Here is a 57,177-nt window from a genome sequence, read left to right on the forward strand (position 1 = left end):
CCCTTGTAGCGGAGCTACTTGGGCGTTTCGGCCGTGCGGCGAGCGTGCGTGCCGGGCGGGCCGGACCCGACGGGAATGGTCAGACACGCCCTAGGACCGGTCTCCCCCCTCGGTCCCCGGCGGCGGGCCGTAACCGCCGCCGCCGGGGGTGCGCAGGACGAGCACGTCGCCGGGGGCGACATCGGTGGTCGCGGCGCCGCCGAGGGTCTCCACGGTGCCGTCGGCGCGCTCGACGAGGTTCTCGCCGAGCGCGCCCGGGGCGCCGCCCGCCATCCCGTACGGGGGGACCCTGCGGTGCCCGGTGAGGAGGGTGACCGTCATCGGCTCCAGGAACCTCAGCCGCCGCTCCACGCCGTCGCCGCCGTGCCAGCGGCCCCGGCCGCCGCTGCCCGCGCGGACGGCGAAGGCGTCGACGCGGACGGGGTGGCGCCACTCCAGGATCTCGGGGTCGGTGAGGCGGGAGTTGGTCATGTGGGTCTGGACGGCGTCGGCGCCGTCGAAGCCGTCGCCCGCGCCGGATCCGCTGGCGACCGTCTCGTAGTACTGGACGCGGTCGTCGCCGAAGGTGAGGTTGTTCATGGTGCCGGACCCCTCGGCCTGGACGCCGAGGGCCGCGTAGAGGGCTCCGGTGACGGCCTGGGAGGTCTCGACGTTCCCGGCGACGGTGGCGGCCGGCGGGGCGGGGGCGAGCATGGAGCCGGGCGGGACGCGGATCTCCAGGGGTGCCAGGCAGCCGCTGTTGAGCGGGATGTCCTCGTCGACGAGGGTGCGGAAGACGTACAGGACGGCCGCCATGACGACCGCGGTGGGCGCGTTCGCGTTGCCGGGGAGCTGGGGCGAGGTGCCGGTGAAGTCGAGGACGGCGGAGCGCCGTTCGCGGTCGACGCGGACGGCGACCTGGATGACGGCGCCGGAGTCCGTCTCGTAGCGGTGGGCGCCGTCGTGGAGGCGGGCGACGATCCGGCGGACGGACTCCTCTGCGTTGGCCCGCACATGGCCCATGTACGCCTGGACGGCGTCCAGGCCGAACTCGGCCACCGCCTTGCGGAGTTCCTCGATGCCCTTCTCGTTGGCGGCGATCTGGGCCCGCAGGTCGGCGAGGTTGGTGCCGGGGTCGCGGGAGGGGTGGGGGGCGCCGGTGAGGAGGGCGCGGGTCTCGGTCTCGCGGAGCCGGCCGTCACGGACGAGGAGCCAGTTGTCGAAGCGGACGCCCTCCTCGTCGATGGTGCGGCTGAACGCGGGCATGGAGCCGGGGGTGATGCCGCCGATCTCGGCGTGGTGGCCGCGGGAGGCGACGAGGAAACGGAGCGCGGTCCCGGTGTCGTCGAAGACGGGGGTGACGACGGTGACGTCGGGGAGGTGGGTGCCACCGTGGTAGGGATCGTTGACGGCGTAGACGTCGCCGGGGCGGAGGTCGCCGGCGCGGCGGCGCAGGACCTCCTTGATGGATTCGCCCATGGAGCCGAGGTGGACGGGGATGTGGGGGGCGTTGGCGACGAGGTTGCCCTCGGCGTCGAAGAGCGCGCAGGAGAAGTCGAGCCGTTCCTTGATGTTGACGGAGTGGGCGGTGTTCTCCAGGCGGACGCCCATCTGCTCGGCGATGGCCATGAAGAGGTTGTGGAAGACCTCCAGGAGGACCGGGTCCACGTCGGTGCCGGCGGCGGTGCGGGCGGGGCGCGGGACGGCCCGGGTGAGCAGCAGGTGGCCGGTGGGGGCGGCGGTGGCCCGCCAGCCGGGGTCGACGACGGTGGTGGCGTCGTCCTCGGCGAGGATCGCGGGCCCGTCGACGGTGTCTCCGGGGCGGAGGTCCTCGCGGCGGTGGAGCGGGGTGTCGGTGGCGGCGGTGCCGTCGTGGGTGCGGACGGTGGCGCGGGGGACGAGGGGGCCGGTGCGGGCTCCCGGGGCGAGGTGGACGGGGCCGTGGGGGCCCGCGGTGCCGACGGCCTCGACGGTGACGGCCTCCACGACGAGCGGCTTGTCCATGGTGAAGGCGTAGCGCGTGCGGTGGTCGGCGGTGAAGGCGGCCGCCATGGCGGCGGCGGGGCCGAGGTCGACGGGGAGGCTCGCGTCGGTGCCGGCGTAGCGGAGGAGTACGCGCGCGTGGGTGGTGATCGCGGGGTCGGGGAGGCCGTCGGCGCGGAGCTCGGCCCGGGTGCGGTCGGCGAGTTCCGCGGCGACGGCGGTCACGCGCGCGGGGGTGCCGGGGGCGTCGAGCGGGGCCTCGACGGACCGCTCGCGCAGGGCGGTGGCGTCGGCGAGTCCGATGCCGTAGGCGGAGAGGACCCCGGCGAGCGGGGGGACGAGGACGGTGTCGACGCCGAGGGCGTCGGCGACGGCGCAGGCGTGCTGGCCGCCGGCTCCGCCGAAGCAGGTGAGCGCGTAGCGGGTGATGTCGTGGCCGCGCTGGACGGAGATCTTCTTGACGGCGTTGGCCATGTCGGTGACCGCGATGCGCAGGAAGCCGGCCGCGACCTCCTCGGGAGTGCGGTCGCCGCCGACCTCCTCGGCGAGGGCGGTGAACCGCTCGCGGACGATGTCGGCGTCGAGGGGTTCGTCGCCGTGCGGGCCGAAGACGGCGGGGAAGTGGGCGGGCTGGATGCGGCCGAGCATCACCTGGGCGTCGGTGACGGTGAGCGGTCCGCCGCGCCGGTAGCAGGCGGGGCCGGGGACGGCGCCGGCCGAGTCGGGTCCGACGCGGTAGCGGCGGCCGTCGTAGTGGAGGACGGAGCCGCCGCCGGCGGCGACGGTGTGGATGCTCATCATGGGTGCCCGCATCCGCACCCCGGCGACCTGTGAACCGAGTTCACGCTCGAAGGCCCCGGAGTAGTGCGACACATCTGTGGACGTGCCGCCCATGTCGAAGCCGATGACCCGCTCGTGCGCGGCCTGGGCGGAGGTACGGGCCATGCCGACGACACCGCCCGCGGGTCCGGAGAGGACGGCGTCCTTGCCGCGGAAGTGGGCGGCCTCCCGGAGCCCGCCGTTGGACTGCATGAACATCAGGCGCACCCCGGCGAGTTCGGCGGCGACCTCGTCGACGTAGCGGCGCAGCACGGGCGAGAGGTAGGCGTCGACGACGGTGGTGTCGCCGCGCGGGACGAGCTTGATCAGCGGGCTGACCTCGTGCGAGCAGCTGACCTGGGTGAATCCGGCGGCGCGGGCGGCGGCGGCGACGCGCAGTTCGTGGTCGGGGTGGCGGTAGCCGTGCATGAGGACGACGGCGGCGGAGCGGAGGCCGTCCCGGTGGGCGGCGGCGAGCGCGGCGGCGACGGCGTCCTCGTCGAGCGGCCGGACGACCGTGCCCCGGGCGTCCACCCGCTCGGGGACCTCGGCCACGCGCGCGTACACGGCCTCGGGGAGGACGATGTGCCGGTCGAAGAGGCGGGGCCGGTTCTGGTAGGCGATCCGCAGGGCGTCGCGGAAGCCCTCCGTGATCAGCAGCAGGGTGGGTTCCCCGCGCCGTTCCAGGAGGGCGTTGGTGGCGACGGTGGTGCCCATCTTGACGACGGCGATCCGGTCGGCGGGGACGGGCTCGCCGGGGCCGAGGCCCATCAGGAGCCGGATTCCGGCCACGGCGGCGTCCTGGCGGCGGGCCGGGTCGTGGGAGAGGACCTTGCGGGTGACGAGCCGCCCGTCGGGGCGTCGTCCCACGACGTCCGTGAAGGTGCCGCCCCGGTCGATCCAGAACTCCCAGCGCCCGCTCATTCCCCCATTGTCGCCGCGAGGGCCTCGGCGAGGGCGGTCTCGGCGCGCGCGTCCAGCGGGCCGGTCCCGGCGCCCGCGGCGCGGTGGAGGAGTTCCTCCCCGGCGAGCAGCAGGAGTTGCGGCAGCAGGTCGCGGCTGCGGCGCAGGACCCAGCCGGTGCCGGCGGTGGCGAGCCAGAGGGCGGTCTCCGCGCGCGTGGGCGGCGGTTCGGACGCCGACGGGGACGGCGCGGGCCCCCGGGCGAGGCCGCGCTCGGCGAGGAGCCGGTGGAAGGCCCCGGCGACGGCGCGGTGGCCGCGCTCGCCGGGATGGAGCCGGTCGGCGCTCCACAGCGCCCGGTCGGTGGTCCAGGCCGGTTCGGCGAGGTGGAGGTGGACGGCGCCGTGCCGGGCCGTCAGCGCGTGCACGACCGCGTTCACGGACCGCCGCCGCCGGGCGAGGGGCCGGGCCAGCGGCGCCGGCAGGCCCAGCATCCGGCCCGGGTCGGGGAGACAGGCGGTCAGGAGTACGGCTCCGGCCGCGTCGAGCGCCCCGAGGACCCCGTCCATGCGGCGGGCGAAGAGACCGATGTCGAAGGTGTGCCGCAGGGTGTCGTTGACGCCGACCACGACGGAGGCGAGGTGCGGCCGGAGCGCGATCGCGCGCGGCGCCTGGTCCTCGGCGACGTCGGAGCTGAGGGCGCCGCTGACGGCGAGGTTGACGAATTCCAGTCGCTGCCCCGGCCCGGCGAGCCCGTCGGCGAGCAGCGAGGCCCACCCGCGCCACGCCCCCGCCGCCCGGTCCCCGACCCCCTCGCTGAAGGAGTCCCCGAGCACCACGAACCGCAGCGCCGCGACCTCCGCGGCGTCCGCGGCATCCGCGCGAGCGGGGGCGCCGGGGGCCGGGGGCGCGCCCACAAGGGTGGTGGCGCCGGCGGCGGAGGCACGGGAGACGGGCGTACCGGAGGCCGGCGCACCGGGGACGAGCGCACGGGAGACGGGCGCACGGGATACAGGCGCACGGGAGACGGGCGCACGGGAGACGGGCGTGCCGAGCGCGGGGGCGCCCTCCTGACGAGCGGGCGGGGCGAGGGCCGGAGCGCCCTCCCGGCGGGCGGGGACGGCCGGAGCCGGGGCGGTTTCACCGGAGGGGATCGCGGTGCGTTCCTTCTCCGGTGCGGGGGCCTGGGGAGGGACGCGGTCCTCCCGGAGCGGGGTCACGCGCCGGCCCCCCGGCTCCGGGCCGGCGCCCGCTCTCCGGCGGCGGTCTCGGCGGGGCCCGTGAGCGGTGGCCCCGCCGGGGCCACCGGGGCCACCGGGGCCACCGCGCCGGCCGCCGGGAAGGTCTCCGGGGACCTGGCCGGGGCCGTGGCCGCCTCGTGGGCTTCGAGGAAGGCGGCCACCGAGCGGTCCCAGGAGAAACGCTCGGCACGCGCGCGTGCGGCGGCCCTGCGGGCGGCCTCCGGGAGGGCGAGCAGGCCGCGGGCCGCGTCCGCGAAGGCCGCCGGGGTGTCGGCGGCGGCCGCGCCGGCCGCGCCGACGACCTCGGGGAGGGCGGAGGAGGCGCTGACGACGGCGGGTGTCCCGCAGGCCAGGGCCTCCAGGGCGGAGAGCCCGAAGGTCTCGGCGGGGCCGGGGGCCAGACAGAGGTCGGCGGCCGCCTGGAGGTCGGCCAGTTCCTCCCGGTCGGCGACATGGCCGAGGAACCGGACGGGGAGGCCCCGTTCGCGCGCTCGCCGCTCCAGGCCGGGCCTCAGCGGCCCGTCGCCCGCGACGACCAGCCGGGCCGGCACCCCGGCGTCCAGGAGGCCGGCGAGGGCGTCCACGGCGGTGCCGGGCCGCTTCTCCACGGAGAGGCGGGAGCAGAGCACGAGCAGGACGGCGGCGCCCTCCGCGTACCGGGCGCGGACGCCGGGGTCGCGCCGGCCGGGCCGGCAGTGTTCCAGGTCGACGCCGAGCGGAGCGCGTACGACATTGCGGGCGCCGACCCGGACGAACTCCTCCTCCGCCCAGGCCGTGGTGCACACGATCCGGCCGTAGGCCCAGGCAGTGCGGCGGTTGAGCCGGTCGGCCGCGCGGGCGGCGAGCGGCGCGGGGACGCCCCAGGTGCGCAGGACGCCGTCGGCGGTCTCGTGGGACACCATCACCGAGGGGACGCGGGCGCGCCTGGCCCACTCCCCCGTCCAGCGCAGGGTGGTGCGGTCGGAGACCTCGACGCGGTCGGGGGCGAGCCGGTCCAGGAGCTCGGCGAGGCGGCGCCGGTCGGCGAGGACGCGGTAGCCGCCGGTGCCGGGGAGTTCGGGCCCGGGGAGCGTGACGACCCGGCCCTGCGGGGTCTGCTCGTCGCCGGCGGTGGCGCCGGGGACGACCAGGACGGGCTCGTGGCCGGCCTCCCGGTAGCCGCGGCCGAGCCGGTCGAGCGCGGTGCGCAGGCCGCCCGAGGTGGGGGTGACGAAGTTCGCGAGGCGCACGATGCGCAGCCCCTCGCGGCCGTACGAGGCGTGGCGCGCGCCGCCCGCCCGGGCGGTGTCGGTCCTCGTGCGGGTCCCCCCGTTCACGCCGCCACCGCCGTCCGCTCGCGCAGCACCTCCAGGTAGTGGCCGATGAGTTCGTCGCCGAGGGCCTCCCAGGTGCGTCCCTCGACCTCGGCCCGGCCCGCTCTGCCGTAGGCGGCGCGCAGCGCTGGGGCGGCGGCGAGGGCGGCGACGGCCTCGCGGAGGGGGAGCGGGTCCTCCGGGGGCACGAGGAGGCCGGTGCGGCGGTGCGCGACGAGGTCGAGCGGGCCGCCGGCGGCCGGGGCGATCACGGGGAGTCCGCTGGCCATGGCCTCCTGGACGGTCTGGCAGAAGGTCTCGTAGGGGCCGGTGTGGGCGAAGACGTCGAGCGAGGCGAAGATCCGGGCGAGGTCGTCGCCGGTGCGCCGGCCGAGGAAGTGGGCGCCCGGGAGCCGGTCGCGGAGGGCGGGCTCGCTGGGTCCGTCGCCGACGACCACGAGCCGGACGCCGGGCAGCCCGTCGGTGGCGGCGAGGAGGTCCACCCGCTTCTCCGGGGCGAGGCGGCCGACGTACCCGACGAGGAGCGCGCCGTCGGGGGCGAGGGCGCGGCGCAGCTCCGGGTCCCGGTGGCCGGGGTGGAAGCGGGTGGTGTCGACGCCCCGGCCCCAGAGGCGTACGCGGGCGATGCCGTGCGCCTCCAGGTCGCGGCGGGCGGCCCGGGAGGGGGCGAGGGTGCGGTCGGCCGCGCCGTGGACGGCGCGGAGCCGGCGCCAGGCGGTGGCCTCCCCGTGGCCGACGTAGGTGCGGGCGTACCCGGCGAGATCGGTCTGGTAGACGGCGACGGTGGGCACCCGCAGGCGGGTGGCGGCGGCCATCGCGCGGACGCCGAGGACGAAGGGCCCGGCGAGGTGGACGAGGTCGGCGCGGTGGGCGGCGATGGCGGCGGCGACGCGGCGGCTGGGGAGGGCGACACGCACCTGTGCGTAGCCGGGCAGGGGCAGGGAGGGGACGCGGACCACGGGGCACGGCGCGTCGGCGTCGGCGGCGGGGTCGGGGACGGCCGGGGCGATCACGAGGGGCTGGTGGCCCCGGCGGACGAGGTGGCGCGCGGTCTGCAGGGCGCAGTGCGCCACACCGTTGATGTCGGGGGGAAAGGATTCGGTGACGATGACGACACGCATACGGGTGTTCTCGTCCCGCCCGACGTGTCCCCGCCGACGTGGATCTGGACGCGGGGGGAACGTCCCGTGAGCTTTTCCCGCCCCGCGCGGGAGAGACGACTCCGGTACGCGAACGGAACGACCGCCGCCCGGCCGTACCGACACCGCCCGCGCCGCCCGGCCCTGCACTACCGGCACCGCCCGCGCCGCCGGCATCGCCCGCGCCGTACCGACTCCGACCCGGCACCGTCCGCGCCGGGCGGCCCCGTACCGACCGGACCGTCACCGTCCGCGCCACCCGGCCCCGTACCGACCCGACCGTCACCGTCCGCGCCACCCGGCCCAGTACCGTCACCGTCCGCGCCGAACCACCAGGACCGCCACCGCCCGCGCCGTACAGACTCCGACCGGCACCGCCCCCGCCCGGGGCGGGGCCTCGCTCGGCGGGTCGTGCCGGGGGCCGCGCCGCCCCGGGCGGGGGCGGAGGGTGTCGGGTCAGACCTGGAGGTCGGGGCCGATGCGGTTGCGGACGGCCGTCTGGACCTCGACCTCCTCGGCCGGGTCGGCGGCGAGGCGGCGCAATCGCTCGGCGACGCGGACGTCGGCCGTCTCGGCGTGCTGGGCCGCGATCTCGCGGGTGGTCTCCTCGCAGTCCCAGAGGCATTCGACGGCGAAGCCGCTGGCGAAGGAGGGGTCGGTGGCCGCGAGGGCGCGGGCCGTGCGGCCGCGCAGCTGGGAGGAGGCCGTCTCCCGGTAGACGTGGCGCAGCACGGGGGCCGCGCAGGCGATGCCGAGGCGCCCGGCGCCGTCGACGAGGGCGCCGAGGGCGGGCGCGTCGGGCCCGGCGGCGCGGATGGCGGTGCGCAGCGCGCCGAGGACGAGCCGGGAGTCCCGGTCCTCGCCGCGCGCGGCGAGGAGTTCGCCGGCGGCGGCGCCGAGGGGGTCGGGTCGGTCGACCCACGCGCGGGCGCGGGCGACGGCGTCGTCGCCGCACATGCGGAGGTACGCGGTGACGGCGGCCCGTGCGACGTGCAGGGCGTCGCGGTCGACGGCGCCGGGGACGTCGCCGTACGGCTCGCCCTGGGCGGACGCCTCGGCGGCGGCCGCGCTGTCGAGGGGATGGACGCCGTCGGCCGCGGCCTCGACGAGGTCGAGGACCGCGGGGTCCCGGCCGGCGGCCAGGTGGTGCAGGACGGCGGCACGCGCGCCGGGGGCGCCGTCGCGGCCGGCGGCGAGCAGCTCGGGGCGGTCCTCGGGCCCGGCGACCGCGGCGAGGCAGCGGGCGGCGGGTCCCGCCAGGTCGGCGCCGCGCTCGTACCCCTCCTGGGCCCAGTCGAGGACGGCGCGCACGCTCCAGCCGGGGCGAGGCCCGGTGGGGCGCAGCTGCCGCTGCCAGCGGTCGAAGGAGCCCTGTTCCTGGGCGGCGCGGACGCGGGCGCCGACGGCGTCGCGCTGGTCCTCGGCCCACAGCCGCCAGGGGCGGGGCTCGAAGGCGTCCCGGACGGTGCCGGCGAGGGCTGCGTCGCCCTCCTCGTCCTGGGGGAAGCGGGCGAGGACGGGCTCGGCGAGGGAGCGCAGTCCCGCGTCGTCGTCGCGGAGCGCGAGCTCGTCGAGGGCCCAGGCCCAGTTGGCCCCGGTGGCCGCGTAGCGCCGGAGCAGGAGCAGGGCGTCGTGGCGTCCGTAGGCGGCCAGGTGGCCGAGGACGGCGAGGGCGAGCCCGGTGCGGTGCTCCTCGGTGTCGAGGTGGTCCTCGGGCGCGAAGAGGTGCGCCTCGACGGCCTCCAGACCTCCGTGGAGGTCGAGGTAGAGCCGGGCGTAGTAGAGGGAGCGGTTCTCGATCCGCCAGTCGTGGCGGGGGTCGGCGAGCACGCACCGGTCCAGGGCCGCGAGGGCCTCGGGGCGGGGGGCGGCGAGGGCGTGCAGGGTGCCGTCGCCGCGGCCCCTCTGCAGCAGACCGAGCAGGGTGCCGCTCGGCGCTATGGCTGGTTCGAACATGGGAAGACGCCTCACATCAAGCTGTCGACACGACGGGATGGACCGGGGTGGACCGGGGCGGGCGCTGGGCCCGTCCGCACGGTGGCCGCCCTAGTAGGCCGCGGGACAACAGGTCGGGCCGTCCGTCGTACGTCGCCGCTTGTGTGCGCTGCTCATCTTCCTCTGCCTCTCGTCCATGGCCCGGTCGGACGGCCGGGCTTGTCGTCATGATGACCGACCGTTTCCACCGCCGCGACCACATTTACGACACCGCTCCCACCTGGGGTTCAGCTGTCGTTCACCGGGTCGTGAAGAGCTCCAGGAGCTCGGTCTTGCCGAACATGCGGGCGGTGTCGACGGCGGACGGAGTGCCGGACTCCGGATTCGCTCCGCCGGCCACGAGCGCGCGGACGACGGCGTCCTCGCCCTTGAAGACGGCGCCGGCGAGCGGGGTCTGGCCGCGGTCGTTGGCGCGGTCGGCGTCGGCGCCGCGCTCCAGGAGGGCGGTGACCGCGGGGGCGTGGCCGTGGTAGGCGGCGAGCATGAGGAGGGTGTCGCCCCGGTCGTTGGTGAGGTTCGCGGGGACGCCCGCGTCGACGTAGGCGGCGAGGGCCGCGGCGTCTCCGGCGCGCGCCAGGTCGAAGACCTTCGACGCCAGCTCGACGACCTCGGGGTCCGGGGTCTCGCTCATCTTCACAACCGCCTTCCGTGCTCCGCCGGCGTCCCGCGCGCGTGCCGCCCGGTACCGCCTGCCCTTGACCTGCGCACGGCAAGCGCGGCCGTACGAGTGAATCGACAGGGTACTGCCCGCGCGGTGACATGACCGCGTCCGGCCGAGGCAAGGATCACCGCGTCCACCAGCCGTGACCGGGCCCTTCGGTGCCCCCTTACCCCAGTTCGGCGGTTTCGCCACCCGGGACGGGGACCGGCGTCCGCCGGTCAAGTGAAAACGCCCGCTATTCACCCGAATGAACCTTTAGTCACATAGATACTTGCCGTGAACCTGGAAGGACTGATCGTGACTGTCCCCTCAACCAGGAGAACACCCCATGATCCTGTCCATCTCAGGCGTCGTCCTGCTCGGCATCATCTGCTTCCTGTTCTTCAAGAAGGACGGCCTCAAGGCCTCGCACGCCCTCGTCTGCGCGCTCTTCGGCTTCTACCTGGCGGGCACCGCCATCGCGCCGAGCATCACGGCAGGCGGCCAGAGCCTGGCCGGCCTGCTGGGCGGAATCAAGTTCTGACGCCTCTCACCCCCTTCCACCCCTTCAGGAGTACGACGTGGCCCGGCGACCACTCCCCCGCATTCTGAGCAGCGGCAGCGCGCAGCTGGCGCGCAGCCGAGAGATCGCGCGGTCGGCCGCCGACAGCGCCACCGACGTGCTCCACCCGCTGATCACGGTCTCCCGTGGTCTGCGGAAGCTGGCCGCGACCGCGCGGACCAAGTGGGCCGCGACCCCCAAGGAGCGGCGCGGTCCCACGCTGTTCCTGGTCGCGGCCTGCGTCCTGGTCGTCGCCCTCGCGCCGTACGGGCCGCTGCTCGCGCTCGTCGCGCTCATGGGCGCCGCCGCGTGGAAGGGGCGTGAGAAACCGGTCGTGAAGACCGGCCCCGACGAGGCGGAGATCGCCCGGCTGAAGGGCCTCTACGAGGCCCTGGTGCCGTACTTCTCCGTCCCCGAGGACCCGGAGCCGCTCTACGCCCACGGCGGCGACTGGAGCCGGACCTTCGCCGACCACGCCTTCGACGCGAACGGCCGCCCCACCCGGCTGCGGATCTCCTACCCCCCGTACTTCCCGGACGGCGAGCCGGCCTCCCGCGCCCGCATCGAGCAGCTGCTCCACGCCAAGTCGGGACGCGGCCGCGAGTACCGCTTCGACTGGGACGAGGAGGGCAACCGCCTCGTCATGGAGGTGCTGCCCGCCCTCCCGACCACCATCGCCGCCCAGCGGTTCGTCACCGCCCCGGGCGAGACCGTGCTCGGCTTCACCGACGCCGACGCCGTGCAGCGGACCGTGCCGGTCGTCTCGGCGGACGGCGCCGAGGACGCGCCGGCCGTCGTCTGGCGCACCGGCCCCCGCTCCACCGAGCCCCACCTGCTCGCCGTCGGCCAGCCCGGCAGCGGCACCACCACCCTGTTGCGCTCCCTCGCGCTCCAGGCCCTCGAACACGGCGACGTGCTGATCGTGGACGGCTCGGGCGCCGGCGAGTACGCCTGCCTGGTCGGCCGCGACGGCGTCCTCGGCGTCGAGAGCGAGCTGTCCGGCGCCCTGGAGAGCCTGGAGTGGGCCGCCCACGAGACCGAGCGCCGGCTGATCTCCGCCAACCGCGCCCGGCAGGCGGGCCACCCGGTCCCGCAGGACTCCCGCCGCCCGCTGTGGATCCTCCTCGACCGCCCCGGCGCCCTCGGCCACCTGGCCGCCTCCGAAGGCCGCCCCGACCCCCAGGAGCTGCTCCAGGTGCCGCTGCGGCACGGCCGGGCCGCCCAGGTGACGGTGGTGGTGGCGGAGCAGTTCGAGACGGCCGACGCGCTCCACGAGGGCGTACGCGCGCACACCCGCGCCCGCGTGGTGCTCGGCCCCGCCTCCGCCGAGCAGGTCGCCGCGGTGCTGGGCGCCGCGCCGCACACCACCCCGACCCCGCAGGTCCCGCCGGGCCGGGGCTACGCCCGCCTCGGCACCGGGCAGGTCCTCCGGCTCCAGGTGCCGGCGACGCCCGACCCGTACGACGACGCCGTCGGCGACACCGACCGGCAGGCCGTCCTCGACCTGCTCCCGGAGCGGCGGGCGGCGGCCACGGTGGCGCTGGAGAAGGTCCCGGAGGCCGCGGCCGAGCCGACCCCCGGCCCGTTCCCGCGCCACGCCCCGGTCCCGGCGGAGGGCTGACCGGCCCGCGCCCCGCGCGCTCGGACGGCGAAGGCCGGTACGGACCCCGAAGGGTCGGTACCGGCCTTCGCCGTCTCCACGCGCGCGTGGGCGAGCCCGAAGCAGCCGCGCGCGGGGATGAGCCCGACGGGCCGCGCGCGTGGGTGAGCCTGAACAGCCGCGCGCGTGGGTGAGCCCGATCCAGCCGCGTGCGTGGGCGGGCCCGATCCGGCCGCGCGCGTGGGCGGGCCCGAACAGCCGCGCGCGTGGGTGAGCCCGATCCGGCCGCGCGCGTGGGCGGGCTCGACCGGCCACGGCCGGTCGCGGTACGGCCCGCTCGCCCTCAGGCCACGAACGTCCGGGGCGGCTCCACTCCCCCGCCGAGCCCCGATTCCACCAGCCGGGCCGCCGCCGCGAGCCGGCTCGCGGCCTCGTCGGCGACCGGGCCGCCGACGGTGAACGGCAGCCGGACGTACCCCTCGAAGGCGCCGTCGACGCCGAAGCGGGGACCGGAGGGCACCCGGACGCCGACCCGCTCACCCGCCTCGGCGAGCCGCGAGCCGGAGAGCCCGCCGGTGCGCACCCAGAGCGTCAGCCCGCCCTTCGGCACCTCGAACTCCCACTCCGGCAGCTCCCTGCGGACCGCGGAGACGAGCGCGTCCCGGTTCTCGCGGGCCTGCGCCCGGCGCAGGGCGACCGCCTCCTCCCAGCCTCCGGTGCGCATGAGCCAGTTGACGCCCAGCTGCTCCAGGACGGGCGTGCCCAGGTCGGCGTAGGCGCGGGCGGCGACCAGGGAGCGGATGACGTCGGGGGCGGCGCGCACCCAGCCGATCCGCATCCCGGCCCAGAACGCCTTGCTGGCCGAGCCGACGGTCAGGACGGTGGAGCCGGCCGGGTCGAAGGCGCAGACCGGGCGGGGCATCTCCACGTCGTCGTCGAGGTGGAGCTCGGTCATGGTCTCGTCGACGACGAGCACCGTCCCGGCCGCGCGGGCGGCCTCCACCAGCCGCCGCCGCTGGTCCTCGTCGGCGAGGGCGCCGGTCGGGTTGTGGAAGTCGGCGACCACGTACGCGAGGCGGGGCGCGGCGTCGCGCAGCACCTGGCGCCAGCGGCCGAGGTCCCAGCTGCCGAGCCCGTCGGACATGGCGACGGGGACCAGCCGGGCGCCCGCCTCCCGCATGAGCTGGAGGATGTTGGCGTACGAGGGGGACTCGACGGCGATCCGCTCGCCGCGCCCGGCGAAGAGGTGGCAGATGGCGTCGATGGCGCCCATGGCGCCGGTGGTGACCATGATCTGCTCGGGCATGGTCGGGATGCCCCGGGCGGTGTAGCGCTCGGCCAGCATGGCGCGCAGGGCGGGGAGCCCGGCCGGGTAGTCGCCGTGGGTGTGCGCGTACGGCGGCAGTTCCTCCAGGGCCCCCTGGATGCCGCGGGTCAGCCACGGCTCGGGGGCCGGCAGGGCCGCGCAGCCGAGGTCGATGAGGGAGCCGAGGGTCTCGGGCGGCAGCGGTTCCAGACCGCGCGCGGGCAGCGGGTTGCCGGCCGGGACGGCGGTCCAGCTGCCGGCGCCGCGCCGGGACTCCAGGAAGCCCTCGGTGCGCAGCGCCTCGTAGGCGGCGGCCACGGTGGTGCGGCTGACGGTGAGGGCGAGGGCGAGCTCGCGCTCGGCGGGCAGCCGGGCGGCGACCGGCACCCGGCCCTCCAGGACGAGCAGGCGGATGCCGTCGGCGAGGGCGCGGTAGGCGGGCGGCTTCCTGGCGCCGGGACCCGCGGGGCGGGGCTGCTGCGCCTGGAGCTGCCGGGCGAGCTGGGCGGCCCCGACGGCTGAAGTCCACTGAGCCATGGAAATCAGTCCACCTTCCTCGAATTGGCCATGGTTGGCATCCGTTCTCCCGCCACAGAGTGTCATGAGTCGGTCCACCGTCACCACACCGGGCCGCGATCCACTCCCGTACACCACCCCAGGGGGGCAGCTCCATGTCCATCGCCTCCGGCCAGCGCGGCCGGCACCTCACCCGCCGGCTCGTCCAGCTCTACGCCGGCCTGACCCTGTACGGGATCAGCTCGGCGCTGCTCGTCAGGGCGGGGCTCGGCCTGGAGCCGTGGGGGGTGCTCCACCAGGGCCTGGCCGAGCGGACGGGGCTGACGATCGGGGTGGTGTCGATCGTCGTCGGCGCGGTCGTGCTGCTGCTGTGGATCCCGATCCGGCAGCGCCCGGGTCTGGGCACGGTGTCGAACGTGTTCGTGATCGGCCTGGCGATGGACGGCACCCTGGCGCTGCTCCCGGACGGCCACGGCCTGCCGATCCGGATCCCCCTTCTGGTGCTGGGCATCGTGCTGAACGGCGTGGCGACCGGCCTGTACATCGCGGCCCGCTTCGGCCCCGGCCCCCGGGACGGCCTGATGACCGGACTGCACCGGCTGACCGGCCGGTCGATCCGGCTGACCCGGACCCTGATCGAGATCGCGGTGGTCACCACCGGCTTCCTGCTCGGCGGCTCCGTCGGCGTCGGCACGGTGCTCTACGCGCTGTCGATCGGCCCGCTCGCCCAGGTCTTCCTGCGCCTCTTCGCCGTCCCCGAGCCGGACGCCGCCGACGCACCGGAACAGGAGGCCACCCCCGGGCCGGACGCCGTCGACACGCCGGTCGTCGCGGAGTCACCGGAAGGCGCCATACTGCGGCGGTGACTCGCGTACGCCACCCCTACCTCGACCACCCGCTCCCGCTGCCCTTCGCCCACCGGGGCGGCACGGCGGACGGCCTGGAGAACACCGCCGCCGCGTTCCGCCGGGCCGCCGCGGCGGGCTACCGCTACTTCGAGACCGATGTGCACACCACCGCCGACGGCGTGCTCGTCGCCTTCCACGACGCGACCCTGGACCGGGTGACGGACGCCGGGGGGCTCATCCGCGACCTGCCGTGGGCGGCGGTGCGGGAGGCACGGGTGGCCGGCAAGGAACCGCTGCCGCTCTTCGAGGACCTGCTCCAGGAGTTCCCCGAGGCCCGCTGGAACGTGGACCTCAAGGCCGAGTCGGCGCTCGTCCCGCTGATCGACCTGATCTCCCGGACCGACTCCTGGGACCGGGTCCTGGTCAGCTCCTTCACCGAGGCCCGGATCGCTCGGGCGCAGCGGCTCGCGGGGCCCCGGCTCGCCACCTCGTACGGCGTGACCGGCGTCGCCGCGCTGCGGATGCGCTCGCTCGGCGTCCCGGCCCCGCTGCGGGCCGGGGCGGTGGCCGCGCAGGTCCCGGAGACGCAGGGCGGGATCCGCGTGGTGGACCGCCGCTTCGTCCGGGCGGCGCACGCGCGCGGGCTCCAGGTCCACGTGTGGACCGTGAACGATCCGGAGCGCATGGAGTCTCTCCTGGACCTGGGGGTCGATGGCATCATGACCGATCATCTGGAGACGCTGCGCGAGGTCCTCACCGCCCGTGGGGCATGGACCTGAGGCCGGGCGGGCGTCCCGGGACGGGGACGAGCGAGGGGGCGTGCGGCCGTGACCGCCGAGACGACAGGTCCTGAGGGGCCCATCACCGACCCGGCCGCGCGCGGACGGGAGCAGCGCGGCTGGTACTTCTACGACTTCGCCTGCTCGGTCTACTCGACCAGCGTCGTCACCGTGTTCCTGGGGCCGTACCTCAAGACGGTGGCCGAGAACGCCGCCGGCGGCGAGGGGAAGCTGGTGTACCCGCTGGGCATACCGGTGGCCCCGGGTTCGCTCTTCCCGTACGCGGTCTCCGTCTCGCTGGTCGTGGCCATCGTGGCGATGCCGCTGGTGAGCGCGGCGGCGGACCGCTGGGGCCGCAAGAAGCCGCTGCTCGCGGCGGCCGCGTACCTCGGGGCCGGCGCGACGACCGGCATGTTCTTCCTGGAGGGCACCCGGTATCTGCTGGGCGCCTTCCTGCTGATCGTGGCGAACGCCTCCTTCGCGGTCGCCATGATGCTCTACAACGCCTATCTGCCGCAGATCGCCGATCCCGAGGAGCGGGACAAGGTCTCCTCGCGCGGCTGGGCCTTCGGCTACACCTCCGGCGCCCTGGTCCTGGTGCTCAACCTCGTCCTGTACTCGGCCCACGAGTCCTTCGGCCTGGAGGAGGGCGAGGCGGTGCGGATCTGCCTGGCCTCGGCGGGCCTGTGGTGGGGCGCGTGGGCGCTGATCCCGCTGCGGCGGCTGCGCGACCGGCGGCTGCCGCCCTCCGCGGGCACGGACCGGCCGGCGGGCGGGGGCGCGGTCGGCGCGGGCTGGCGGCAGCTGCGGTCGACCATCAAGGACATGCGCAAGCATCCTCTGACGCTCGCCTTCCTGCTCGCGTACCTGGTCTACAACGACGGGGTGCAGACGGTGATCTCGCAGGCGGCGATCTTCGGCGAGGAGGAGCTGGGCCTGGAGAAGACCACCCTGATCACGGCGGTGCTGCTGGTGCAGGTGCTCGCGGTGGCGGGCGCCCTGCTGATGGCCCGCTTCGCCCGGACGCACGGCGCCAAGCGGACGATCCTGGGCGCGCTGGTCGTCTGGACGGTCATCCTCATGGCCGGGTACCTGCTGCCGGCCGGGGCGCCGGTCTTCTTCTACTGCCTGGCGGCGGCGATCGGGCTCGTGATGGGCGGCACCCAGGCGCTGTCCCGCTCGCTCTTCTCGCACCTGGTCCCCGAGGGCAAGGAGGCGGAGTACTTCTCGGCGTACGAGCTGAGCGACCGCGGGCTGAGCTGGCTGGGCCCGCTGATGTTCGGGCTCGTGTATCAGCTGACGGACAGCTATCGAGCTGCCATCATCTCTCTGGTGATCTTCTTCGTGGCCGGTTTCGCGCTGCTCGCCAGGGTGCCCCTACGGGACGCCGCACACGAGGCGGGCAATGTCGTACCCGAGCGAATTTAGACGCGGAAGTGAAAGGCCGGTAGTGTACGCGTTTGGCCTGCCAGGCGGACCGTTACTGCGTGCTGCTTTAGTGAAGACGCCGTGTCATATCTGCCGCCAGATGTGACAAAACGGGCACTGGTGGGTACAACAAGGGGCGGCACGACGGGCGACGCATGACCCGGAACGGGAATCTTTATCGCCGACCGGACGTTGACCGGATGACGACGACAGCGACACCTGTCCTGTGGGCGACAAGCCCGGGAGGCACGATTCATGAGTGAGCGAGCTCTTCGCGGCACGCGCCTCGTGGTGACGAGCTACGAGACCGACCGCGGCATCGATCTGGCCCCGCGCCAGGCCGTGGAGTACGCATGCGAGAAGGGCCATCGTTTTGAGATGCCCTTCTCGGTGGAGGCGGAAATTCCGCCGGAGTGGGAATGCAAGGTCTGCGGAAGCCAGGCGCTTCTGGTGGACGGCGACGGACCCGAGGAGAAGAAGGGCAAGCCTGCGCGTACGCACTGGGACATGCTCATGGAGCGGCGTACCCGCGAGGAGCTGGAGGAGGTCCTCGCCGAGAGGCTGGCCGTCCTGCGCTCCGGCGCCATGAACATCGCGGTGCATCCGCGCGACAGCCGCAAGTCCGCCTGACGGACGCCACGGCAGAGAAACGCCGAGGGGCCCGGTACACGAAACGTGTACCGGGCCCCTCGGCGTTGCCGCGTGACGGCCGCGGTGGCCGCCCGCCTTCGCCGCGGCCGCCCGCTCAGGGTCCCCGCGTGACGGCCGCGGCGGGCGCCCCGCTCAAGGTTCCCGCGTGACGGCCGCGGCGGTCACGCTCAGGGCGTCAGCGGCGGGCGCCCGCCTTCGGCGGGGCCGTACGGGCTCCGGGGCGCCTCGTCGCGGATGACCTCGCCCTGGACGACCTTGCCGTCCGGGCGGTGCATACGGGCCTGCTGGAAGGCGTCCTGGAGGCTTCCGGGAGGTGCGGCGGTCATCCGGCGCTCGACGGCCTTCTCCGCGGCGCGCCCGAGGGCCGTACGGACCGGGGGCACGAGCAGCAGCAGACCCGCCACGTCGGAGATCAGGCCGGGGAGCATCAGGAGCAGCCCGCCGAGCATCAGGAAGCCGTTGCGGTCCTCGGCGCCCTTGCGGTCGGCGGCGGTCGGCGGCGTACCGCTCTGCGCGGCGGCCTGGGCCTGCTGGAAGGTGGCGGAGAGGTTGGCGAAGGCCCGGCGGCCGGCCCGCTTGACGACGGTGGCGCCGAGGACGGCGCCGCCGACGAGGAGCAGCAGCACGGTCAGCCCGCCCGCCGCGTTCGCCACGACGGTGAGCAGCCAGATCTCCAGGACCAGCCAGGCGGCGAGGCCCAGCGGGAGGAAGGTGCGCGCACGGGAGCGCTTGGGGGCGGGAGGGGGCGTTGCGCCGGTCGTCATGCCGTCCAGTGTGCCTGGCGCGCCGCAGGAACGTCGTAAAGGAAGGATCAGCCCCCGGAGCCGGGCTCCGGGGGCCGGGGGGCCGAAGTGGATCAGGCGCGCTTGCGGCTGCCCAGGGCCTTGGAGAGCTTCTCGGCGCGGGCGGTCACGCCCCAGCCGGTGACCCGCCAGAGCGCCTCGACGACGATGTTCCGGCTCATCTTGGAGTCGCCGATCTCGCGCTCGACGAAGGTGATCGGGACCTCGACGACGTGGAAGCCGGCGGCGACGGCCCGGCGGGCGAGGTCGACCTGGAAGCAGTAGCCGGCCGAGGCGACGTCCTCCAGGCCGAGGCCCTGGAGGGTCTCCTTGCGGAAGGCGCGGTAGCCGCCGGTGACGTCCCGGATGGGCACGTCGAGCATGAGGCGGGAGTACAGGCTGCCGCCGCGGGAGATGAACTCGCGGGACTTGGGCCAGTTCACGATCCGGCCGCCGGGCACCCAGCGGGAGCCGAGGACCAGGTCGGCGCCCTTGAGCGCGGTGAGCAGCCGGGGCAGCTCCTCGGGCTGGTGGGAGCCGTCGGCGTCCATCTCGACGAGGACGTCGTAGCCGTGCTCCATGCCCCAGCTGAAGCCCGCCAGGTAGGCGGCGCCCAGCCCTTCCTTGCCCTTGCGGTGCAGGACGTGGACGTGGTCGTCCTCGGAGGCGAGCTCGTCGGCGAACTTGCCGGTGCCGTCGGGGCTGTTGTCGTCGGCGACGAGGATGTGCGCCTCCGGCACGGCCTCCCGTACGCGCGCGACGATCGGCCTGATGTTGTCCGCCTCGTTGTAGGTCGGAATGATCACCAAAGCCTTGCCGAGCGGGCCGTAACGCCTCACGCCACCGTCGTTCACTACTGCCCCTTCGGATACAGACACAGGCCCCCACCTTAGCGAGGTCTTCGGCGTGGTCCGGTCCTATGGGGTGTGAGACGTGCGACGCGCGGGCGCGGGGCGGGTGCGGTGCGGGGCCCGACGTCCTTCGGTCCGACCCGGGACCCGCTGGCTGCGGATCGGCCGAAGGCCGTTGTCTACTGAACGTCCGGGCCCCACCCGGGTCGCACCTTCCGCCGGCGAAACCTTCCCTCGCGGCCGAGGCGCGGGCGGCGGTCGGCGCGGGCGAGGAGGTGTGGTCCGGTCGGACGTCCTGTGGTGGACGCCCGAGAACCTACCGGGCCATGGCGGTCGGCTGTCAACACCCGCTTGACCTGCGAGGTTCCCGAAAAGCCGCAGGCGGGACAGGAAGATCCGCAGGTCGGGGACGAACCCGTGGTGCGTACATCCGGGTGGCCGTCAACCGGACATCACTCGTTCGGCCGTACGAAAACCGTCCGTCCATCCACCACGGTCCGCAGGCAGACCGGGAGGTCGACATCAGGGGACAGATCAGGCAGACCGGGCGTTCCGGAACGGGGGTCGGTGGACCAGCGGGCCACCCGGTCGTCGGGGGCCTGGACGACCAGGTCGCCGGTCCGCCAGACCGCGTAGTCGGCGGGGGCGCCCGGCACCAGGGTGCCGGCGTCGTCCCGGCCGACCGCGCGCCAGCCGCCGCGGGTGTGGGCGGTGAAGGCGGCCCGGACCGAGACCCGGTGCTCGGGGGTGCGGTGGAAGGCGGCGGCCCGGACGGTTCCCCACGGGTCGAGCGGGGTGACCGGGCTGTCCGAGCCGAAGGCGAGCGGCACACCGGCGCGCAGCAGGGCCGCGTACGGGTTGAGCGTGCGGGCCCGCTCGACGCCGAGGCGCTCGGCGTACATGCCCTCGTCGCCGCCCCAGAGGGCGTCGAAGGCGGGCTGGACGGAGGCGGTGAGGCCGAACTCGGCGAAGGCGGCGACGGTCTCGGGGGTGAGCATCTCGGCGTGCTCGACGCGGTGCCGGGCGGCCCGGATCCGGGCGAGGCCGAGCTTCTCGGAGGCGGCCCTGACGCCGTCCACGACGGCGCCGACGGCGGCGTCGCCGATGGCGTGGAAGCCGGCCTGGAGGCCCGCCTCGGTGCAGGCCACGACGTGGGCGGCGACCTCGGCGGCGTCCAGGTGGGCGGAGCCGGTGTGCCCGGCGGAGTCCGCGTACGGCTCGTGGAGGCAGGCGGTGTGCGAGCCGAGGGAGCCGTCGGCGAAGAGGTCGCCGGCGGCGCCGAGGGCGCCGAGCGCGCGGGCCCGCTCGATGTCGAGGTCGGCCCAGTAGCCGACCACGCGGGGACCGGGTTCGCCGCGGGCGAGGTCCAGCAGGCCGGTGAAGTCGTCCTCGGAGGAGATCCTCGGCCCGCCGCACTCGTGGAGGGTGCCGATGCCGAGGGAGGCGGCGTGGGCGCGGGCGGCGCGCTGGGCCTCGGCGCGCTGGCGCGGGGAGACGGCGGCGAAGGCGGCGGCGCGGACGGCGTGGTGGGCGTCGCCGGTCAGCGGGGCCCGCCCGTCGTGGAAGCCGTCGAGCCCCCGTACGCCGGGGACGAGGTCGAGCAGCGCGGTGGTGACGACGGCGGAGTGCACGTCGATCCGGGTGAGGTAGAGCGGACGGCCGCCGGTGAGGCCGTCCAGCTCCTCGCGCGTGAGCGGGCGCCGCTCGGGCCAGCGGGAGGCGTCCCAGCCGTGCCCGATGAGGATGCGGTCCTCGGGGCGGGCGGCGGCGTGGGCGCGGACGAGCTCCGCGGCCTCGGCGAGCGAGGCCGCGGCGGAGAGGTCGAGGCCGGTGAGCGCGAAGCCGGTGGCCGTGGTGTGGACGTGCGCGTCCACGAAGGCCGGGGTGACGAGCGCGCCCTCCAGGTCGATCACCTCGTCCACGCCGGAGGCGAAGGCGTCGGCGGCGCCCTCCTCGCCCACCCAGGCGATGTGGCCGCGCTCCACCACCATGGCGGTGGCGAAGGGATCGGCGGGGCTGTGGACTTCTCCACCGCGCAGGAGCACGGTGCGGTGTGCGCCGGAATTCAGGCTTTCGCTCATGCGACCAGGCTAAATGCGCGGCGGCCTGGCTTCGTACGGGGTGGACAGGACGACGGTGGTGCGGCTGGAGACGTGCGCCTGGGAGCGGATGCGGCTGAGCAGGTGCTCCAGCTCCAGGGGGGTCGCGACCCGCACCTTGAGGATGTAGTTCTCGTCGCCGGCGACGCTGTGGCACGCCTCGATCTCGGGGATGTCGGCGAGCCGGTCGGGGGTGTCGTCGGGGGCGCTGGGGTCGAAGGGTTTGACCGAGATGAAGGCGGTCAGCGGCAGGCCCACCGCCTCGGGGTCGACGACTGCGGCATAGCCGCGGATGACACCGCGCTGCTCCAGCCGGCGGACGCGCTGATGCACCGCCGACGTGGACAGGCCGGTGGCCTTGCCCAGGTCGGTGTAGCTCATGCGCCCGTCCTTGACGAGCAACTCCACGATCTGACGATCCAGCTCCTCCATGCGCCGACCCTATTGCGCCGAAGGGTCCCGGGCCCAGCCGGGAGCGGGCCGTATGCGCCGCAATGCGGCAGTCCCGGGGCACCTTTACCGGGCATGTGACGAACGCCACAGGTTCGGACCAGGCATCGGGGTACGGCTCACGGTTATGCGGAGTTCCGCATGGGAAGGGCTTGCTGTGGTTCCGGCCGCACAGCATCGGCCGACCTGTTCCGAGGGGGAGTCTCCATGCAGGAGCCCGTTGATTCCGTCGATCCGTTCGATGAGTTCGACACGTACGACACGTTCGAGATGTTCCGGGTGATGTGCCCGGAGTGCGATCAGCCGATCGCCCTGCTGGCGGACGAGGACGCGCTGCCCGAGCACGCGCTGTGCCCGTCGCCGTGGAACCCCTTCACCCTCACGGTCTGCCCCGGCACCGGCCGGGCCGCCGACGAGGCCGATTCCGCCGACGACGGCGCCGGCGTCCAGGAGCAGGACACCGCGCTGCTCCTGACGCTGCCCCAGGGCCTCGACTGGCGGACCCAGCCGTTCTCGCACATCGGCGGCCCGGGCTCGCGGCCGATCCGCGCGGCCCAGCTGCGCCGCGCGGCCTGAGCCCCGGCTAGCCCGCGTCGGTCCAGTAGCTTCCGCGCACCATCGCCGCGAGGGTGGCGTGGTGCAGGATGAGGCGGTCGGGGTCCGCGGGGACCTCGACCTCGCCGAAGTACGCCTGGCGGTACGCGATCCTCAGCATCACGATCGCGTGCCGCAGCGCCGCGTAGAGGGTGTGGAACTCCATCGCGCGCGGGGTGTGCCCGGTGAGTTCGGCGTACCGCCGCTCGACCGCCTCGCGGCGCAGGAGGTCCGGCAGTCCCGGCTGGCCGAAGCTCACCGTCAGGTCCTGGAAGAAGCGGTGCAGGTAGACGGTCCAGCCGAGGTCGACCTCCCGGGGCGCGCAGGCCGCCATCTCCCAGTCGAGGACCGCGGCCGGGGTGAAGCCGTCGTAGACGATGTTGCCGATCCTGGCGTCCCCCCAGCAGAGCACCGCGGGCCCCTCGTCGTCGGGCCACAGCTCCTCCAGGCGCGCGAAGGCGGCCTCGATGAGCGGTGACGGCGCGAGCCCCTCCACCACCCAGGCGTAGTAGGCGCGCTGGGCGTCGACATGGCGGCGCAGCGGGCTGCCCCCGCCGTCCGGGAGCAGGAACTCGGCCTCCTTCGCGGGGACCTGGTCGTGCAGCCGCGCCAGGACCGCCACCGACTCGGCCTCCAGCAGGGCGCGTTGGGCGTCGGTGGCGGCGTGCAGCCAGTTCCCCTCGTACGTGTACGGCATGACGTCCGGCGGCACCCGGCCCTCGGCGCGGGCCATCACGAAGAACGGCGCGCCGAGCGGCGCCGGGTCCTCCTCCAGCCACAGCACCCGTGGGACGGGCACGTCGGTGTGCTCCGCCACGAGCGCCATCACGCGGTGCTGGCGGGCCATGTCGTAGTCGGGGAAGACGGTGTACGCCGCCGGGTCGGCGGCCAGCCGCAGCGCGCAGCCGCGCACCGGGGCTTCCGGGTGCTCCAGGTCGAAGAGCAGGGTCTCGCTGGACATGCCGTTGGAGCCGGGGACGGCGAGACCGGAGACGGCCGCTCCGGGGAGCCTGCGGTCGAGCCAGGCGGTGAGCCGGACGGCGAGCTCCTCGGGGTCGCGGGTGGTGGTGCGGGGACGCGGTGCCGTGGCCATGCGTACCTCCTCTGCGACGGGACGCGGAACGATCGGGATGATCTGGATGATCAGGACGCGGAACGATCGGGGTTCAGCGGGCGGTCGAGGTGAAGTCGGTGAAGCCGCTGGGGTCGTGGCGGCCGAAGGAGCCGTGCTCGAAGATGCCGTGGCCGGTGCGGCCGTCCAGGGTGAAGCGGGCCGCGTGGTCGGTCACCCCGTACGCGGCGAGGGGGTGGGCCGACGGGTCGGAGAGGTCGTAGACGCGCCGGTCGGTCCAGTCGCGGCCCTGCCAGGTGCCGTGCTGCCAGTCGCCGGCCGGCGGATAACCGGCGCCGACGGCGAGCGGCGAGGAGGCGAGGATCTCGACGCCGATCTCCAGGGGCTTGCCGCCGGGGTCGGCGAGGTGGACGACCGCGCTCTCGGGGTGGCGGGTGCCGGGCCGGTAGGCGATCTCGGTGCGCGGCCAGCCGAGTTGCGTGTCCCGCCGCCCGTTGCGGACGAGCTGGGCCTGGTTGAGGGTGCGGTAGCCGTCGGCATCCTCCTGCGCGACGACCATGACGAAGCGGTCGTCGAAGCGCATGGGTATCCAGAGCCAGTGGAAGCCCTCGGGGCGCGACTCGGCGGCGCGGCCGGGCTCCTCGCCGGGGATCGGGCGGACGCCCCAGCTGCGGTCGCGGGTGCCGGTCCACTCCCCCGCCGTGACCTCGAACCGCTCGCCGCCGGCCCGGATCACGCCCGCGCAGCGGCCCGCCTGGACGAAGCGGCGCCCTTCGAGGGTGAGCCGGCCGCCGGTGCGCTGGAGGTGGTGCGGCTCCCAGAGGGCCGGGAAGTCGGCGGTCCAGGTGAGGTCGAAGGAGAGCCCGTCGGGGTCGGCCGGGTCCGCGGCGCAGCTCAGGGTGAAGCGCCGGAGGGGTTCGTCGACGGTGATCCGGAGTGGGCCTACCTCCAGGCGCATCCGGTCGCCGCCGAGCGCGTCGGAGGCGCGGACGGCGTGCAGCCGGTCACCGGTGCGCAGGGTGGCGTAGGCGTCGACGACCCCGGTGTTGGGGTAGACGCCGAGCCCGGCGATGAGCAGGGCGCGGCCGGAGTGGTCGAGGACGTGGAAGATGCAGCGGTCGTAGACGTTCCGGTCGCCGCTGACGTGGTGCTTCATCGACAGCGGGGCCTGGTGCACGGGGTATTCGTCGAGCGCGACGGGCCGGTCGTCGTCCACGGCTGACCTCCTGGTCCTCGAAGGAGATCTGACGGTACGTCAGACCTGAGGCCGAGGACCAGAGGCGTGCGCGGGACGGGGAGGCGGCGCCGGTGCGGGAGGGAAGCGCATGCGGGTGCGGGGGGAAGCGCATGTGGGTGCGGGTAAGAGGCGAACTGTCGCCCGAATCCGTTCGGCGGTGACCCCGGCAGGCCGGGACGCGTTGGTCCGGGCATGACCACCCTGTACTCCACACCCAGCGGAGTCGGTCGGCATCGGCAGACCGAACCGCGCGGTGAAGAATCGGTTCCGCAGGTTCCGCAGGCTCCTCACTGGCCTCCGGAGGCGCCGGCCGCACCCGGACCCGCCCCCGAGGGCGCCGCACCGGCACCGCTCCCCGCGCAGGCCACGGCTCCGGCGGAGACACCCGCGCCCGTGCCTCTGCCCGCACCCGTCCCGGTGCAGGTCCATCCGGACCCGCCGATCTACCAGGCCCTCTACGCGCTCTGGGCCAGCCAGGGGCGCGCGCTGCCGGGGCGCCGGGACGCCGAGTGGACGCGGCTGGCCGCGGCGCCCGTCTGGGCCGACCGGACCGTACGGGTCAGCGGGATCCTGCTCCCGCCCGGCGAGCCGCGCTGACCGCCCGCCGGGTCACATGAGACCCGCTCGGGTGACCAGGACGGCGAGCAGGACGACGAGGGTCCAGCCGAGGACGTGCTCCAGCAGCTCGGGGCCCCGGTCGTCCTTGGGGCCGCCCGTGCGCGTGCGGGAGAGAAGACGTCCGGCGAGGGTGGTGGTGGCGCTCATGGCCACCACCATGAGGCACCCGGCCGCCTCCGGACCAGAGACGTCCCTCACACCCCCGCCCCGCCGCGGTCCGGCTCACACCACGCCGACCGCCCGAAGCGCCTTGCGCTGCGCGGAAGTCGGCCGGTCGGGGAAGTACAGGTAGCAGACCCCGCCTGTGCCGGACACCACTTTCCCGCTCGCGTTGTACCGCTTGGTACGGAGCCAGATGTTCTCCCACTCGCGGCGGCGGTAGACCCGGCGGACGGCCTCGTTGGACGGGGAGGCCGGGTCGTTGGCGATCACGTCGCCTTCGGTGGTGAAGCCGATCACCGTCATGAGGTGGCCGGAGGTGCCGTAGCCGGCGCCGGTCAGCTCCTCCGGGCGGAAGGACTGGGACGTGATGGCCGGGATGCCCGCCCGGATCAGGGTCTCCAGGTCGGTCAGCGAGCGCAGCCGGGTCACCACGGCGTTCATGGAGGGGTAGGAGGCCGCGTAGGCGGCGTTGAAGGGCCAGTTCCCGCAGCCCTCGTACTGGTGGTCGTAGGTGTACCGGGCCGCGTGGCAGACCTGCGGGTCGGCGTAGTCGGGGTTCACCCAGGCCAGCTCCGCCGCGGAGGGCCGCCTGCCCCAGTGTTCGAGGATCATCTGCGAGGAGGTCGGGCTGCACCACGCCTCGCCGCCGTTGTCGTACTCGGGGTACTGGCCGACGTGGGTGTTCTGGGAGTAGCGGGGGACGGCCAGCTCGCGGGCGAGGCCGGGCGCGGAGGCCGGGACCGTGAAGCGGTCCGGGACGTCCGAGGCCATCGCGCCGAGCCGCCAGACCGTGGGGGTGAGGGTGGTGCCGGGGCGGCGGTAGAGGGTGAGCCGGAGCCGGTACGCGGCCAGCCGGAGGCCGCTCGCCGGGTCGTCGACCGCGAGGGTGTCCGTCCAGACGCTGCTCCGGCCGTCGGTCTGGTCGTCGACCGAGGTCCGCCGGATGTCGGTGTCGCCCGAGGCCCAGCGGCCCATCACGAACCACGGGGTCGCCGTGCCGTCCGCGTACGTGCCGGACAGCTCGACCTGGAGCCAGGTGCCGGCCGGGGTGCGGGCGTTCCAGGAGGCGATCACCTCGGTGGCCGGCACCGCGGGGGTGTGCGCGGGCGAGGTCCAGCGGGCGTACTCCCAGGCGGAGGTGAGCCCGGTGTGCGGATCGGTGTAGTCGGTACGGCCCAGGGGCGCGGCCAGGACCAGGCCGGGGCGGAGCCCGGCGACGGCCCGGGTGCCCTCGGCGGCCCCGGACCGCCAGTCGGTGAAGGTGGACCAGAAGCGGTTGGCGACGGTCTCCGGGGACGCCTGGCCGGCGCCCTCCCCCGTACCACCGGGTGCGGACGCCGAGGCCGGTACGGCTCCGGCCGCGGCCGTGCCCGCGGCGGCCGCGAGCGCTGCGGCGAGGACGGTCCGGCGTGAGGCTGATCCGGGCATGGCGAGGACCCCCAGTCGAGGACGGAACGGCGATCGGGCGGGCTGCGCGGGCCCACTATCCCGGCTCGGCGGGGGCTCCGCCAGCACTTCGGCCCGCGTCGCCGCCACCGACATGGGTAGAGACCACTGACGGCGGCACCTCGCTGACCTGCGACGGCACCCCCTGGCCTACCCTGGGCCGCATGGACGACCTCGACCGCGCGGCCCGCGCGCTGCGCCGGCTGCCGCCCTCGCTCGGCCCCGTCCGGCTGGTCGCGGTCGACGGCCACGCCGGCTCCGGCAAGTCCACGCTCGCCGGCCGGCTCGCCGCCGCCCTCGGCGGCGCGCCCGTCCTGCGCCTCGACGACCTCGCCACCCACGACGAGCTCTTCGCCTGGACCGGCCGGCTGCGCGAGCAGGTCCTGGAGCCGCTGGAGCGCGGCGCGACCGCGCGCTATCACCCGTACGACTGGACCCTGCGGCGCTTCGGCCCCGCCCGCGAGCTGCCCCCGGCGCCCGTGGTGCTGGTGGAGGGCGTGGGGTCCGGGCGGCGGGAGCTGCGCCCGTGGCTGGCGTGGCTGCTGTGGATGGAGCGGCCGGCCGGGGCCTCCTGGGACCGGGGCAGGCGCCGGGACGGACCGGAGCAGGCGGAGTTCTGGGACGGCTGGGTGATGGCGGAGACTCGCCATTTCGCCGAGGACCCGTCGCGGCCCTTCGCCGACACCCTGGTACGGGAGCGGAACGAGGGCTACGACTGGCTTCCCGGGCCTGCTGTGACAGCGGCCCCGGACCAGATCATCACCCACCGTGACGGCGTGATGGCGGTGGACTGAGCCGCCGGAACTCCGCTTCCGCAAGTGCCTCAACTGCGCTTGACCCCGGGGGCGTACAGGTCTTACGTTCTCAATGTGCGGCTTTTCGACAGCCGCCGCGGACACGAAGCCCCCGGTTGTTCCCCCGTGATCGGGGGCTTCGTTCTGCCCGCAGCACCCCTTCCCGGACGGCTTCCGACCCCTCGCGCTCACCCAGGGTCACCGATTCCGGATCTTGCGCTTCTCCTTAAGCGCACCACCCCTGCGCAGGTACGATGCCCGCAGGTGCGGTCAAATCCCGTCCATACGCCGACGGTTGTGGGGGACCCGATGGACATCGGCACGCAGGGCGCGCAGGCCCCCGCCGAGCTCGCCTGGCTGCGCGGAGTGGACGCCTACACGATGGGCGCCTATCCGCAGGCCGAGGAGGAGTTCCGGGCGGCGGTCAGGATCGACCCCGGCATGGCGGACGCCTGGCTGGGGCTGCACGCCCTCCGGGTGGACACGACGGCCGCGCTGCTGCGCATGTACCGCAGCCGCGAGCGCTTCGGAGAACAGCGCGCCCGGCACCGCCGCACCCTCAACTCCTGGTACTGGCTCGGCTGGTGGGTGCAGCCGGTGCTCGAGAGCCCGCGCGACCTGCTGCTCGCGCACGCCTCCCACTGGCTCGACGGGCGGCACGTCCCCGAGCTCGACCGGGCGCTCGCCGAGCTGCCGCCGGTCGACACCGACCCGCAGGTCCGCTTCCTGCACGCCTGCCGCGCCTACCTGGTCAAGGACTGGGAGCAGCTGGTCCGGCACACCGAGCCCCTCGTGGACGATCCGCTGCTCGGCATCGAGGCCGGCCTCTTCGGCGGCATGGCCCGGGTGCGCCTGGAGATGTACGGGCAGGCCGAGCCGCTCCTCTCCGCCGCGCTGATGCGCTGCCGCAGCGAGCAGCCGCAGCGCAAGGAGCTGCGCTACTGGCTCGCCCGCGCCCACGAGGGCACCGGCCGCAGCGCCGCCGCGCTCCCCCTCTACCGCGCGGTGCACCGCGTCGATCCGGCCTTCATGGACACCGCGGCCCGGCTCGCCGCCATCGCCGAGTACGACGGCTTCGACGGGCTCGACGGCATGGACGAGCAGGCCGGGCTCGCCACCGTCGCCCTCGGCCAGGCCGGTGTCGCCCCCGGGCAGGAGGGCACCGACACCGCCCCGGGGCCGGAGGCGGAGCCCGGCACGCCCGGCGGCGACGGGCTGCGCCGCTTCCCCGACCCGGTGCCGCCCGCCGCGCCGCCGGAGGTCGTACGCCACAGCTCGCCGGTGCCCGCGCAGCCCGGGCCGCCGCGCTTCCCGGCCGGGCCGACCGATCCGGTGCTGCTCGCCGAGGCCCTCGCCGAGCTGGAGGGCATGGTCGGGATGGAGCCGGTGAAGCGGCAGGTCAAGGCGCTCTCGGCGCAGCTGGAGATGGCCCGGCTGCGGGCCGGGCAGGGGCTGCCCGTGCAGCCGCCGAAGCGGCACTTCGTCTTCTCCGGGCCGTCCGGCACCGGCAAGACGACGGTGGCCCGGATCCTGGGCCGGGTCTTCTACGCGCTCGGTCTGCTCGGCGGCGACCACCTGGTCGAGGCGCAGCGGGCCGATCTGGTCGGCGAGTTCCTCGGCCAGACGGCGGTGAAGGCGAACGAGCTGATCGACTCGGCGGTCGGCGGGGTGCTCTTCGTCGACGAGGCGTACGCGCTCTCCAACTCCGGCTACAGCAAGGGCGACGCCTACGGCGACGAGGCCCTCCAGGTGCTGCTGAAGCGGGCCGAGGACAACCGGGACCACCTCGTGGTCATCCTGGCGGGCTATCCGGAGGGGATGGACCGGCTGCTCGCCGCCAACCCGGGGCTCTCCTCCCGGTTCACCACCCGGGTCGACTTCCCCTCGTACCGGCCGCTGGAACTGACCGCCATCGGGGAGGTCCTCGCCGCGGCCAACGGCGACGGCTGGGACGAGGAGGCGCTGGAGGAACTGCGGTCGATCAGCGCCCACGTGGTCGAGCAGGGCTGGATCGACGAGCTGGGCAACGGCCGCTTCCTGCGCACCCTGTACGAGAAGTCGTGCGCCTACCGGGACCTGCGGCTCTCCGGCTACTCCGGGACGCTCACCCGGGAGGACCTGGCGACGCTGCGGCTCGGTGACCTCATGCAGGCGTACGGGGAGGTCCTGTCGGGCCGCGGCCCCTCGGACCGCGGCCCCCAGCAGGACCCCCCGTTCTGACGCCCAGGGCCTACCCGGCCATGATCCGCCGGGCAGGGCCCGGGGTCGCGACCGGATCCGGGGCCGGGCGCAGTCGGTGGGCGGGGTCGCGGACCTCGCCCACCAGGGTCTCCAGGACGTCCTCCAGGGCGACGAGGCCCAGGATCCGCCCGGAGGCGTCGGCGACCTGCGCGAGATGGGTCGCCGCCCGGCGCATCACGGTGAGGGCGTCGTCGAGCGGCAGTTCGGCGCCGACGGTCGCCATCGGGCGCCACAGCTGCCGCGGCACCGGCCGCTCCCGCTCGTCCGCGTCCAGGACGTCCTTCACGTGCACGAAGCCCAGGAAGACGGCCGGGTGCCGGCCCTCGGCGCGGACCGGGAAGCGCGAGTAGCCGGTCCGTACGGTCAGCTCCTCGATCTCGCGCGGGGTGACGGACGGCGGGACGGTGACGAGCGCGGCGGCCGGGAGGAGGACGTCGGTGACCGGACGGCTGCCCAGCTCCAGGGCGTCCTCCAGGCGCTCCTGCTCGGCGGGGTCGAGGAGTCCGGCCTGCCCGGCGTCCTCGACGAGGCGGCCGAGCTGGGCGCTGGTGAAGACGGCCTCGACCTCGTCCTTCGGCTCGACGCCGAAGGCCCGCAGGACCAGGCGCGAGCAGGCGCCCAGGGCGGCCGTGACGGGCCCGCAGAGCCGGGCGAAGCCGACGAGCGCGGGGGCGAGCAGCAGCGCGGTCCGCTCGGGCGCGGCCATCGCCAGGTTCTTCGGGACCATCTCGCCGATGACGAGGTGGAGGAAGACGACCACGGCGAGGGCGATCACATAGCCGAGCGGGTGGATGAGCCCGGCCGGGACGCCGACGGCGTGGAAGGCCGGCTCCAGGAGGTGGGCGACGGTCGGTTCGGCGACCGCGCCGAGGGTGAGCGAGCAGACGGTGATGCCGAACTGGGCGGCGGCCATCATGCGCGGCAGGTTCTCCAGGCCGTACAGCACCCGTGCGGCGCGGGCGCCGCCGATCGGCTCGATCTGGCTGCGGCGGACGGAGACGAGGGCGAACTCGGCGCCGACGAAGAAGCCGTTGGCCAGGACCAGGAGGAGGGCGAGGAGGAGGTGGAGGGTGCTCATCGGACGGCCTCCGCCATCGGTACGGGGGCGGTGCGCACGATCCGGACCCGTTCGGCCCGGAAGCGGTGGACGCGGCGGACCGAGAGCCGCCAGCCGGGGAGTTCGGCCCGGTCGCCGGGGGCGGGGAGCCGGCCGAGGAGGTCGGCGACGAGCCCGGCGACGGTCTCGTACGGGCCGTCCGGCACGTCGAGACCTATCCGGCGCAGGGTGTGGACCCGGCAGGAGCCGTCGGCCTCCCAGGCGGGGCGGCCGTCCTCGGCGGGCACGGCGGCCAGCTCGGGGCGGGCGTCGGCGGCGGTGTCGTGCTCGTCGCGGACCTCGCCGACGAGCTCCTCGACGATGTCCTCCAGGGTGACCACGCCGGCGGTGCCGCCGTACTCGTCGACGACGACGGCGATCGGCTGCGCGCGGCGCAGCCGCTCCAGGAGGGTCCGGACGGGCAGCGACTCGGGGACGAGCAGCGGCGGGACGGCGATCCGCCCGACCGTGGTCCGCGGGCGGGCCCCGGGGGCGACGGCGAGGGCGTCCTTGAGGTGGACCATGCCGACGATCTCGTCGATGCGGTCCCGGTAGACGGGGAAGCGCGAGAGACCGGTGGCGCGGGTGAGGTTGAGGACGTCGGCAGCGGTGGCGTCCCACTGGAGGGCGCTGACCTTCACGCGCGGGGTCATGACCTGCTCGGCGGTGAGACCGCCGAGGGACAGGGTCCGTACGAAGAGGTCGGCGGTGTCCTGTTCGAGGGCGCCGGCCCGGGCGGAGTGCCGGGCGAGCGATTCCAGCTCGCCGGGGGTGCGGACCGAGTCCAGCTCGTCGGTGGGCTCGACGCCGAGGGCGCGGACGAGCCCGTTCGCCACCCGGTTGAGCAGGGCGATCACCGGCCGGAAGACGGCGGAGAAGCGGCGCTGCGGGGCGGCGACGAAGCGGGCGACCTGGAGCGGCCGGGAGACCGCCCAGTTCTTGGGGACCAGCTCGCCGACGACCATCTGGAGCGCCGCGGCGAGCAGCATGCCGATGACCACGGCGACCGCGGAGACGGCGCCCGGGGGGAGCCCGGTGGCGGTCAGCGGGGCGCGCAGCAGCGAGGCGAGCGCGGGCTCGGCGAGCATGCCGATGACGAGCGAGGTGAGGGTGATGCCGAGCTGGGTGCCGGAGAGCTGGAAGGACAGCTCGCGCAGCGCCGAGACGACCGTGCGGGCGCGCCGGTCGCCGGCGGCCGCGGCCCGCTCGGCCTCCGCGCGCTCGACGGTCACGAGACCGAACTCGGCGGCGACGAAGAAGCCGTTGGCGAGGATCAGGAGGAGGGCTGCCAGGAGGAGCAGCAGGGAGACGATCATGCCGCCGCCTCGGACGAGGGGGCGGCGCGGGTACTACCGGACGATCCGTCCATTGCCGGAGGGAGTCACTCCTCGGGTCGCAGGGTGGCCTCGCCGGCCGCCGGCGGCGGCCCTGCACACGCGAGGCGGTGGTGCGCTCGGCACCACCGCCTCAAGAGTAGTCACGCGGACGCCCCGCGTGGCAGGGGGACGCCCCGGATGGGGGACGGACAGGGGTTCGCCCGGAGGGCCGGATCGGGGTCCCGGGTCCGGATTCGGGGGAGGAGGCTCGGGGTGCCGGCGTCCGGATTCGGGGCAGCAGGCTCGGGGTGCCGGTATCCGGGTTGTTCGGGGTGCCGGCGTCCGGTTCGGGGTTCAGGCCGCCTCGACGCCGGTGCCGCGACTCTCCGCGAGGGCCCGCAGGGCGCGGGCGTCGCGGATCGCGGCCTCCTTCGCGATGCCCGGCTGGATGCCGAGGGCGGGGTGGCTGGTGCCGTCGCTGAGGTCGAGGAAGACCCACGGGTCGCCGGGGCGCAGGTTGACCCGGAGGATCTCCGCCCAGGCGAGGCGCCGGGTGCGGGTGATGTTGACGACCGTGACGCCCTCGCTGTCGGCGACGACCTTGGGGCGGCTCAGCAGCACCAGGACGAGGAGGAAGAGCGCGGCGGTGAAGACGAAGCTGGCCCGCTCCCCCGGTCCGAGGTGCTCCAGCAGCAACGCCACGGCGGTGATCGCCACGAACATGACGATCCCGACGGTCAGCAGGACGGCGCGGGTGCGGCCCGGCCGGAAGGTGACCGGGAGGGCGGGCGTGGACGGCTCGGACATCGGGGTTCCTCGGTGCGGTACGGGTGGTGCCGGGCCGCCGTCAGAGACGGCAGGCGTGGATCGCGGTGGTGAGGATGGCGCGGGCACCGATCTCGTACAGGTCGTCCATGATCCGCTGCGCCTCCTTGGCGGGGACCATCGCGCGGACCGCGACCCAGCCCTCGTTGTGCAGCGGGGAGACGGTCGGCGACTCGAGGCCCGGGGTGAGGGCGACGGCCTGCTCCAGGTGCTCGGCGCGGCAGTCGTAGTCCATCATCACGTAGCTGCGGGCGACCAGGACGCCCTGGAGGCGGCGCAGGAACTGCTGGACCTGCGGGTGGTCGGTCTCGGCGCCGTGGCGGCGGACCACGACCGCCTCGGACTTGAGGATCGGCTCGCCGATGACCTCGAGCCCGGCGTTGCGCAGGCTGGTGCCGGTCTCGACGACGTCGGCGATGATCTGGGCGACGCCCAGCTGGATCGCGGTCTCGACGGCGCCGTCGAGGTGGACGACGGAGGCGTCGATGCCCTGGTCGGCGAGGTGCTTGGCGACGATGCCCTCGTAGGAGGTGGCGATCGTCATGCCGCCGAAGTCCTCCGGGCCCTTGGCGGTGCCCGGGCGGGTGGCGTAGCGGAAGGTGGAGCGGCCGAAGTTCAGCGCCAGGATCTCCTCGGCGCTGGCGCCGGAGTCCAGGAGCAGGTCACGGCCGGTGATGCCGATGTCCAGCTTCCCGGAGGCCACGTAGATGGCGATGTCCTTCGGCCGCAGGTAGAAGAACTCGACCTCGTTGTCGGGGTCGATGACCACCAGTTCCTTGGACTCCTTGCGCTGGCGGTAGCCGGCCTCATGGAGCATGGCCGACGCAGGTCCGGAGAGGGAACCCTTGTTGGGGACGGCGATGCGCAGCATGGGTGTGGGCTTCCTTTGCCTGGGAGTGGTGGGAAACGGGGGGTGTGCTCGGGGCCGGTCGGGTCAGAGGTGGGCGTAGACGTCGTCGAGGGAGATCCCGCGGGCGACCATCATCACCTGGACGTGGTACAGCAGCTGCGAGATCTCCTCGGCGGCCGCCTCCTTGCCCTCGTACTCGGCGGCCATCCAGACCTCGGCGGCCTCCTCGACGACCTTCTTGCCGATGGCATGGACGCCCTTGCCGACCAGTTCCGCGGTGCGGGAGGTGCTGGGGTCGCCGTTGGCGGCCTTGAGCTGGAGCTCGGTGAAGAGCTCTTCGAAGGTTTTGTTCGCCATGATGTCCTTAGAGTACGGGTTCACCCTGGGGCCCCGTCGCCAGGGTTCACTCCGTGGACTGGCGCCAGGGCTCGCTGACCGACCGGAGGGTGGTGGCGGTGGCGACGGCGGCGGTGACCGCTTCGTGGCCCTTGTCCTCGTTCGACCCCTCCAGGCCGGCCCGGTCCAGCGCCTGCTCCTCGTTGTCGCAGGTCAGCACGCCGAAGCCGACGGGCACGCCGGTGTCGATCGACACCTGCACGAGGCCCTGGGTGACGCCCTGGCACACGTAGTCGAAGTGGGGGGTGCCGCCGCGGATGACCACGCCGAGGGCGACGACGGCGTCGTAGCCGCGCTCGGCGAGGACCTTCGCCACGACCGGGAGCTCGAAGCTGCCGGGGACGCGGAGCAGGGTGGGCTCGTCGATGCCGAGTTCGGACAGGGCGCGCAGGGCGCCGTCCACGAGGCCGTCCATGATCTTCTCGTGCCACTGCGCCGCGATGACCGCGACCCGCAGGTCGCCGCAGTTCTTCACGCTGAGGACGGGTGCGCCCTTGCCGCTCATGGTTCTCCTTGGTGGGTGCGAAAGACGATCGGGGTTACTGGTTGCCGCAGGTGGGGGCCGGGGAGCCGTCCAGCCAGGGCAGGTCGTGGCCCATCCGGTCCCGCTTGGTGGTGAGGTAGCGGAGGTTGTGCTCGCCGGCCGTGACCGGCATCGGCTCGCGGCCCTCGACGGCGAGGCCGTGGCGGGTGAGGGCGTCGATCTTGTCGGGGTTGTTGGTCATGAGCCGGAGGCTGCGGACCCCGAGGTCGGCGAGGATCTGCGCGCCGGCGGCGTAGTCGCGGGCGTCGGCGGGCAGGCCGAGTTCGAGATTGGCGTCGAGGGTGTCGCGGCCGCGCTCCTGGAGCTCGTACGCGCGCAGCTTGGAGAGCAGGCCGATGCCGCGTCCCTCGTGGCCGCGGAGGTAGACGACGACACCGCGGCCGGCCTCCTGGATGCGGTCCATGGACGCCTGGAGCTGGGGGCCGCAGTCGCAGCGCAGCGAGTGGAAGACGTCGCCGGTGAGGCATTCGGAGTGGACCCGGACGAGGACGTCGGCGCCGTCGCCGATCTCGCCGTGGACGAGGGCGACGTGCTCGACGCCGTCCACGGTGGAGCGGTAGCCGTAGGCGGTGAACTCGCCGTGGGCGGTGGGGAGGTGGACCTCGGCCTCGCGGCGGACGGTGGGCTCGGCGGAGCGGCGGTAGGCGATCAGGTCCTCGATGGAGATGATCGTCAGGCCGTGCTTGCGGGCGAAGGGGACGAGCTCGGGGAGGCGGAGCATCACGCCGTCCTCGCCGGCGATCTCGACGATCGCGCCGGCCGGGCGCAGGCCCGCGAGGCGGGCCAGGTCGACGGCGGCCTCGGTGTGGCCGGGGCGGGCGAGGACGCCGCCCTCTCGGGACCGGAGCGGGAAGATGTGGCCGGGGCGGACGAAGTCGGACGGCTCGTGGTGGCCGCTCGCGAGCATCCGGAGGGTGGTGGCGCGGTCGGCGGCGGAGATGCCGGTGGTGACGCCGTGCTCCGGGCTCGCGTCGACGGAGACGGTGAAGGCCGTCCGCATCGACTCGGTGTTGTGCTCGACCATCTGCGGGAGGTGGAGCCGCTCCAGCTCGTCGTGCTCCATGGGGGCGCAGATCAGGCCGCGGCACTCGCTCATCATGAAGGCGACGACCTCGGGGGTGGCCTTCTCGGCGGCGATGACGAGGTCGCCCTCGTTCTCGCGGTCCTCGTCGTCGACGACGACCACGGGGCGGCCGGCGGCGATGTCGCGGATGGCCTGCTCGACGGGGTCGAGGGCGAGGTCCTCGGTGTCCCAGACGGACGGCGCGGTGCTCATGCGGGGGCTCCTTCCAGAGCGGGGGTGCGCGTCCGGAGCCACCAGTCGCGCATGCCCCACAGGACGAGGGCGAAGTAGACGACGTAGACCAGGCCGGAGAAGGCGAGGCCGCTGCTGAAGGCGAGCGGGACGCCGACGAGGTCGACGAGGAGCCAGGCGAACCAGAACTCGACCAGGCCGCGGGCCTGGGCGACCATCGCGACGAGGGTGCCGACGAAGATGTACGCGTCGGCCCACGGGCTCCAGGAGAGCGACGGGTAGAGGGTGAACAGGCCGCCGACGGCGAGGGTGCCGAGGAGGGCGCCGCCCGCGAGGACGCCGCGCTCCTTCCAGGTCGCGAAGCGGACGGCGATGGAGCCGTCCTGCGCCTGCTGCCTGCCCCGGTTCCACTGCCACCAGCCCCAGGCGGCGACGCCGATGACGAGGAGCTGCTTGCCGACGCCGCCGGCGAGGTGCGCGGAGGCGTAGGCGCCGACCAGGATGAGGCCGGAGAGGAGCTGGGCGGGCCAGGTGAGGATGGAGCGGCGCCAGCCGAGGGCCAGGGCTATCAGGCCGATGGTGTTGCCGATCATGTCGGACCACATGATGTGCTGGTCGAGGACGGTGAACGCCTCCGAGTTGAGCCAGTTCACTGGTCGTTCTCCCGTCCGTCCGTGCCGAGCAGCCGCTCGACGTACTTGGCGATGACGTCCACTTCGAGGTTGACCGGGGCGCCGGGCTGCTTGTGTCCCAGCGTGGTCAGGGCGAGGGTGGTGGGGATGAGGCTGATGGTGAACCAGTCGTCGCCGACCTCGACCACGGTGAGGCTGACGCCGTCGACGGTGATGGAGCCCTTCTCCACGATGTAGCGGGCGAGCGGGGCGGGGAGGCCGACCCGGACGAGCTCCCAGTGCTCCGAGGGGGTCCGCTCCAGGATCGTGCCGGTGCCGTCCACGTGGCCCTGGACGATGTGGCCGCCGAGCCGGCCGCCGACGGCCATGGGGCGCTCCAGGTTGACCCGGGAGCCGGGCTCCAGGGCGCCGAGGGAGGAGCGCTTGAGGGTCTCGGCCATGACGTCGGCGGTGAACTCGCCGTCACCGGTCTCGACCACGGTCAGGCAGACGCCGTTGACGGCGATGGAGTCGCCGTGGCGGGCGCCCTCGGTGACCAGGGGGCCGCGGAGACGGAAGCGGGAGGCGTCCGGCAGTTCCTCGACGGCGACGACCTCGCCCAGCTCTTCGACGATTCCGGTGAACACGGTCAGGCTCCCTTGGGGGTCGGGACGGCGGTGATGCGGATATCGGATCCGATGTGCGCGGTCTCGGTGATGTCGAGGCGCAGCGCGCGGGTGAGGGTGGTGATGCCGGCGTCGGCGAGGGCCGCGGGGCCCGCGCCGAGGAGGACCGGGGCGAGGTAGCCGACGACCTGGTCGACGGCGCCCCCGGCGACGAAGGCGCCCGCGAGGGTGGGGCCGCCTTCGAGGAGGACGGAGCGGACGCCGCGCGCGTACAGCCCGTCCAGCAGTTCGTGCACGCCGACGCGGCCGTCGCGCAGGGGCAGCCGCAGCAGGTCGACGCCGGGCAGGTGCCGGGTGTCGGCGTCCTCGCCGACGACGAGGAGGGTGGGCGCGGCGTCGTCGAGGATCCGGGCGGTGGGGAGCAGCTGGGCGTGGGTGTCGAGGGCGACCCGCAGGGGCTGGGTGGCGCCCTCGATGCCGCGGACGGCGAGGTGCGGGTCGTCCGCGCGGAGCGTCCCGCCGCCGACCAGGACCGCGTCGGCCTCGGCGCGCAGGCGGTGGACGTCGGCGCGGGAGTCGGCGGAGCTGATCCAGCGGGAGGTGCCGTCGGCGGCGGCGATCCGGCCGTCGAGGGTGGCGGCGTACTTCCAGCGGACGAAGGGGCGGCCGGTGCGGACGGAGGTGAGCCAGGCGAGGTTGCCGGCCTCGGCCTCGTCCTCCAGGACCCCCGCCGTGACCTCGACGCCGGCCGCGCGGAGGGTTTCCGCACCACCGGTGGCCTGCGGGTTCGGGTCGGCCACGGCGTAGACGACGCGGGCGATCCCGGCCTCGATCAGGGCCTGCGCGCAGGGGCCGGTGCGGCCGGTGTGGTTGCAGGGTTCGAGGGTGACGTGGGCGGTGCCGCCGCGGGCGAGGGCGCCGGCCTCGCGCAGGGCGTGGACCTCCGCGTGGGGGCCTCCGGCGCGCTGGTGCCAGCCCTCGCCGACGATCCGGCCGGAGGCGTCGGTGACGACGCAGCCGACGACGGGGTTGGGGCTGGTGGCGCCGAGTCCGCGGGCGGCGAGCTCCACGGCGCGTCGCATGGCGGTGATGTCGGCCTGCCGGTCCACCGGGTCCTCCTGCCTCTTCGGGCACGGACTCCGGGGCCTGTCGATGACGACAGAGAGCGGGTACGACGACTGCGCACGGGTGTGCCGGAACGGCCGGAGGTCCACGGGTGCGCCGACGGAGATCGGCCACCAGCGGACGTACGGCCGGCACACCCCTGTCAGGGGTCGCCCGCCGCGCACTGCCTCCCATCCGGACTTTCACCGTCGGTCCAGGAATCTCACCTGGTCAACCGGCCGCTGGCTGCGGACGGGTCGCGGACTATACCGCCGGTTCGGAATTACACCGACCCCGGAGTGCGCTGCTGCTGATACAGGGCCAGTGTGCCACGCGCTGTCAACGGGCATGCACACGATCCCTGTGCGATGACTCACACGGTCCCACGAAATTTTCCGTTGGTCCAGACCTATTGACGCACTGGTCTAGTCCTCTTAATGTCCGTGTCACCTCCGAGGCACGGACCGCCGGTGTGCGCACACCGCGGACCCAACACGTACCACCCCCTTGTTCGTTGCGTGTTTTTTCACCTCCCCGAGGAGGACCAGATCGTGCTGTCCCCCACGACCAAGAGAGCGTCGCTGTTCGCGTCCGGTGCCGCAGTCGCCGGTCTGCTGCTCAGCTCGCTCGCCGGAGGCGTCTCGTACGCCGCCGACAACGAGTCCTGTCGCCCCGACGGCCTGTACAAGACGCCCGGCGTCGACGTCCCCTACTGCTCGGTCTACGACACCGAGGGCCGCGAGAAGATGGGCGCCGACCACCAGCGCCGCATCATCGGCTACTTCACGGGCTGGCGCACCGGGAAGAACGGCGAGCCCGCGTACCTCGCCAACAACATCCCGTGGGACAAGATCACCCACATCAACTACGCCTTCGGCCACATCGGCGGCGACAACAAGCTCTCGGTCGGATCGGACGGCCCGAACAACGCCGCCACCGGCATGACCTGGCCCGGAGTGGCAGGCGCGGAGATGGACCCGGCCTTCTCGTACAAGGGCCACTTCAACCTCCTGAACAAGTTCAAGAAGCAGCACCCGAACGTCAAGACGCTGATCTCGGTCGGCGGCTGGGCCGAGACCGGCGGCTACTTCGCGGACAACGGCGACCGGGTGAACTCCGGCGGCTTCTACTCGATGGCCACCAACGGCGACGGCTCGGTCAACCAGGCCGGCATCGACACCTTCGCCACCTCCGCGGTCGACTTCATCCGGAAGTACGGCTTCAACGGCGTCGACATCGACTACGAGTACCCGACCACGATGAAGGACGCGGGCAACCCGCTCGACTTCACCATCGCCAACGCGCGCCGCGCGGGCCTGGTCCAGGGCTACGCGGCCCTCATGAAGAGCCTGCGCGAGAAGCTGGACACGGCCGGCGCCGCCGACGGCAAGCACTACATGCTGACCGTCGCCGCCCCGTCCTCCGGCTACCTGCTGCGCGGCATGGAGACCTTCCAGGTCCAGAAGTACCTGGACTACGTCAACATCATGTCGTACGACCTGCACGGCGCCTGGAACGAGTACGTCGGTCCGAACGCCTCGCTCTTCGACGACGGCAAGGACGGCGAGCTCGCCGCCGCCAACGTCTACGGCTCCGCGCAGTACGGCAACATCGGCTACCTCAACACCGACTGGGCCTACCACTACTTCCGCGGCTCCATGCCGGCCGGCCGCGTCAACATCGGCCTGCCCTACTACACCCGCGGCCACAAGAACGTGCAGGGCGGCACCGACGGCCTCTGGGGCAAGGCCACCGCGGCCACCTGCCCGGCCGGCGCCGGCCTGACCAAGTGCGGTGACGGTGCCGTCGGCATCGACAACCTGTGGCACGACAAGGACACCGCGGGCAAGGAGTCGCCGGCCGGCTCCAACCCGATGTGGCACGCCAAGAACCTGGAGAAGGGGATCGTCGGCGACTACGTCACCCAGTACGGCTTCCCGGCGAACACCACCCTGACCGGCACCTACGCCCGCAAGTACGACTCGACCCTGGTCGCGCCGTGGCTGTGGAACGCCGAGAAGAAGGTCTTCCTCTCCACCGAGGACGAGCAGTCCGTGGGCGCCAAGGCCGACTACGTCGTCGACCGCGGTGTCGGCGGCACCATGATCTGGGAGCTCGCCGGCGACTACGACTGGAACGCCGCCAAGGGCCAGTACGAGATGGGCGACACGCTCACCTCGCTGATGTACGACAAGTTCAAGGCCGCCACCCCGTACGGCGCCAAGAAGTCCAACAAGGCGCTGCCGACCCAGGCCGTGAACATCGAGACCGCCTTCACCGAGTTCAAGCTGGGCGACTCGAACTACCCGCTCACCCCGAAGGTCAAGATCACCAACCGGACGAACACCACGCTGCCCGGCGGCACGGAGTTCCAGTTCGACTACGGCACCTCGGCCCCGGCCAACGCCTCGGACCAGTCCGGCTTCGGCACCAAGGTCATCAGCAGCGACCACACCGGCTCCAACGTGGGCGGCCTGAAGGGCGACTTCCACCGGGTCTCGCTGAAGCTCCCGGCCTGGCAGTCCCTCGCCCCCGGCGCGACGATCGACCTCGCCTTCAACTACTACCTGCCGGTGTCCACCCCCTCCAACTGGACGGTGAACATCAACGGCACCACGTACGCCCTCGCCGGCGACCTGGCGCGCGGCACGACGGTGGTGGAGCCCGGCTCGACCACGCCGCCGACCACCCCGCCCACCACGCCGCCGACGACCCCGCCGACCACGCCTCCGACCACGCCTCCGACGACGCCGCCCACCGGCTGCGCCACCCCGGCGTACGTGGCCGGCCAGGTCTACAACACGGGCAACGAGGTCTCCCACAACGGCCGGAAGTACAAGGCCAAGTGGTGGACCCAGAACGAGGCGCCCGGCACCACCGGCGAGTGGGGGGTCTGGCAGGACCTCGGCGCCTGCTGACGCACCACCCCTGAAATACCCCCGGCGGCGGTCTCACGGCCCTTGGCCGCCGCCGGGCCGCACCCTCCGCGCCGCGCCCCCCTGTCCGGGGCGCGGCGCGGTCGCGTTCACGGTCCGGTCCGGTCTGGCCTGGCCGGTCTGTTCCGGTCTGGTCTGGTCCGGGCCGGTCCGGTCCGGGCCGGGCCGGGCCGGGCCGGTCTGTTCCGGTCCGGTCCGGTCCTGTCCGGGCCGCTACGGGAAGAGCGCGTCCTGCGCCGCGTCCCGGGCCCGCAGCAGCGCGCCCCGCAGCACGGCCGCGTCGCCGAGGGCGGTGGCGCGGACCTCGGTGCGCAGCGGGGAGAGCGCGGCCAGCTCGGCCTCCACGCGGGCCGCGAGACCGGGACCGCCCCGGTGGCCGGTCTCGCCGCCGAGGACCACACAGCCCGGGTCCAGGACGGCGGCGACGGCCGCCGCGCCGACGGCGAGCCGGCGGGCGCAGGCGTCGAGGAAGGGGCCGTGGCCCGAGGTGAGGGCGCCGGCCGGATCGAGGCCGTGCTCGGCCGCCAGGGTCCCGATGGCGGCGGTGCTGACCAGTTCGTGGAAGCCGCCGTCGCAGCCGGTCGCCGAGGGCAGCCCGGAGGTGCCGGGCACCGGCAGGAAGCCGATCTCGCCCGCGCCGCCGGAGGCCCCGCGGCGTACCCGCCCGCCGAGGACCACGGCGGCGCCGACGCCCTGGCCGAGCCAGAGCAGGACGAAGTCCTCGCGGTCCCGGGCCGCGCCCTCGCGCAGTTCGGCGGCGGCGGCGAGGTTGGTCTCGTTCTCGACGAGCACATGGGCGGGGAGCCGTTCCTGGAGGACGGCGACGAGCCGGCGGTGCCAGGCGGGCAGTCCGGTGGAGTCGCGGAGCTCGCCGGTGGCCGGATCGATGAGGCCGGGGGCGCCGACGGCGACGGAGTGGAGCCGGTCGGCGCCCGCCTCCCGCGCGGTGCGCTCCAGGAGGGCGACCGCCTTCTCGACGGCCGGTCCCGTGCCGGCGTCCTCGCCGACCGGGGCGGCGGCCCCGGCGAGCGGGGTGCCGACCAGGTCGGTGACGGTGACCGAGACGGAGCGGGTGCGGACGTCGAGCGCGGCGAGGTGCGCGCGGTCGGCGACGAGTCCGTACAGCTTGGCGTTGGGGCCGCGGCGCTCGGCGCCGGACTCGCCGACGACATGGACCAGGCCCGAGTCGCCGAGCCGCTCGACGAGGTCGGCGACGGTGGGCCGGGAGAGCCCGGTCAGGGTCTTGAGCTGGGCTGCCGTCAACGGGCCCTCGTCCTGGAGCAGGCGCAGGGCGAGCCGGTCGTTGATGGCCCGGGCGGTGCTCGGGGATGCGGCCATGCGGGGATCCTCTCAGACGTCACCCCGCCGGCTCCGCTCCGGACCACTATTTATCAGGCAGGGTTCCTGATAGTTTACGCGCACACCACACGACCCGGGGAGGAACACCATGACGGCGGAGACCGCCCTCAGCTCCGAACGGCTCCGGCGGGCCCGCTTCGCCGTCGCCGCCGTCTTCTGTGTGCACGGCGCCGTGACCGGCAGCTTCGCCACCCGGATCCCCTGGATCCAGGAGCACGCGGGAGTCAGCGCGGGCCAGCTCGGCCTCGCGCTCGCCTTCCCCGCCCTCGGCGCCTCGCTCACGATGCCGCTGGCGGGACGGATCAGCCATCGCTTCGGCGCCCGCACCGCCCTGCGCGGTCTGCTCGCGCTCTGGACGCTCTCGCTCACCCTGCCCTCGCTCGCCCCCAACGTCTGGGGCCTGTGCGCCGCGCTCTTCGTCTACGGCGCCACGGCCGGCATGTCCGACGTGGCGATGAACGCGCTCGGCGTCGAGACCGAGAACCGGCTGGGCCGCTCCATCATGTCCAGCCTGCACGGCATGTGGAGCGTCGGCGCCCTGCTCGGATCGGCGGCCGGCACCGTCGCCGCCCACCTCGGCGGCGACGCCCGCCTCCACCACCTGGTCGCCGCGCTCGTCCTCACCGCGCTGGGCCTCGCCCTCTGCCAGGGCGTCCTCGACCCGGCGCCCGCCGAGGAGGAAGAGGCCCCGCCGCGCTTCGCGCTGCCGCCGAAGTCCGCCCTGGTGATCGGCGCGATCGGCTTCTGCGCCGTCTTCGCCGAGGGCGCCAGCCTCGACTGGTCGGCCGTCTACCTCCGCGACGAGCTGGGGAGTTCGGCGGGGCTCGCCGCCGCCTCCACCACCGCCTTCGCCCTCACCATGGCCGTGGCCCGGCTGGCCGGCGACCGGGTGGTGGACCGCTTCGGCGCCGTCCGCACCGTCCGGGTCGGCGGCGCCGCCGCCACCGTCGGCGGGATCATGGTGGTCACCGCCCCGCACGCCGCCGTGGCGATGGCCGGATTCGGACTGATCGGCCTCGGGGTCGCGGTCGTCGTCCCCCTCGCCTTCGCCGCCGCCGCCCGCTCCGGCCCCAACCCCAGCCAGGCCATCGCGGGCGTCGCCACCATCACGTACACCTCCGGTCTGATCGCCCCGTCCGCGATCGGCGGCATCGCCGACGCCACCTCGCTGGTCTTCTCGTTCGGTCTGGTCACCGCGCTCGCCTTCGGGCTGATCCTCGGCGCGGGCGTGCTGCGGACCGCCCCGCGCGCGGCGACCTCGGCGCCCTCGGGCACCGACGCGGCGAAGAGCGCGGGCCCGGTCGGCTGAGCCCGTACACCGGCGCGGCGAGGTGCGGGCCGGCCGGCCGCGCCCGTACACCCGGTACGGGCCCGGTCGGCCGGGCCCGTACCCGGTGGGTCAGGAGCGGGGGCGGCGCAGGCCGATCGCGATGAGGAGGGCCGCTCCCAGGACGATCGCCACGTCGATCGTGATCACGGTGCGCACCCCCGCCAGGAGGTCCGTGGTCGTGGTCGCGAGGACGCCCAGCAGCGGGATGCCGACGGTAATGCCGATCTGCTGGGTGGAGGTGACCAGGCCGGTGGCCAGACCCTGCTCCTCGTCCGGCACGCCCGACGTGACCGTCAGACCGTACGAGATGATCGCGGCGAGGTGGCACACACAGGCCAGGGCCAGGCAGACGGCCGCCACCCACACGCTCCAGCCCGCGGTCCCCACGGCCAGCAGGCCGGCGCAGAACAGGCCCTGGCCCACGAGGGAGCCGACCAGCGTCGGGCCGCTTCCGAAGCGCCCGACGACCTTCGGGATGAAGCCGCCCGACACGGCCGCGGCCAGGCCCTGGAAGCCGAAGACGAGGCCCGTCTGGAAGGCGGACAGGTCCAGGACCTGCTGGAGGTACAGACCCATCACGAAGACGACCGTGCTCATCATCGACAGGGTGACGAGACCGCCCAGATTGCCCCAGGCGACCGTCCGGCGGCGCAGTGTCGTCAGCGAGATCAGCGGGTCCGCCGTGCGGGACTCCACGACCACGAACACGGCGAGCAGCAGCACCCCGGCGACCAGGGCGACGATCACGTCGGCGCCGCCGAAGCCGCGGTCGGCCGCGGTGGACAGCGCGTAGATCACGGCGAGCAGCCCGCCCGTGACGGTGAGGGCGCCCGGCACGTCCAGACGGGGGCGGCGGGGGTTCTTCGACTCGGGGAGCACACCCGGCGCGAGCGGCAGGACGATCAGCGAGAAGAGGGCCAGCAGGCCCATCGTCGAACGCCAGCCGAGGGTGTCGGTGAGCACCCCTCCCATCACCATGCCGACCGTGAACCCGAGGGAGAGCAGGGTGCCCGAGATGGACAGGGCGCGGTCCCGCAGCGGCCCCTCCGGGAAGGTGGTGGTCAGCAGCGACATGCCGGTGGGCACGATGGCGGCGGCTCCCACGCCCTGGAGGGCGCGGCCGGTGAGGAACGAGGCCGGGTCCCAGGCGAAGGTGGCCAGGAGCGAGGACGCACCGAACAGGACCAGGCCGGCGAGGAAGATCCTGCGCCTGCCGAAGAGGTCGCCGGCACGGCCGGCGACCAGGAGGAAACCACCGGAGGGCAGGGCGAAGGCGGTGACCGCCCACTGGAGGGCCGCGGGGCTCATGCCCAGTTCGCCGCCGAGCGTGGGAAGGGCGACGTTCAGCACGGAGAAGTCGAGCGCGACCATGAACTGCGCGGCGCACAGCACGACGAGGACGAGCGTGGACCTGGCCGGGGCCGCGGTGCCTTCGGGTGGCGCCCCGGCGGGGGCGGAGGCGGTCTCGGTGCTCTGGGTCATGGGTCCTGACTTTCGGGAGGGGACGGGTCGGTCGAGCGGGGCGGCGGGGGGTCAGCCCGGCAGCCGCGGGCCCGGGGCGTGGAAACCGCCGTCGGCGAAGACGAGGGCGGGGACCCCGGCCGGGCGGAGCGTCCGGCACCGTTCGACGGCGCCGATGACGATGACGTGGTCACCGGCCTCGACGAGCCGGTCGAGCCGGCAGGCGAAGTAGCCGACGGCGCCGCTCAGCAGGAGGCCCCCGCCGGGGGCCTCGGCCGTGCGGACCCCGCCGGGGAATCCGCCGTGGAATCCGGCCGCGCCCGTGGGACGGTCCGGGTCGGCGAACCAGCGGGCGAGCGGCTCCTGTTCGGCGGCCAGCAGGTTGACGACGAAGGCGCCGGTGGCCTCGATCGGCCCTCGGATGCGGGCACCGGTCCTGACCGAGAACGAGACGAGCGGCGGCGCGAGGGAGAGCGTCGTGAAGGAGCTGACCGTCATGCCGTGCGCGGCGTCGCCCGTCCCGCTCGTCACGACGGTGACACCGGTGGGCAGACGGCGGGCGACGGAGCGGAGCTCCGCCCCGGGGTCGGCCCCGGCGGCGCCCTCGGACAGGCCGGCCGGCTCCGTGTCCCGGGACGCGGCGGGGGTCGTGGGCGTGGTCGTCGTGGTGCTCAGGGCCCCGACTCCGTCCGTACGGGCAGCGGTGCCGCGCCGAGCAGCACCGCGGCGAGGTGGGAGACGCCCGCGCCGAAGAGCACCAGCGTGCCGTCCTCCGGCTCCGCGTGCTTGCGCTCCGCGAGGCGGTCGGCGAGGTTGATCAGCGGGTCGCTGCCCAGGCAGTGCGCGACGCGGCCCACGTTGGCCCTGGACAGGCGGTCGCCGCCGAGGCGGACGTCGCCGAGGTAGAGCTCCAGGACGTCGCCGGCGAAGTTGCTGGGGAGGACCGTCCGTACGTCGTCGAGCCCGCCCCCGTCCCGCCGGGCGGCGAGGCGGCCGAACAGCTCCCGGTGCGCGGCGACCCGGGCGAGGAGCTGCTGCTGCGGGGCACCGGCCTGGTGGAGGCCGGCGTCCGAGTGGTGGGCCATGCCCAGGACGGGCAGGCCGCTCGCGGTGGCGGAGACCAGGACGGACGCCGCCGCGTCACTGGCGATCGCCGCTCCCCCGGCGACGATCCGCGCGCCGCCCGTCGCCCGGGCGGCGAGGTCGCCGGTGACGACGAGGACCTGCCGGGCCGTGCCGTCGCGGACGTAGGAGGCCGCGGTGCCCACGGCGACCATGGCGGTGGCGCAGTCCATCAGGCCCGTGGTGACGGCCGTCGCGCGGGAGATGCCCGTCTCCTCCAGGAGTTCGGCGACGTCACGGTGGGCGGACCGGTCCCCGGGCAGCGAGTCGGTCGCCAGCAGCACCATGTCGATCTCGGAGGCCGGGACGCCGGACTCGGCGAGGGTGCCGCGGACCGCGTGGGCCATCAGCTCGGTGACGGGGGCGTCCGACCAGTGGTACGTGTGGAACCCGGCGCCCGGCGCGGTGAGTTCGGCGGCGACCCGGGGGTCGGCCAGCAGCTCCGGCAGCTCCGTCACGGGTTCGGCGAACTCCCCCAGTTCGTACGCGGGGGCACACAGCCGCGCGGTGATCACCGGTCCACCTCCTGGGCGGCGGCGCCGGCCAGCGCGGTGAAGCGCTCGGCCAGGCCGCGTACGGTCGACTCGTCGTAGAGGGCGGTGTCGAACTCCAGCCAGCCCGTGACGCCTTCGGGGCCCGGGTAGACGGCGAGGGTGAGGTCGTAGCGGGCCGTCGCCTTGTCGAGGTCGGCCGAGGTCGCCAGGGCGCCCTGGACGCGGCGTTCCTCCCCGCCCAGGTTGTCGAAGACGAAGACGGCGTCGAGGAGCGGGTGCGTCCCCGCCAGGCGGCGGGTGCCCTCGATCAGTTCGCCCGGGTAGGCGGCGTGCCGCAGGCCGGCCCGGGTGATGTCGCGAGCCGCCCGCAGGCGGTCGCGGTGGCCGCCGTCGCCGCCGCCCCGCAGGCGCACCGGCAGGACGTTGAGCAGGTAGCCGACCACGTCGTGGCTGTCCGGTGAGGTCCTGCCGGTGGTGAAGGTGCCGAGGAGGACGTCGTCGGAGCCGCCGAACTCGGCGAGCGCCGCCCAGGCGACGGCGAGCCAGCCGGCGTAGGCCGTGGCGCCCTCGCGCTTCGCCCCGGCGGTGACCGCGTCCGCGACGGCGGCGGGCAGCGTGAAGCCGACGCGGGCGCCGGTCCTCGTGGTCTCGTCCGCGCGCGGGCGGTCGGTGGGCAGGGGCGGCGGGGCGTCCGCGGTCTCGGCCGCCCAGTAGGCCGCCGCCGCGCGGCCCTCGGGGCCCCGCACCCAGGCCCGCTGGTCCGCGGCGAAACGGCCGAAGGTGCCGGGGGTGGCGGAAGTGCCGGGGGCCGCGTCGGCGGGGGTCCCGGCGCCGAGCGCGTCGAGCAGGAGCTCGAACGACCAGGCGTCGAAGACCAGGTTGTGCACGGCGAACAGGAGCCACGACTCGTCCGGCGCGGGCCCCTCGGCGAGCGTCACCCGCAGGAGCGGCCCCGCCGCGAGGTCGAAGGGTTCCTCCGCCTGGCTCCTCGCCAGGGCGTGCGCCTCGGCCTCGTCGCGGCAGCGGGCGCGGACGAGACGGGGCGGCAGCGCCGTGTGGATGACGGGCCGTACGGTGTCGCCGTCGGCCTCGAAGGTCGTCCGCAGCGCCTCGTGGGACGCGGCGAAGGCGAGCACCCGGTCGGCGATCCGGTCGAGGTCGACGGCGGCGCCGGTGAGGTGGACGGCCTGGCAGACGACGTCGACGGGCCGGCCGCCCACCTGGTGGTGGGCGCGCCACAGGCGCCGCTGGCCCGGGGTGAGTTCCGGCCGCCGGGCCGTGGGGAGAGCCGCGCGGAGGCGGGCGCGCTGCTCGGGGGTGAGGGCCGCGACGCGCGCGGCGAGGTCGCCGGTCACGCGTACCGCCTCCGCAGCTCGTTCAGGTGCTCCAGGCTCTGCACGACGAGGTCCTCGTCGACGCCGAAGTCGATCAGGCAGGCGATCTCGTCGACGCCCATGCCCCCGAAGCGCTCGACGACCGCGCCGCACGAGTCGGGGGTGCCGAGGAGCGCCCCCTTCTCGAAGTACTTGTCGAAGGCGAATTTGATGAGCTCGTCCTGGTCGCTCTGGGAGATGTCGCGGACGCCCGCGCCGGGGGCGAGGTTCTTCTTCTGCGAGTCGATGACGGTGAAGAAGGACCGCAGGTAGTCGCTGAACGGCGGCCAGACCGTCTCCCTGACCTCGTCGAGGTCGGTGCCGATGAAGGTGTGCAGCATCAGCGTGACGGTGGTGGAGTCGCGGTCGTGCCCGTACTCCTCCAGGGTCTTGTAGTAGAGCGCGAGCTTCTCCTCCAGCTCCTCGTTGGTCATGTCGATGAGCGCGGTGAGGACGTTGCAGCCCAGCCGGCCCGCGGTCTCGAAGGTGTCCGCGCTCTTGGTGCAGGTGAGCCAGATCGGGAGCTCGGGCTGGACGGGCTGCGGGTGCAGCTCGACCTCGACGTGGTTGCCGAGACCGTCCTGCACGTAGACGGGGGCGCCCTCCCACAGCTCGCGCAGCGTGGTCACGGCGTCGAAGGTGCGGGTGCGCCGGTCCTCCCAGCCGGAGGGGTTGATCGCGAAGTCGAGCGGGCTGAAGCCGGTGGCCAGGGCGATGCCGGCGCGGCCGCGGGAGAGGTTGTCGACGACCGACCACTCCTCCGCGACGCGGATCGGGCTGTGCAGGGGCAGGATGACGCTGCCCGCCCGGATCTGGAGGCGCTGGGTGGCCATGGCGAGGCCCGCTCCGAGCACGGAGGGGTTGGGGTAGAGGCCGCCGAAGCGGTGGAAGTGGCGCTCGGGGGTCCAGATCGCGGTGAAGCCGTTCTCGTCCGCGTACTTGGCCGCGTCGAGGACGAACCGGTACTTGTTCTTCTCGTCTCCCGAGAAGAAGATCAGGCTGAAGTCCACCGTCAGTTCCCCTGTTCCGGGCCGGCGGCGACCGCCGCGTCCGTGTCGGTGCCGGCCTCGGCGGCCAGCAGTCGTTCCATGTCCTCCGGAGCCAGTCCGGCCAGCTCGGCCGCCAGCTCGGCGATCTCGTCGCCCGCCTCGTCCGCGTCCTGACGGGTCTCGTCCGCGCGTGCGGCGTCGAGGCGCTCCTGTACGAGGGCGGCCAGCGCCCTCGGGGTCGCCTCGCCCAGGACGTCGGCCAGCGGCACCTCGACCGAGAACTGGGTGCGGACGTTGGACAGGAGCCGCACGATCAGCAGCGAGTCGCCGCCGTGCTCGAAGATGTCCGCGTCGAGCGGCATCTCCGGGTCGCCCAGCAGCTCGCGGACGAGCGCGGCGACCTGCTCGACGAGATCGCCGTCGCCCGGGTCCCCGCCGGCTTCCGCGACGGCCGCGGAGACGCCCCGCGTCGGCCGGGTGACCTGGTCGTTGCGCACCCACTGGTCGAGCCGGTAGTCGATGTCCCAGGTGGAGACCGCGACGTGGGAGACGTCGCGCAGGGTGAGCAGGCGGCGGATCGTCTCCAGGCCCTCGTCGGGCTGGATCGCCTTGTCGTCCATGCTGCGGCCGATCGCGGAGATCGCCCGCTTCTCGTCCTGGTGGTGCTGCCACACGTCCCAGGCGGCGCTGATCCACACGGTGCGGTCCAGGCCGCGGTTGGCGCGCTCGGCCGCCGCGTCCATGAAGTGGTTGGCGGCGCCGTATCCGAGCAGGCGCAGGCCGCCGAGGACGCCGGCCAGCGAGGAGAGCATCAGGCAGAAGTCCACCGGATGGTCGGCGAGGACCTTCTCCAGGACGATCTGGCCGTACGCCTTGGAGACGAAGTGCCAGCGGCACTGCTCGACGCTGGCCGCCGTGATCGCGCGGTCCCACTGCTCGCTGGGCAGGCCGGCGGCGTGGACGACGCCGTGGACGGTGCCGAACTGGGCCGCGACCTTCTCGAAGGCGGCGCGCAGCCCGTCCTCGTCGGCGACGTCGGCGTTGACGAGGAACGGCGCCGCCCCCTCCGCTTCGAGTCCGCGCAGCCGGGTGATCCGCAGCGAGGTCTCGTCGGTGGCGGGGTGGGCCGCGAGCCAGTCGTCCCAGGTCTCTCGGGCGGGCAGCGGCTCGCGGGTGAGGAGCGCCAGGCGGGCCCCGCACTCGCGGTGGAGCCAGCGGCCGATGGTGGTGCCGATCTCGCCGAGGCCGCCGGTGATGAGGTAGACGCCGCCCTCGCGGAGCCGGGACTCGGCGTCGGCGGTCCAGTCGGCCCGTACGCGGGCCATCTCGGCGATCCAGCGGGTCGCGCCCCGGAGGGTGACGGCGACCTCGGGGTGGCGGTGGCCGGCGAGTTCGGCGGCGAGGGTGCGCAGCGACCGCTCGTCGGGTTCGGCCGGCAGGTCGAAGTGACGGGAGCCGATGTTGCCGTGCTCCTGGCCGATGACGCGGGCGGCCACGGCGAGGGAGACGCGTTCGGCGGCGGGCGCCGGCTCGGCGGTGCTGATCGCGTAGGCGCCGGCGCTGACCAGGTCCAGCTGGAGCGGCTGGGTGACGTCGTGGGCGCCGAGGCCCTTCACGAGGGCGATCAGGCTGTAGAGGCCGTGGCGCTGGGCCTCCTCGAAGCGCTCGATGCCGCGCTCGGGGGGCAGCGGGGCGGTCGACCAGGCGTGCACGACGCGGGCGGGGAAGGTGTCCTCGCCGAGCAGGTCGGCGACGAGCCGGGCGTGGTCCTCCTCGGATTCGGGGTGCACCGTCCAGGCGTCGCCGTCGCGGCCGTACCGCTCGCCGGCGCGCACGGTGTACACCCGGCCGGCGAAGGCGTGCTCGGCCAGGCGGGCGGCGGTCCCCTCCTCGTCGGCGAAGAGGAGGACGGGCTCGGTGATCGGGGCGGCGGAGGCGTCGAGGGTGCCGACGGCCTGGCGCCAGACGGGGGCGGAGAGCCACTCGTCGAGGGGGAGCTTGGGGACGCCCGCGCCGGGGGCGCCGGTCGCGCCGGAGACGGTGCCGGCGCCACGGTCGATCCAGTAGCGCAGTCCCTCGAACGGGTAGGTGGGCAGCGGCACCCGGCCGCGGCCGTGGCCGGCGTGGTGGCCCGCCCAGTCGACGGGGAGTCCGGCGGCCCACAGGCGCCCCAGGGCGGCGTGCAGGGCGGTCAGGTCGGCGCGGGCGTCGCGGGCGCGGGCCGCGGACGTGACGACGGGGACTCCCGTCTCGCGGTCGGGGTGGCGGCGGGTGAAGGTGGCCAGGGTCTGTCCGGGGCCGACTTCGAGGAAGGCGTGCTCGCCGTCGGCGAGGACGGTGGCGATGTTCTCCGCGAAGCGCACGGTGTCGCGGAGGTGGCCGGCCCAGTAGGCGGGGTCGGTGGCCTCGTCGTCGCGGATCCAGGTGCCGGTCCGGTTGGAGAGGAACGGGATCTGCGGGCGGCGGAGTTCGACGGTCCGCAGGAGCTCGGTGAGCGGTGCGACGGCGGGGTCCATCATCGCCGAGTGGAAGGCGTGCGAGGTGACCACCTTGCGGTGGGCGACGCCGTCGGCGGTGAGGCGGGAGGTCAGCTCGCGGATCGCCTCCTTGGGGCCCGCGACGGTGCAGACGGACGGCTCGTTGACGGCGGCGAGTGCCACGGCGTCGTCGAGGTAGCGCGTCACCTCGTCGGGCGGGAGCATCACGGCGAGCATGGCGCCGGCCGGCAGCTCGTCCATCAGCCGGCCGCGTTCGGCGACGACCCGCAGGGCGTCCGGGAGCCGGAAGACGCCGGAGAGCGTCGCGGCGACGTACTCGCCGACGCTGTGGCCGACGAGCGCCGTGGGCTCGACGCCCCAGGCCATCCACTGCTGGGCGAGGGCGTACTCGACGGCGAAGAGCGCCGGCTGGGTGAGCCGGGTGCGGTTGATGTCGTGCCGCTCGCCCTGGTGTCCGCGCGCCCCGGGGTGGAGCACGTCGCGCAGGTCGAGCCCCAGGTGGGGGCGGAGGAGCTCGGCGCACTCGTCGAGGACGCCGCGGAAGACGGGCAGGTGCTCGTACCAGTCCTGGCCCATGCCGACGTACTGGGAGCCCTGGCCGGGGAAGAGCATGACGACGGGCCGGTCGGCGGGCTCGCCGGAGTCCTGGTGGAGGTGGCGCGGGTCGCCGGTCCTGAGGGCCCGGACGGCGGTGTCGCGGTCCGGTGCCGTGACGACGGCCCGGTAGTTGAAGGTCCGGCGCGCGGTGGCGAGGGTGTAGGCGGTGTCGCCGAGGCCCAGGTCGCCCGACGGGCCGGTCTCCCCCGGGGCGGTGGCCTCCAGGTGGTCGGCGAGGGCCGCGCGGGCCTTCTCCAGTGCCGCGGGCGACTTGGCGGAGACCGGGAGGACGACGACCGGTGTGGCGCGGGTGCGGCCGTCGGCGGACGGGGCCGGTGCCTCTTCGAGGACGACGTGGGCGGTGGTGCCGCCCATGCCGGTGGAGGTCACGGCGCAGCGCAGGGGGCCGTTGTCGTCCTGCCAGGGTTCGGTGGCGGTGCTCATCCGGAACCGCGTTCCCTCGACGGGGAGTTCGGGGTTCCACTCGGTGAGGTGGGGGGTGGCCACCAGGGTGCGGTGGTGGAGCATGAGGACGCACTTGATGAGTCCGATGACGCCGGCGGCGACGCTGAGGTGTCCGAGGTTCGCCTTGACGGAGCCGATGGTGAGCGGCTGGGCGCCCTCCGCGTCGTACGCCTGCGCGGCGGCGGTGAGCTCGATGGGGTCGCCCATCCGGGTGCCGGTGCCGTGGGCTTCGAGGTAGCTGACGGTGCCCGGCTCCACTCCCGCGACGGCGAGGGCCTCGGAGAGGACGGCGGCCTGCCCGTTGACGCCGGGGGCGGTGTAGCCGACGCGGTCGGCGCCGTCGTTGCCGATGGCGGAGCCGCGGATCACGGCCCAGACGGTGTCGCCCTCGGCGACGGCGTCGGCGAGGCGCTTGAGCACGACGACGCCGGTGCCGTTGCCGAAGACGGTGCCGTCGGCGGCGGCGTCGAAGGGCCGGACCGTGCCCGTGGCCGAGGCGATGCCGTCGGCCTCGTGGAGGTAGCCGGCCTCCTGCGGGAAGCGGACGGCGACGCCGCCGGCGAGCGCGAGGTCGCACTCCTCCGAGAGGAGGCTCTGGACGGCGGTGTGGACGGCGACGAGCGAGGTCGAGCAGGCCGTCTGGACGGAGATGCTGGGACCGGTGAGGTTGAGGTGGTACGAGACCCTGGTCGCCAGGTAGTTGGGGTCGTTGCCCATCAGCGTCGCGAGGTCCTCGCGCAGGCGGGCGACGGATCCCTTGAAGCCCTTCTCGCCCGTGAGCACGTTGTCCAGGAGATACGTGCTGGCGAGCGCGCCGGCGAAGACGCCGATGCGTCCGGCGTACTGCTCCGAGTCGTGACCGCTGTGTTCGAGGGCGGACCAGGAGGACTGGAGGAAGAGGCGCAGCTGCGGGTCCATCCGCTCGGCCTCGCGGGCGCTCAGGTAGAAGAAGGAGGCGTCGAAGAGGTCAGCGCCTTCGAGGGCGGCGGCGCGGCGCACGTAGCGCGGATCGGCCAGGGTGGAGGCCGGGACGCCGGCGGCGCGCAGGGTGTCCTCGTCGACCTCGGCGATGTGCCCGGTGCCGTCGAGCAGGGTGCGCCACAGTTCCTTGTGGTCGCGGGCGCCGGGTACCCGGCAGTCGAGTCCGACGACGGCGATGAGGCCGTCGAGGGCCGAGTCGTCGTGGTTCGCGTCAGTCACGGGGCCCTCCAGAGGCGGCGGTCCGGTCCGCGCCCGGGGCGGGACGGTTCGTGGACGGGGGTGTACGGGGTGTGGTGCGGCGTCGGCCGCGTGCGGTGAGGCGTCGGGAGCCCCGGGTCTCGCCCTCGGTGGCGCCGGAGGCCGTCGGGGCGCCGGTGCCGGACTCGGCGGCGATCAGGCGGGCGAGGGCGCGGACGGTGGGGGCCCGGTAGAGGTCGGTCATCCGGATGCCGGGGGCGACCGTGCGGGTGAGGACCTCGTGGACGGCGGCCATGCGCAGCGAGGTGCCGCCGAGGTCGAAGAAGTTGTCGTCCAGACCGGTCACGGGGGTGCCGAGCACGTCCTGCCAGGCGTCCGCGACGGCGCGCTCGACGCGGTTGCCGCGCCGGACGCCGTGGTCGGCGGCGGGGGCGGTCGCGGCGGCGAGCGGGTCCGGCAGGGCCGCCCGGTCGATCTTGTGGTTGGCGGTCAGCGGGAGCTCGTCCAGGAGCACGTACGCGGTCGGTACGGCGTGGTCGGGCAGGGTGCGGCGGAGCGCGGCCCGCAGTTCGGCCGGGACCGGCCGGCTGCCCGCCGAGGCCACCACGTGGGCGGCGAGCTGCCGTTCGCCGAGGCGGTCGGTGAAGGGCATGACGACGGCCTCGCGGATCTGGGGCAGGTCCTTGAGGGCGCTCTCCACCTCGCCCGTCTCGACCCTGATCCCGGAGATCTTCACCTGGAAGTCGCGGCGTCCGACGAGCAGCAACGTGCCGTCGTCGAGGCGCCGGGCGAGGTCGCCCGTCCGGTAGGTGGTGCCGTCGGTGACGGCGCCGGGCGCCAGATAGGGGCTGGTGACGACGAGTTCGCCCTCCCCGGGCCCCTGGACGTCGTCGCCGTCGGGGCCGACGAGCCGGACGGTGGTGCCGGTGACGGGCCGGCCGAGCGGGAACACTCCGGTGGGCGGGCGGTAGTCGGGGCCTTCGACGCGCAGCAGGGCGCAGGAGCACTCGGTGGAGCCGTACGCTCCGGCGATCCGGCAGTGCGGGGCGAACATGCGCCGGTAGGAGTCGAGGTCGGCCAGGTGGAGGGTGTCTCCGCCGAGGGCCAGCATGCGCATGGCCGGCAGCCGGGTCCCCCGCGAGGCCATGGCGCGGACGAGGGCCCGGAAGACGGGGAGGGTCGAGTGGTAGACGGTGATCCGCTCGTCGGCCATCCAGTCCAGCAGGCCGGTGACGCCGAGGGCCTTGAGGTCGACCGGGTAGAGGGCGGCGCCGTTGAGGAGGGCGGCGAAGGTGTCCTGGACGGCCGAGTCCCAGCTGTACGCGGACTGGAGGGACAGCCGGTCCTCGGGGCCGACGCGCAGTCCGTCGGTCCAGGCGCGGGTGTGGTGCAGGACGTTGCGGTGCAGCTGGGCGACGGGTTTGGGCGTGCCCGTGGAGCCGGACGTGTAGAGGACGTACGCCTCCCCCTGGGGCTCCGCGTGGACGGCGGTCAGCGGCTCGGGGTGGCGGACGAGCGCGGCGTACGACAGGACGGGCAGCCCCGGCGCGATCCGGGCGGCGGTGTCGAGTCCTCCGTCGCCCGCCACGACCGCGCGGGCGCCGGCGTCCTCGGCCATGAAGGCGAGCCGCCGCTCGGGGTAGGCGGCGTCGAGGGGGACGTACGACAGGCCGGCCTGGAGGACGCCGAGGAGTGCGGCGATCATCTCCGCGCCGTGGGAGAAGAGCAGGCCCACGCGGTCGCCCGGGCGCAGTCCGGCCTCGGCGAGCGCGGCGGCGACGCGGCCGGCGCGGTCCCGGGTGTCGCGGTAGGTCCAGCGGTCGCGGGGGGTGACGACGGCGGGCCGGTCGGGGTGGGCGGCGGCGATCTCCAGGAACCGGTGGACGAGGGTGCCGGCCCGTTCGGCCTCGGGGAAGGGGCGGTGGCCGGTGGCGGGGGTGTCGGTCATGGTGCCTCCTTCCGTTCGGCGGGGGTGGGGGCGGGGGGATGGTGGAAGAGGGCGGCCGGGTGGGGTGGCCGCCGCCTCAGCTCCGTGTACGCCTCGGCGGCTTCGTCGAGGGTGAAGCGGGGCAGCCGCATCGCCGCGGGCGTGATGGCCCCGGAGGCGACCAGGTCGAGGGCGCGCTGGAGGTTCTCGGTGACCGTGTGTTCGCCGGCGGCGGGGGTGACGCCGGTGAGGCCGCGGGCGTAGGACGGATCGCGGTATCCGGCGCCGCAGCGGGCGGCGTACCGGATGTCGAGGTTGCCGAGTTCGACGCTGAAGTCGATCCGGGCGGAGAAGCGGCCGACGCCGACCAGCCGGGGGCGGCCGGGAGCGGCCGACGCCCAGCGGGCGGCCCCGGTCACGGCGGCGCTCATGTCGCCGGTGCCGCAGAGCATGACGCAGCGTCCGCCGGTGGTACCGGCGGGCGGCGCGGAGGCCGGGAGGGCGGGGCCTTCGGCGACGGCGAGGCCGAGGGCCTCGGCGGTGGCGAGCCGGTCCGGCCGGAGGTCGTGGACGAGGACCCGGCAGCCGCGGGCCGCGGCGGTCTGGGCGACGAGGAGGCCGACCATGCCGGCGCCCACGACGGCGACCTCGTCGCTCGGTGCGAGGTCCGCGCGGTCCACGGCGTGCACGGCGGTGGCGGCGAGGTTGGCGACGACGGCGTCCGCCAGGTCCACCCCGGCGGGCACCGGCCGGCACAGCAGGTGGGGGACGGTGAT

Annotated in this window: 46 protein-coding genes and 1 riboswitch (1 of these 47 only partly in view); of the genes, 12 read left to right on the forward strand and 34 right to left on the reverse strand. The window is 74.5% G+C overall.

All coding sequences use genetic code 11. From position 1 onward, the window contains the following. Positions 1-90: 90 nt before the first annotated feature. The 6 genes from ACIGHB_RS23450 to ACIGHB_RS23475 all read right to left on the reverse strand — a co-directional run bounded on the left by ACIGHB_RS23450 (position 91) and on the right by ACIGHB_RS23475 (position 10,003). A complete protein-coding gene (locus tag ACIGHB_RS23450) occupies positions 91-3,705 on the reverse strand; it encodes a hydantoinase B/oxoprolinase family protein (RefSeq protein ID WP_399915666.1) in 3,615 nt (1,204 codons plus the stop codon). Continuing rightward, on the reverse strand, positions 3,702-4,904 hold the full coding sequence (locus ACIGHB_RS23455) for a GDSL-type esterase/lipase family protein (RefSeq protein ID WP_399915668.1): 1,203 nt from the start codon (positions 4,902-4,904) through the stop codon (positions 3,702-3,704). Before ACIGHB_RS23455 ends, ACIGHB_RS23450 begins: the two co-directional genes overlap by 4 nt. After that, positions 4,901-6,163 (reverse strand): glycosyltransferase, encoded by a 1,263-nt coding sequence (locus tag ACIGHB_RS23460; RefSeq protein ID WP_399916118.1) that lies wholly within the window; start codon positions 6,161-6,163, stop codon positions 4,901-4,903. The genes ACIGHB_RS23455 and ACIGHB_RS23460 overlap by 4 nt, the downstream gene beginning before the upstream one ends. A 74-nt stretch (positions 6,164-6,237) precedes the next feature. After that, a complete protein-coding gene (locus ACIGHB_RS23465; protein WP_399915670.1) occupies positions 6,238-7,359 on the reverse strand; it encodes a glycosyltransferase family 4 protein in 1,122 nt (373 codons plus the stop codon). Positions 7,360-7,833: 474 nt separating this feature from the next. Next, a complete protein-coding gene (locus ACIGHB_RS23470; RefSeq protein ID WP_360321445.1) occupies positions 7,834-9,333 on the reverse strand; it encodes a HEAT repeat domain-containing protein in 1,500 nt (499 codons plus the stop codon). 277 nt (positions 9,334-9,610) lie between these two features. Then, complete coding sequence (locus tag ACIGHB_RS23475; protein ID WP_360321442.1) at positions 9,611-10,003, reverse strand: ankyrin repeat domain-containing protein; 393 nt, start codon at positions 10,001-10,003, stop codon at positions 9,611-9,613. 358 nt (positions 10,004-10,361) lie between these two features. On the opposite strand from ACIGHB_RS23475, the gene ACIGHB_RS23480 reads away from it, so the two are divergent. Together ACIGHB_RS23480 and ACIGHB_RS23485 are read left to right on the forward strand one after the other, a co-directional pair. Further along, positions 10,362-10,556, forward strand: coding sequence for a hypothetical protein (locus ACIGHB_RS23480; protein ID WP_030493667.1), 195 nt, complete (start codon positions 10,362-10,364; stop codon positions 10,554-10,556). A gap of 37 nt (positions 10,557-10,593) precedes the next feature. Beyond that, on the forward strand, positions 10,594-12,195 hold the full coding sequence (locus ACIGHB_RS23485; protein WP_360321439.1) for an ATP-binding protein: 1,602 nt from the start codon (positions 10,594-10,596) through the stop codon (positions 12,193-12,195). Positions 12,196-12,517: 322 nt separating this feature from the next. Here ACIGHB_RS23485 and ACIGHB_RS23490 read toward each other — a convergent pair whose 3' ends face one another. Beyond that, the gene (locus tag ACIGHB_RS23490; protein ID WP_360322377.1) at positions 12,518-14,017 is read right to left on the reverse strand and encodes a PLP-dependent aminotransferase family protein; all 1,500 of its coding nucleotides are present in this window, start codon (positions 14,015-14,017) and stop codon (positions 12,518-12,520) included. A gap of 134 nt (positions 14,018-14,151) precedes the next feature. Between ACIGHB_RS23490 and ACIGHB_RS23495 the strand changes: the two genes are divergently transcribed. The 4 genes from ACIGHB_RS23495 (at position 14,152) to ACIGHB_RS23510 (ending at position 17,681) form a co-directional block, all read left to right on the forward strand. Beyond that, positions 14,152-14,862: a YitT family protein gene (locus tag ACIGHB_RS23495; RefSeq protein ID WP_399915674.1), complete on the forward strand. Its 711-nt coding sequence runs from the start codon at positions 14,152-14,154 to the stop codon at positions 14,860-14,862. Continuing rightward, on the forward strand, positions 14,859-15,623 hold the full coding sequence (locus tag ACIGHB_RS23500; RefSeq protein WP_399915676.1) for a glycerophosphodiester phosphodiesterase: 765 nt from the start codon (positions 14,859-14,861) through the stop codon (positions 15,621-15,623). Before ACIGHB_RS23495 ends, ACIGHB_RS23500 begins: the two co-directional genes overlap by 4 nt. Positions 15,624-15,671: 48 nt before the next feature. Continuing rightward, positions 15,672-17,051: an MFS transporter gene (locus ACIGHB_RS23505; protein WP_399915678.1), complete on the forward strand. Its 1,380-nt coding sequence runs from the start codon at positions 15,672-15,674 to the stop codon at positions 17,049-17,051. A 255-nt stretch (positions 17,052-17,306) separates the two neighbouring features. Beyond that, the gene (locus ACIGHB_RS23510; protein ID WP_026278069.1) at positions 17,307-17,681 is read left to right on the forward strand and encodes an RNA polymerase-binding protein RbpA; all 375 of its coding nucleotides are present in this window, start codon (positions 17,307-17,309) and stop codon (positions 17,679-17,681) included. Between the two features lie 188 nt (positions 17,682-17,869). Here ACIGHB_RS23510 and fxsA read toward each other — a convergent pair whose 3' ends face one another. The 4 genes from fxsA to ACIGHB_RS23530 all read right to left on the reverse strand — a co-directional run bounded on the left by fxsA (position 17,870) and on the right by ACIGHB_RS23530 (position 21,866). Then, positions 17,870-18,466, reverse strand: a complete 597-nt coding sequence (fxsA, locus tag ACIGHB_RS23515; RefSeq protein ID WP_360317846.1) for an FxsA family membrane protein — start codon at positions 18,464-18,466, stop codon at positions 17,870-17,872. Between the two features lie 92 nt (positions 18,467-18,558). Continuing rightward, on the reverse strand, positions 18,559-19,338 hold the full coding sequence (locus tag ACIGHB_RS23520) for a polyprenol monophosphomannose synthase (RefSeq protein ID WP_399915680.1): 780 nt from the start codon (positions 19,336-19,338) through the stop codon (positions 18,559-18,561). A gap of 449 nt (positions 19,339-19,787) precedes the next feature. Further along, a complete protein-coding gene (locus ACIGHB_RS23525) occupies positions 19,788-21,416 on the reverse strand; it encodes an amidohydrolase (protein ID WP_399915682.1) in 1,629 nt (542 codons plus the stop codon). A 9-nt stretch (positions 21,417-21,425) separates the two neighbouring features. Further along, a complete protein-coding gene (locus ACIGHB_RS23530; protein ID WP_030493658.1) occupies positions 21,426-21,866 on the reverse strand; it encodes an Lrp/AsnC family transcriptional regulator in 441 nt (146 codons plus the stop codon). Between the two features lie 225 nt (positions 21,867-22,091). Between ACIGHB_RS23530 and ACIGHB_RS23535 the strand changes: the two genes are divergently transcribed. Continuing rightward, positions 22,092-22,460, forward strand: coding sequence for a hypothetical protein (locus ACIGHB_RS23535; protein ID WP_360317852.1), 369 nt, complete (start codon positions 22,092-22,094; stop codon positions 22,458-22,460). 7 nt (positions 22,461-22,467) lie between these two features. On the opposite strand, the gene ACIGHB_RS23540 is transcribed toward ACIGHB_RS23535, so the two are convergent. After that, the gene (locus ACIGHB_RS23540) at positions 22,468-23,571 is read right to left on the reverse strand and encodes a phosphotransferase family protein (RefSeq protein WP_399915684.1); all 1,104 of its coding nucleotides are present in this window, start codon (positions 23,569-23,571) and stop codon (positions 22,468-22,470) included. A gap of 73 nt (positions 23,572-23,644) precedes the next feature. Further along, on the reverse strand, positions 23,645-24,706 hold the full coding sequence (locus ACIGHB_RS23545) for a hypothetical protein (RefSeq protein WP_399916120.1): 1,062 nt from the start codon (positions 24,704-24,706) through the stop codon (positions 23,645-23,647). A 474-nt stretch (positions 24,707-25,180) separates the two neighbouring features. Here ACIGHB_RS23545 and ACIGHB_RS23550 point away from each other — a divergent pair, with 474 nt between their 5' ends. Further along, positions 25,181-25,384, forward strand: coding sequence for a hypothetical protein (locus ACIGHB_RS23550; RefSeq protein WP_360317860.1), 204 nt, complete (start codon positions 25,181-25,183; stop codon positions 25,382-25,384). 12 nt (positions 25,385-25,396) lie between these two features. Here ACIGHB_RS23550 and ACIGHB_RS23555 read toward each other — a convergent pair whose 3' ends face one another. Both ACIGHB_RS23555 and ACIGHB_RS23560 read right to left on the reverse strand, forming a co-directional pair. Beyond that, on the reverse strand, positions 25,397-25,552 hold the full coding sequence (locus tag ACIGHB_RS23555) for an SCO1431 family membrane protein (protein WP_360317863.1): 156 nt from the start codon (positions 25,550-25,552) through the stop codon (positions 25,397-25,399). Between the two features lie 75 nt (positions 25,553-25,627). Then, positions 25,628-26,995 (reverse strand): peptidase C39 family protein, encoded by a 1,368-nt coding sequence (locus ACIGHB_RS23560; RefSeq protein WP_399915687.1) that lies wholly within the window; start codon positions 26,993-26,995, stop codon positions 25,628-25,630. Positions 26,996-27,177: 182 nt separating this feature from the next. Between ACIGHB_RS23560 and ACIGHB_RS23565 the strand changes: the two genes are divergently transcribed. After that, positions 27,178-27,807 (forward strand): hypothetical protein, encoded by a 630-nt coding sequence (locus ACIGHB_RS23565; RefSeq protein ID WP_360317869.1) that lies wholly within the window; start codon positions 27,178-27,180, stop codon positions 27,805-27,807. 309 nt (positions 27,808-28,116) lie between these two features. Next, positions 28,117-30,027, forward strand: a complete 1,911-nt coding sequence (locus ACIGHB_RS23570) for an AAA family ATPase (RefSeq protein ID WP_399915689.1) — start codon at positions 28,117-28,119, stop codon at positions 30,025-30,027. Between the two features lie 10 nt (positions 30,028-30,037). Here the strand turns inward: ACIGHB_RS23570 and ACIGHB_RS23575 are convergent, their stop codons facing one another. The 10 genes from ACIGHB_RS23575 to ribD all read right to left on the reverse strand — a co-directional run bounded on the left by ACIGHB_RS23575 (position 30,038) and on the right by ribD (position 38,676). Further along, complete coding sequence (locus tag ACIGHB_RS23575) at positions 30,038-31,126, reverse strand: hemolysin family protein (protein ID WP_399915691.1); 1,089 nt, start codon at positions 31,124-31,126, stop codon at positions 30,038-30,040. After that, entirely contained in the window at positions 31,123-32,460 is a 1,338-nt protein-coding gene (locus ACIGHB_RS23580; RefSeq protein ID WP_399915693.1) for a hemolysin family protein, read from the reverse strand. Before ACIGHB_RS23580 ends, ACIGHB_RS23575 begins: the two co-directional genes overlap by 4 nt. 354 nt (positions 32,461-32,814) lie before the next feature. Further along, positions 32,815-33,267, reverse strand: a complete 453-nt coding sequence (locus ACIGHB_RS23585; protein WP_360317879.1) for a PH domain-containing protein — start codon at positions 33,265-33,267, stop codon at positions 32,815-32,817. A gap of 40 nt (positions 33,268-33,307) precedes the next feature. Further along, positions 33,308-34,156, reverse strand: a complete 849-nt coding sequence (hisG, locus tag ACIGHB_RS23590) for an ATP phosphoribosyltransferase (protein ID WP_376602552.1) — start codon at positions 34,154-34,156, stop codon at positions 33,308-33,310. Positions 34,157-34,219: 63 nt separating this feature from the next. Continuing rightward, positions 34,220-34,492, reverse strand: a complete 273-nt coding sequence (locus ACIGHB_RS23595) for a phosphoribosyl-ATP diphosphatase (RefSeq protein ID WP_031005643.1) — start codon at positions 34,490-34,492, stop codon at positions 34,220-34,222. 46 nt (positions 34,493-34,538) lie between these two features. Further along, positions 34,539-35,036 carry a 6,7-dimethyl-8-ribityllumazine synthase gene (gene ribH, locus ACIGHB_RS23600; RefSeq protein ID WP_388873102.1) on the reverse strand — a complete coding sequence of 166 codons (498 nt, stop codon included), beginning with the start codon at positions 35,034-35,036 and terminating at the stop codon, positions 34,539-34,541. Positions 35,037-35,070: 34 nt separating this feature from the next. Then, positions 35,071-36,351: a bifunctional 3,4-dihydroxy-2-butanone-4-phosphate synthase/GTP cyclohydrolase II gene (locus tag ACIGHB_RS23605; RefSeq protein ID WP_360317885.1), complete on the reverse strand. Its 1,281-nt coding sequence runs from the start codon at positions 36,349-36,351 to the stop codon at positions 35,071-35,073. Next, the gene (locus ACIGHB_RS23610) at positions 36,348-36,935 is read right to left on the reverse strand and encodes a nicotinamide mononucleotide transporter family protein (RefSeq protein ID WP_360317925.1); all 588 of its coding nucleotides are present in this window, start codon (positions 36,933-36,935) and stop codon (positions 36,348-36,350) included. Before ACIGHB_RS23610 ends, ACIGHB_RS23605 begins: the two co-directional genes overlap by 4 nt. 44 nt (positions 36,936-36,979) lie before the next feature. Then, entirely contained in the window at positions 36,980-37,588 is a 609-nt protein-coding gene (locus ACIGHB_RS23615; RefSeq protein WP_360317887.1) for a riboflavin synthase, read from the reverse strand. 2 nt (positions 37,589-37,590) lie between these two features. Further along, entirely contained in the window at positions 37,591-38,676 is a 1,086-nt protein-coding gene (gene ribD, locus ACIGHB_RS23620; RefSeq protein WP_399915697.1) for a bifunctional diaminohydroxyphosphoribosylaminopyrimidine deaminase/5-amino-6-(5-phosphoribosylamino)uracil reductase RibD, read from the reverse strand. Positions 38,677-38,848: 172 nt separating this feature from the next. Beyond that, positions 38,849-38,978, reverse strand: a riboswitch (FMN riboswitch). Positions 38,979-39,222: 244 nt separating this feature from the next. Here ribD and ACIGHB_RS23625 point away from each other — a divergent pair. After that, a complete protein-coding gene (locus tag ACIGHB_RS23625) occupies positions 39,223-41,589 on the forward strand; it encodes a chitinase C-terminal domain-containing protein (protein ID WP_399915699.1) in 2,367 nt (788 codons plus the stop codon). 231 nt (positions 41,590-41,820) lie between these two features. On the opposite strand, the gene ACIGHB_RS23630 is transcribed toward ACIGHB_RS23625, so the two are convergent. Further along, complete coding sequence (locus ACIGHB_RS23630) at positions 41,821-42,945, reverse strand: ROK family transcriptional regulator (protein ID WP_399915701.1); 1,125 nt, start codon at positions 42,943-42,945, stop codon at positions 41,821-41,823. 109 nt (positions 42,946-43,054) lie between these two features. Between ACIGHB_RS23630 and ACIGHB_RS23635 the strand changes: the two genes are divergently transcribed. Continuing rightward, positions 43,055-44,275: an MFS transporter gene (locus ACIGHB_RS23635; protein ID WP_360317896.1), complete on the forward strand. Its 1,221-nt coding sequence runs from the start codon at positions 43,055-43,057 to the stop codon at positions 44,273-44,275. Between the two features lie 90 nt (positions 44,276-44,365). Here the strand turns inward: ACIGHB_RS23635 and ACIGHB_RS23640 are convergent, their stop codons facing one another. The 8 genes in view from ACIGHB_RS23640 to ACIGHB_RS23675 are tightly spaced (at most 51 nt apart) and all read right to left on the reverse strand, a layout consistent with a single transcriptional unit that may run on beyond the window. After that, positions 44,366-45,778 carry an MFS transporter gene (locus ACIGHB_RS23640; RefSeq protein WP_399915703.1) on the reverse strand — a complete coding sequence of 471 codons (1,413 nt, stop codon included), beginning with the start codon at positions 45,776-45,778 and terminating at the stop codon, positions 44,366-44,368. A 51-nt stretch (positions 45,779-45,829) separates the two neighbouring features. Next, the gene (locus tag ACIGHB_RS23645) at positions 45,830-46,432 is read right to left on the reverse strand and encodes a flavin reductase family protein (protein WP_399916122.1); all 603 of its coding nucleotides are present in this window, start codon (positions 46,430-46,432) and stop codon (positions 45,830-45,832) included. Continuing rightward, complete coding sequence (locus ACIGHB_RS23650; RefSeq protein ID WP_399915705.1) at positions 46,429-47,394, reverse strand: acyl carrier protein; 966 nt, start codon at positions 47,392-47,394, stop codon at positions 46,429-46,431. Before ACIGHB_RS23650 ends, ACIGHB_RS23645 begins: the two co-directional genes overlap by 4 nt. Beyond that, positions 47,391-48,728, reverse strand: a complete 1,338-nt coding sequence (locus ACIGHB_RS23655; RefSeq protein WP_399915707.1) for a condensation domain-containing protein — start codon at positions 48,726-48,728, stop codon at positions 47,391-47,393. The genes ACIGHB_RS23650 and ACIGHB_RS23655 overlap by 4 nt, the downstream gene beginning before the upstream one ends. Then, positions 48,725-49,756 carry a MupA/Atu3671 family FMN-dependent luciferase-like monooxygenase gene (locus ACIGHB_RS23660; RefSeq protein WP_360317904.1) on the reverse strand — a complete coding sequence of 344 codons (1,032 nt, stop codon included), beginning with the start codon at positions 49,754-49,756 and terminating at the stop codon, positions 48,725-48,727. Before ACIGHB_RS23660 ends, ACIGHB_RS23655 begins: the two co-directional genes overlap by 4 nt. 2 nt (positions 49,757-49,758) lie before the next feature. Continuing rightward, positions 49,759-54,495, reverse strand: coding sequence for a beta-ketoacyl synthase N-terminal-like domain-containing protein (locus tag ACIGHB_RS23665; RefSeq protein ID WP_399915710.1), 4,737 nt, complete (start codon positions 54,493-54,495; stop codon positions 49,759-49,761). Then, positions 54,488-56,422 (reverse strand): non-ribosomal peptide synthetase, encoded by a 1,935-nt coding sequence (locus ACIGHB_RS23670; RefSeq protein ID WP_399915712.1) that lies wholly within the window; start codon positions 56,420-56,422, stop codon positions 54,488-54,490. Before ACIGHB_RS23670 ends, ACIGHB_RS23665 begins: the two co-directional genes overlap by 8 nt. Further along, a protein-coding gene (locus ACIGHB_RS23675) for a zinc-binding alcohol dehydrogenase (RefSeq protein ID WP_399915714.1) crosses the window boundary here: on the reverse strand, positions 56,419-57,177 show its 3' portion. 309 nt of this gene lie beyond the right edge of the window; only the last 759 of its 1,068 coding nucleotides appear in the window; its start codon lies beyond the right edge, outside the window; the stop codon is at positions 56,419-56,421. The genes ACIGHB_RS23670 and ACIGHB_RS23675 overlap by 4 nt, the downstream gene beginning before the upstream one ends.

Source organism: Streptomyces sp. NPDC085460 (genome assembly GCF_044541975.1).
In the GTDB taxonomy this organism is placed as follows: Bacteria; Actinomycetota; Actinomycetes; order Streptomycetales; family Streptomycetaceae; genus Streptomyces.

Bases quoted from the DNA above. Each gene is read 5' to 3' on its own strand.
- ACIGHB_RS23450 (WP_399915666.1), bottom strand. From the start codon at position 3,705: ATGAGCGGGCGCTGGGAGTTCTGGATCGACCGGGGCGGCACCTTCACG.
- ACIGHB_RS23465 (WP_399915670.1), bottom strand. From the start codon at position 7,359: ATGCGTGTCGTCATCGTCACCGAATCCTTTCCCCCCGACATCAACGGT.
- ACIGHB_RS23470 (WP_360321445.1), bottom strand. From the start codon at position 9,333: ATGTTCGAACCAGCCATAGCGCCGAGCGGCACCCTGCTCGGTCTGCTG.
- ACIGHB_RS23475 (WP_360321442.1), bottom strand. From the start codon at position 10,003: ATGAGCGAGACCCCGGACCCCGAGGTCGTCGAGCTGGCGTCGAAGGTC.
- ACIGHB_RS23480 (WP_030493667.1), top strand. From the start codon at position 10,362: ATGATCCTGTCCATCTCAGGCGTCGTCCTGCTCGGCATCATCTGCTTC.
- ACIGHB_RS23490 (WP_360322377.1), bottom strand. From the start codon at position 14,017: ATGGCTCAGTGGACTTCAGCCGTCGGGGCCGCCCAGCTCGCCCGGCAG.
- ACIGHB_RS23495 (WP_399915674.1), top strand. From the start codon at position 14,152: ATGTCCATCGCCTCCGGCCAGCGCGGCCGGCACCTCACCCGCCGGCTC.
- ACIGHB_RS23510 (WP_026278069.1), top strand. From the start codon at position 17,307: ATGAGTGAGCGAGCTCTTCGCGGCACGCGCCTCGTGGTGACGAGCTAC.
- fxsA (WP_360317846.1), bottom strand. From the start codon at position 18,466: ATGACGACCGGCGCAACGCCCCCTCCCGCCCCCAAGCGCTCCCGTGCG.
- ACIGHB_RS23525 (WP_399915682.1), bottom strand. From the start codon at position 21,416: ATGAGCGAAAGCCTGAATTCCGGCGCACACCGCACCGTGCTCCTGCGC.
- ACIGHB_RS23530 (WP_030493658.1), bottom strand. From the start codon at position 21,866: ATGGAGGAGCTGGATCGTCAGATCGTGGAGTTGCTCGTCAAGGACGGG.
- ACIGHB_RS23535 (WP_360317852.1), top strand. From the start codon at position 22,092: ATGCAGGAGCCCGTTGATTCCGTCGATCCGTTCGATGAGTTCGACACG.
- ACIGHB_RS23540 (WP_399915684.1), bottom strand. From the start codon at position 23,571: ATGGCCACGGCACCGCGTCCCCGCACCACCACCCGCGACCCCGAGGAG.
- ACIGHB_RS23545 (WP_399916120.1), bottom strand. From the start codon at position 24,706: ATGAAGCACCACGTCAGCGGCGACCGGAACGTCTACGACCGCTGCATC.
- ACIGHB_RS23555 (WP_360317863.1), bottom strand. From the start codon at position 25,552: ATGAGCGCCACCACCACCCTCGCCGGACGTCTTCTCTCCCGCACGCGC.
- ACIGHB_RS23560 (WP_399915687.1), bottom strand. From the start codon at position 26,995: ATGCCCGGATCAGCCTCACGCCGGACCGTCCTCGCCGCAGCGCTCGCG.
- ACIGHB_RS23565 (WP_360317869.1), top strand. From the start codon at position 27,178: ATGGACGACCTCGACCGCGCGGCCCGCGCGCTGCGCCGGCTGCCGCCC.
- ACIGHB_RS23570 (WP_399915689.1), top strand. From the start codon at position 28,117: ATGGACATCGGCACGCAGGGCGCGCAGGCCCCCGCCGAGCTCGCCTGG.
- ACIGHB_RS23575 (WP_399915691.1), bottom strand. From the start codon at position 31,126: ATGAGCACCCTCCACCTCCTCCTCGCCCTCCTCCTGGTCCTGGCCAAC.
- ACIGHB_RS23580 (WP_399915693.1), bottom strand. From the start codon at position 32,460: ATGATCGTCTCCCTGCTGCTCCTCCTGGCAGCCCTCCTCCTGATCCTC.
- ACIGHB_RS23585 (WP_360317879.1), bottom strand. From the start codon at position 33,267: ATGTCCGAGCCGTCCACGCCCGCCCTCCCGGTCACCTTCCGGCCGGGC.
- hisG (WP_376602552.1), bottom strand. From the start codon at position 34,156: ATGCTGCGCATCGCCGTCCCCAACAAGGGTTCCCTCTCCGGACCTGCG.
- ACIGHB_RS23595 (WP_031005643.1), bottom strand. From the start codon at position 34,492: ATGGCGAACAAAACCTTCGAAGAGCTCTTCACCGAGCTCCAGCTCAAG.
- ribH (WP_388873102.1), bottom strand. From the start codon at position 35,036: ATGAGCGGCAAGGGCGCACCCGTCCTCAGCGTGAAGAACTGCGGCGAC.
- ACIGHB_RS23605 (WP_360317885.1), bottom strand. From the start codon at position 36,351: ATGAGCACCGCGCCGTCCGTCTGGGACACCGAGGACCTCGCCCTCGAC.
- ACIGHB_RS23610 (WP_360317925.1), bottom strand. From the start codon at position 36,935: ATGTGGTCCGACATGATCGGCAACACCATCGGCCTGATAGCCCTGGCC.
- ACIGHB_RS23630 (WP_399915701.1), bottom strand. From the start codon at position 42,945: ATGGCCGCATCCCCGAGCACCGCCCGGGCCATCAACGACCGGCTCGCC.
- ACIGHB_RS23635 (WP_360317896.1), top strand. From the start codon at position 43,055: ATGACGGCGGAGACCGCCCTCAGCTCCGAACGGCTCCGGCGGGCCCGC.
- ACIGHB_RS23640 (WP_399915703.1), bottom strand. From the start codon at position 45,778: ATGACCCAGAGCACCGAGACCGCCTCCGCCCCCGCCGGGGCGCCACCC.
- ACIGHB_RS23670 (WP_399915712.1), bottom strand. From the start codon at position 56,422: ATGACCGACACCCCCGCCACCGGCCACCGCCCCTTCCCCGAGGCCGAA.